The following is a 57,671-nucleotide window of genomic DNA, read 5'->3' as shown; positions in this document are numbered from 1 at the left end:
CGGGTGATCTTGCCGCCCGGACCGGAGTCAGTGATTACCACGCCGTTGTCGGTTTCCACCACCACACTGTTGCCCTGCCCTCCGAGCAGATGGACACCCGGGGCGATGGTCTTGAGGTCCTTGTTGGCGAGCAGGAATTCGCCAAGGATCGGCGATTCCTGCTTGTTGCTGTTGCCTGTCATGACATAGCTCCTGCTTTGTCACCGGTGGCGGGCACAGGGGCGCCCGTAACGGCCACCGGTGGTGCCGTTGGAAAGAAGGGAAAACGGGTGATTCCGTGTTTACAGACGCTCGACGCGCGGCAGCCTGTAACGGCCTTCCATCAGATCAGCCTTAGGCATATAACCTCGGAAAAACAGGGCGAAGGGCCCCTCGTTGGCGGGCAACCAGTTGCTCTCGCGATCCGCGCCGGGACTGCGTGCACCGATCCAGAGATCCAGGGATCCGTCCTCGTTGTACTGCAGACCGGGACTGCGATCCCCCACGGCGTAACGGCGCAACGGGGTATCGGCGAAGAAGAACTGCCCGTCGTCCATGGCTTCGTAAAGTGTCAGGGACCAGAACGAATTCAACGGCGGCATGGCGCCAGCGGGGAAATGCAGCCGGTAGTTCTGGTTGCCGTCGAACAGACCTTCTTCGGCATCCCCTTCGGCACGCATATAGATCGCTTCTTCCAACGGCAAGGCACCCAGACCACCCACCGACACCACCGCTCGCAGGGTGTAGTTCTGACCATAATCACCATTGCGCATGCTGGGATAGGTCCAGCCGTCAATGGCGCTGCGGCGCGCACGCTGAATCTGGACCAGCCAGTTCCTGGCCTCCTCCACGCCCCGTTCAATCGCTTCCGCCTGCTCCTGATCGAACGCATCCGCGTCGAACACCTGATCCGGGCCGATATTCAGGGCACGAATCTGTTCCAGAATCAGGCCGTCGGTGACCGGCGGCGGTTCGCGGCGCAACAAGCGATTGGCGGTGGCCAGATACTCACGCCAGCTGGCGGAGCGCTGTACCGGATCACCCGGTGCCACGTCTTCAGGATCCGCCCCTTCATGGACGAACAATCCATCCTGCACGGCGCAGGCCGCCGGCAGGTCGTCGGGGCCGTCCACCAGAATACGCGCCAGCGCCCAGACTCTTGGCGTCGGTGCACGGACCACATTGGTGGCATCCTCCGGCACCGCCTGATGCGGACCAACCACGGTATAAACACCGCCGTTATTCCCCGTGGTACGAGTGCCGAGAATGTCGAAGTTGTTGGTGTACATGTCCATGAAGGCCAGCGAAAAATAGCGCTCGCCAGTGGCCGGCACGGTGATCTTTACCGGCCCTTTTGACAGATCCAGCCAGGCATCGGAGTACAGGGTGTCATTGTTCGGCGTGGTCACCCAGCGGCTGCGGTGCGTCAACAACTTGCGTGCATGATTGAAGACGTTGGCCCCGGCGCCCATGCGCCATTTACGGGTGGTCTCCATGATCACCAGTGGAACCGTGTAAATGTACGCGCGCTTGGCGGCGGACTTCAGTTCAGCGGGAGACACCGAAGCAAATTCATTACTCATGTTAGTTCCTCTTTCTCTTCTTCAAAGGATGCCCCCGGGCACCCGCGCTCAATGCCGGTGCCAAGGTCTTGGGGTAACACCCAGGTCGTTTCGCCGGTGTGCCTTTTCCACCACCCGTCAACGGGCTTCCGGCGGCACCATCGCATCCGGCACTACCAGGCCAATTTCCCGGTAGTACCGCAAGGCCCCGGCCTGCAGTGGCGTGTTCACCTGATTGAGCGCGTTCTCCAGCGTTATGGAATCCATGAACTTGGCGGCGTCGTGGAACGTCTGAAGATTCTCGAAGATGGTTTTGGTGATCTGATATCCCAGTTCGGGGTCCAAATCCTTCTGTGTACCCAGGGTGACCCAGGTACCGACGGTTTTCACCGGACCTTCGTTGGTCTGGTTCTCGCCATAGATACCGGCGGGAATTTCCGCAATGGTCCGGCCGGGCAACGACATCACTTGCTTCATCGGCTCGCTATCGAAGGCCTCCTCGGGAATCCCCAGGAAACGGACCTTTTGCAGCAGCACTACTTGCTCGATGGAGGCCGACGGCAACTGGGTCGGACCGATATACATATCCACCTGACCGTCCTGGAAGGCCTGCTGCCCGGAGTTCCAGTCCAGCTTCGCCATCTCATAATCCTCACCCGCCTTGTAGCCGGTGGCCCCTTCGATGATGGACAAGGCAACCAGGGTCGCGGCCCCACCTGGCGGTCCAATGAAGACACGGCGATCCTTGATGTCCTTGAGCGAACGGATACCCGATTTCTCGTGCACCATGATGTGGTACGGTCCGAGCGGGAAGCTCATGATGGTGCGGATGTTCTTGAACAGCTCCGGCGCGCTGGACATTTTGCTGAACATGCCCGTGCCGGTGCTCATGAAGTGATTGATCGATTGACTGCCAATGTACAGATCCACCTGCCCCTTGGCGGCGTCCAGAGTGGAACGGGTGGACGCCATACTGGACGTCATGTTGATGCGAACCGGCAAGTGCTTTTGCAGCACCGACTGCAGCGTCACCGAAAACACATAAGGGGACGACCCTGGCTGAGCGGTATGCATCCGCAGATTGGCATCAGCATTGGCGTAGCTGGCCAGCGATACGGTTGCCAGGAGCACCAGACCACTCGCCCAGCGGATAAAAGGGTGTTTCAGTTTCATTCCAATCTCCCGATTTGTTGTTTTATCTGGCTATTGCTTGATTCCGGGGCGCCCGATATCAGCGCCCGATGACCAGGGCATCCAATGCCACCACGCCCTGCCCCCCGGCGCGCACGCGCACCGGATTGATGTCCAGACTTTCCAGACTGTCCCCGGCGGCCACGGCGAAGTGCGACACTTTCACCAGCAGATCGGCCAGGGCACCGATGTCCGCCGGCGGCTGCCCGCGGACACCGTCAAGAATCGCTCTGCCGCGCAGCTCGTTGATCATGTCCATGGCCATATCCCGGTTCAGTGGCGCGCTGCGGAAGCTGACGTCCTTGAGCACCTCCACCAATACGCCACCCAATCCCAGCATCACCACTGGGCCAAAGGCAGGATCCCTCTGCACACCGACGATGCATTCAACGCCCTGTTCTTCCATTGGCGAGAGCAGCACGCCATCGACGCGCGCCTCCGGGCAGGCGCGGCGGGCCGCGGCGAGCACCTCATCACTGGCCTGGCCAACAGCCTCGGCACCACGCAGGTTCAGCCGTACACCGCCAATGTCGGATTTGTGCGGAATGTCGGGGGACGCGATCTTCGCCACCCAGGCGCGAGAGTCTTGCGCCACCCGGGCCCGGGCCTCGGCACCGTCGGCGACCAGATGGGACTCCGGCACCGGCACTCCGAAGTCAGCCAGCAGTTGGAAGCTGTCCGCCTCCGAATAACTGCCAGTGCGCAACGTTACGCCGGCGCCGCGCGACGCCACCGGCACCGCTGGTTTTTGCCGTTGCCGGGCAAACCAGGCCAGGGCGGACAGCGCACGAATGGCACGAGTGGGGTCCTCGAAGGCGAGACAGCGATTACACTCCAGCAAGGTACGCACCGGCTCCTTGAACACCGATACCGCGCAGAACACGCGATCCGGATAACGCTCACGTACACGGCCGATCTGCTCGGCGATGTGCTCGCCCATGGGCCCCTGACCGGCGGCGGCCAGAAAAGCGGCGACCAGGTGGTAATCACCCTGCTCGAGCATGATGTCGAGGCTGGTCTCGAACAGACCGATGTCGTTGGTGATCTGTCCGGTGATGTCCACCGGATTGCGCGGTGCGGCGAACGGAACCAACTCCCGGATGCGGTCCTGGGCCTGTTGATTAAGCTCCGGCAGCGCCAGTCCTTCATCAGCGGCGGCATCCGCCATCAACACACCAGCACCGCCAGACACAGTAAACACACCGAGGTTTTCTCCGGACGGGATGCCCGCCACGGAAAAGGCATAACCCACATCGAAAAATTCCTCGATGGAATAGGCGCGATACACGCCGTACTGGCGGAATACCGCATCAAAGACCGCGTCCTCGCCGGCCAGCGCGGCGGTATGAGACGCAGCGGCCTGGGCGCCGATATCGGTGCGACCGACTTTGGTCATCACCACCGGCTTGCCGGCGGCGCGGGCGGCGGCCAGAGCGGCTTCCAGCTTGCGGCCATCACGGCAGCCTTCCATGTAACCGAGGATCACATCGGTGTCCGGATCCCGCGCCAGCCAGCTCAGACAATCGGCGAAATCCACGTTGCCTTCGTTGCCCGTGGTGATCCAGTAGCTCAGCCCCAGACCACGCTGCCGCGCCAGCGTAAACGCATAGGCACCATAGGCACCGCTCTGGCTGATCAGGCCAATGCGCCCTTTCGGCGTCACGCCTTGTCCCACCACCGGCGAGAAAGTCGCAAACACTTTTTCGGAAAGGTTCATGAAACCAAGACAGTTGGGCCCGAGAATACGGACACCGGCCGCGCGGGCGCGGGCCATCAGCGCATCCTGTGCCAGACGCCCTTCCTCACTGATCTCCGCGAAACCGGATGAAAACAGCACAATACCCTTGACGTCCGCGGCGATGGCGTCATCCACGGCTTGATCGACCAGCGCGGCCGGCACCGCGACGATAGCCAGGTCCACTTGTCCCGCTACCTCGCCGATGCGGGTGTAGGCTTTGAGCCCCTGCACTTCAGAGGCCTTCGGGTTGATCGGAAAGATTGGCCCTTGGAAGCCTTGGGCAAGCAGGAACGCGATCGGCAGGCCGCCGATTTTCGTCGGCGTGGCGCTGGCACCAATGACCGCCACGGAGCGGGGCCGGAACAGACGATCCAGATCTTCGATAGTGTGTTCTGATACTGCGCTCATTAACGCGCCTCCGGTGGAATCAAGTGATCCGGAAGGTCAACGCCGGCCTCCCGGTAATAACGAACCGCGCCGGCGTGCAACGGGGTTCTCATCTCCGTCAGAGCATTCTCCAGGGTGATCTCTTCCATGAACTTCGCGGCGCCATGGAAAGCAGACAGGTTCTCGAACAAGGTTTTGGTGATCTGGTACACCAGCTCTTCATCCAGATCCTTGCGGGTACCCAGGCCAGCCCAGGAACCGATGGTTCTTACGTCCGTCTCGTTGGTTTGATTTGCACCGTAAATACCGGCGGGGATGGTGGCCCGGGTCCGCCCGGGAAGGGCCATGATTTTCTTCATCTGGTCGGATTCGAACGCGTCATCGGGAATCCCCAGGAAACGGACTTTCTCAAGCAATGTCATCTGCTCCATCGAAGCGGACGGTAGCTGCGTTGGCATTACCAACATGTCCACATGTCCATCCTGGAAAGCCTGCAGACCAGAGTTCCAATCCAGTTTTGCCAGCTCATAGTCCGTGCCGGCCTCATAGCCGGTGGCGCCTTCGACAATGGAGATGGCCACCAGAGTAGCCGCGCCACCCGGCGCGCCGAGAAAGATACGACGCCCTTTGATGTCCTCGAGGGAACGAATGCCGGACTTTTCATGCACCACGATATGATAGGGGCCAGCCGGGAACGTCATGATCTGCCTGACGTTCTGGTACAACTCCGGTGCCGCCTCCATTTTGGCGAACATCCCCGTACCGGTTCGCATGAAATGATTGATGGACGGACTGCTGATAAAAAGGTCGGTCTGGCCCCGTGCCGCGTCCAGTGGCGAACGAGGGCCTGTGACACCGGCTGTCATGTTGATCTTCACCGGCAGTTTCTTCTGCAGAACCGACTGCAAGGTCACGGAAAAAACGTAGTATCCCGATCCGGGAGTGGCGGTCTGCATTCGCAGATGAGTTTCTTGCGCCTGCGCGACCTGCCCCAGCGCCAAAGCGACGGTCATCACACAGACCACCCACTTAATCGTTTTCAGTCCAAACATTCCATTCTCCTTTTGGGGCTCGTGCGAGCCTCTTACTGCCAGGCCTCCCGGCCTTTTTTCGTTTTTTATTCCGGCGTTCACTTGTCCGCCGGCGCACAACCAAGCCAACGCGGCCTGTGGTGCGGCATGAAATCAAACAGCAGGATCAGTAGCGCCAGGGCCAGGCCGACCAGCTCCACCGAGGTGCCGCGCGCCATCAGCAGCGCCGCCACCGCCAGCCTCAGAACCCGTGCCAACATGCTCAACCGCTCGCCGCCAAACCCCGCGAATCCCGTGGTCACTGCCCATACCACCAGAGTCAGGCGCACCACCCCCCAGGCCAGATCCATTGGATCGAAGCCCTCCACGATCAACAGTAGCGATGGGTTGAACACGAACAGGAAGGGCACCAGAAACCCGACCAGAGTCAGACGCACGGAGAGCATCGCCACTTTCATCGGGTTAGCCTCGGCCAATGGCGCCGCGGCGAAAGCCGCCAACGCCACCGGCGGAGTAATGGCGGACAGCACACCGAAGTAGAGGACAAACAGGTGCACGGAAAGCAACGGCACATCGAAGCTGGTCAGGGCCGGCCCCATGACCAACACAATGATCAGATAGGCGGGCAGGGTCGGCATGCCCATGCCCAGAATCAGACAACCCAACGCGGTTAACACCAGACTCAACAGCAAACTGTGCTCGCCGAGGCCGGCAACGGCTTGCGCGAAACTCAATCCCAGACCGGTCAGATCCATACCGGCAATGACAATACCAATAGCCCCCACCGCGATCATGATGCGCGATCCTGCCACTCCGCCTTTTGCCAGAGCACCGATCAGCGCCCAGGGCCGACGGCGAATTTCAGGATTGAGGAAACCAAAGGCCATTGCCACCAGCGTCGCCCATACCCCGGCCATGGCCGGTGAACGGCCGGTGGCCAGGACCAGGATCACCGTTAACACCGGTGCCACGAACATCAGCGAGCGCAACCAGTCATCTTTGGTCAGCACTGGCAGTTCATGCTCGGGGGTAGGCTTGATGCCAAGCCGCCGAGCCTCGTAGTAGACCGCCGCGAACAGCGCGATCACATAAAAAGCCGCCGGCAATAATGCCGCCACGCAGATCAACAGATAGGGGGTGCCGGTCAGTTGCGCCATCATGAATGCGGCTGCTCCCATCACCGGAGGAATCACCTGCCCCCCGGTGGATGCGGCGGCTTCAACGGCACCGGCGAAAGCGGGGCTGAAGCCGCGCTTCTTGATCATGGGAATAGTGAAGGCACCGGTCCCCGCCACGTTGGCGGTAACACTGCCCGACATAGTGCCAAACAGCATGCTGGCGAAGATCGCGGCGTGAGCCGGCCCACCCGGCAGACGGCCGGTGACGCGAATCGACATGCGGACCAGAGCCGGGCCGGCGCCGGTGGCTTCAAGCATGACGCCGAAGATAATGTAGATGAACAACAACTCGATCATCACCGCTACCGGCGTACCGAATACGCCACTGAAGCCGTACCACATGCCCTGCATGATCTGGTCCAGAGAGAACCCAGCATGGCGAACGACGTCGGGCAACAGATCTCCCCACAGGCAATACAGCAATGTCACGCCGGCGAACAGGGACAGTCCGAGGCCAAACTCCCTGCGGGTCAGCTCGATAACCGCCACCACACCAGCCAGCGCGATCAGTTGATCCGTGCGGCTATAGTCGACCAACATGTTTTCCATATCGCCGGCGAAGACGAGGAAGCGGCCGACGGCCAACAGGATGGCGCCGACCAGCACCAGATCGATGAGCCAGAACAGAGCGCGGAATGATGCGGTGCGCGGCGGATTCACCATCACCAGAGGCTTGACCAGTACGGCGACAAGAATACAGGCAGCGAACGTCAATGGACGCTGATAGCTGGGATCAAAGATCCCGAAAAGAGACGTATAAATACTGATGGCGGCCAGCACCACGGCAATCGCCAGGCCAAGCCGGCGGCTTGAATCTGTGAGCACTCTCCCTCTCCCGCGGACATCGAAGTCCGCCTTGGTTTTTTTGTGCACTCATCAGATCATGCCGAATTAATGTCTGTCAATTAGATTACTGCAACCTCCCTCACCTCAGTGACAATTTATTCATTGGCATGCCTCATTATCCCCGGCGGAAGTGAACATTCGTTCAAGACACGGAATTTTGCCGTCCTCAAATTACAAGACATTGTTATAAAAGTATTTTTTATCTTAAACCGGACATCGTTGAACACACCTGTCGACACTCAACATGCCTATCCGGCAACCCGGAATGCCCACCCCTCTTTCCTCGCAAGAGAGGCGGATTTGAGCATAAGTAATGCCACAACATGAATTTCACCTATCTTTTCTAATGTCATGACATTACTTTAGGTAACACTCTGTTCCTGATTCTCACCCTCGGAGGAGACCCTGAATGATCAACGAAGAACTCAGAGCTATTGGCGACGCCTGTTGGGAGCGGTTTGATTTCGGCCGTGACTGGAATCGCCACCTGCATGGCAGCCAGGTCATACCGATCAACGACCATCTGGTCTACATCGCTTCCAAAGGCGTGGTGGGCAATGTCACCGTGCTCAGCACCGGGGAAGGTCTGGTGGTATTCGACAGTGGCAGCCGCAATACCGCCGCCAATATTCATCAGGCTATTCGTTCCTGGTCGGATCAGCCGATCCGGCACGTCATCTATACCCATGGCCATCTTGACCACGCCTTCGGCACCCCCCTGTTCGATCAGGAAGCACAACAGGCCGGCGATCCGAAACCGGAAGTTATCGGCCAGGCGAATATTCGCCGGCGCTTCCAACGCTATCAGGCCAGCGCCAACTGGAACGCTCATATCAATAGCCGGCAATTCAAAGTCGCCGGATTCCACTGGCCCGCTGAATACCGTTATCCCGACCGCTTCTATGAAGAACAGATGATTCTGCAGTGCGGTGACAGTCAGGTGGAACTCAATCACGGCATGGGCGAAACCGACGACCATACCTGGAGCTGGATCGCGGAGGACCGCACCGTTATCACCGGGGACTTCATTATCTGGGCGGCCCCCAATGCCGGTAACCCGCAGAAGGTCCAGCGCTTCGCCTTGCAATGGGCGGAGGCGCTGCGGGCCATGGCCCGGAAGAAACCGGAAGTATTGGTGCCCGGCCACGGGCCGGCGGTGTTTGGTGCCGACCGCGTCGCCACCCTGCTGGACGACACCGCCACTTTCCTGGAAACCATCCATGACCAAACCTTGGCGGGCATGAATCAGGGGTTGCCCCTGGCGGACATCGTGCAACAGGTAACGCTGCCTGAAGGCTTGCTTGACCGGCCCTACCTGCACCCCTCTTACGATGACCCTGAGTTTCTGATCCGAAATGTCTGGCGGTTGTACGGTGGCTGGTACGACGGCAATCCCGCCCAGTTGAAACCGGCACACCCTGATGCGCTGAGCAGCGCCCTGGCGGAACTGTGCGGCGGCGCGACCATTCTGGCACAGGCCGCCAGCGGGTATCTGGAGCAAGGCGACTTACGCCTGGCCGGACACCTCAGCGAAATGGCGATCAGCGCGGAGCCCGGCAATCAGGAAGCTCACCGGGTGCGCGTAGCGGTGAACCAGGCGCGGGCCAAAGCCGAAACCTCATTAATGGCCAGAGGCATTTTCACCGACGCCGCCAACGCCTCGTTGAAAGCGCTGGGTGATGACGGTGACCCGGGTTATCCCGGCCGCCGGGTTGGCATTGGTTGAGGAGACGCCGGCACCGGCGGCATCATTCGCCGCCGCCGGTGCCGGCGCTCTTGAGTATGGAGGTTTCCGTATAGGAGGGCAGGTCATACAACGTGGACGCCTGATGAATCGCTTCCAGCGTCTCCGGCGATAACGGCGCGTCGTACATGGCAACGCTGCAACCAATAATATCCTCGACTCGAATCCAGGCCTCTTCACGACGGAAACTCTGACCTTTTTCCGACTGAATCCGCTCGATCGTCGCCATCCCGTTGGTGTGCATGAACAACATACTGAGGAAACGCTGCTCGATAATCGCCTTGGGCAAATACGGTTTTGCCTCCCGCAGCGCTTCCAGACACTTTTCCATGCCCGCACCGTACATCGCGTTGAAGTGCAGCCAGGTACCGCGCTCCATACGCAATTGCACCAAAAAACGCAGGTAATATCCGGGCTCCTGTGTACCAAACAGATAACGGGCCAGGGGCATCATCCCGCAGCGCATAATCTGTTCCGTGGACAGAGGCTTGCCACCCGCCTGCCGGCGGGCCTCCTCGAACATGGCATGGCGGTCCGCGTCTATCGGTTTGGAGCGCATCGCCAGAATGGACTCGATGATCGCTTCCCGGGAACCAAAGTAATAGTGAATCGCCGATTCGTTCTTTTGTCCGGCCTCCTCACGAATCTGACGCAGGGACGCCCCCTGCACCCCATTCATGGCGAAAACCTTCTCCGCCGCCAGCGTCAACTCCAACTTGGTTCCGGAAATCTCTTCCGCCTTGCTCTTTTTACGACGCGTGGGTTTCCTTGCTGCCGCCATCCTTTTCCACCCTCAACAAAGTTAATGGAACAATACTAACATCATTCCATTAACAGGGGAGTGGTGACAAACCGGCCCCTATGAGCCGGCAATGATCGAGACAATGACGCCGGTAGCGATGGCGGTGAGCAGAAAGTCATTATCCACTTTTACCCAGTGGTGACCCGGCTTCGGTGCCGGCAGCCCATAACGACCGTACTCCTTCACCACGTAACGCGGTTCCTGATAACGCTTGGGCAACGGCTTTCCCTTCCAGTCGGCATGGTGCGGACGATGCCCATCACCATGGGAGGGACCTTGATGGGCCTGCTGAGCCGGCCCGTGATTGCTCTGATCCGGTCCTCTAGCCGGCTGTGACCAGGCCAGAGAAGACGACAGCAGCAGGCTGCCACCAAGGGCGAGAGCGAGAGTTTTTCGGCTTTTCATGGTCGGCTCCTGTTTCGTCCTGATGGAACCAGGATGCGCCGGTAATGCGCAAACACTGTGCCGACTTTGTGCAAATATGAAGAACCGAGTAATCGCCGTGGCACCGCCCGGCGATCCAATGACGCCGGATCAGGACATCTGGGACTGGCGGTAGTTTTCCTCGCCGATGTGCTTGATCAAACGGAGCTGTTGCTCCAGCCAGTGGGTGTGATCCTCTTCCGTGTCCTGTAATTGCTGACGCAGCATTTCCCGGGTCACGTAATCCCCCACCGACTCACACAATGCCATGGCTTTGGCCAGATCCTCCCGCACTTTATATTCGAGGCGCAGATCCGCTTCCAACATCTCCATGACGGTACGGCCCGGAGACATGGCGTGGGGCGTCATATCCGGAACCCCTTCCAGGAACAACAGCCGCCGCAGAATGGCATCCGCGTGTTCGGTCTCTTCCTGCATTTCGTGATTGATGCGCTCGTAGAGGCGGCCATACCCTTGATCCTCGTACTGGCGTGAATGCAGAAAATACTGGTCACGGGCAGCCAGTTCACCGCGCAGCAGCTCCTGCAGACACTTGATCACATCAGGATGGCCTTTCATGGATAACTCCTCGAATTACAGATAAATGGAACACGCGCACAGTATGACGCGCCCTGTTGTGACGCGCCAGCCCCGGCGAAGATTTTATCATTTAATTCAATGGGTTAGGTTACAGGTAGCAGAGAAACGAATCGCAACCAGAATGGTTATCGAATGCTGGCGCGTGCAAGCGTGTTGCGTGCCAGCGCCTCAATGAAAAAGGTTCATCGCACTTTAGCGGGAAGTCTCGCTTCAGCCGGGGCGCCACGGGCCAAGAGGGGACCCAGGAACCCATAGCGAAGGTGTGTTATGCCTTTGCTGGCCTTGGAGACCCAAACTCGGAGGTGACTACAGCGCCACTGTGGGAGATTGCTGGCAAGCGAATCTCTTTCCAGGAGCCCATTCGCTTGCCAGCAAGCTTCCCACAGCGGCTTCGTGGCCCTTGCATGCCAGCCCCTCACCTCGAAGCGTAGCCGTGTTACGCTGTCCCTGATGGAAGGCAATACGGTTTCCCTCCAAACCGCGATGAACCATAAAAAAGCCCGGGCCAAACGGCCCGGGCTTCGGCGGTTCCAACGAAAGCCGCTGGCTATTTGAAAATCTCGCCTTTCTCTGCTTTTTCCACCAGCAGCGGCGGCGGATTGAAACGCTCCCCGTAGCGGTCGGCCAGTTCCTCGGCACGGGCCACGAAGCCGCGCAGGCCACCCTCGTACTGGTTCATATACTGCACCACACCGCCGGACCAGGCCGGGAAACCGATACCGAAGATGGAACCAATGTTGGTATCGCCAACGGACTCGATCACCCCTTCCTGGAAGCACTTGACCGTTTCCAGGGCTTCGGCGAACAGCATCCGCTCCTGCATATCCTTGAATGGAATTGCTTCACGGGCCGGGAACTGTTCCTTCAGGCCTGCCCAGAGGCGCGCCTTGCCATTTTCCGGATAATCGTAAAAGCCCTTGCCATCCAGCTTGCCGGGGCGTTCCAGTTGGTTGACCATTTTTTCCATCACCGCCAGCGCGGGATGGGCTTGCGGGCTGTTACCCTGGGCTTCGGTGGCCTGCTTGTACTCACCGGCGATCTTCAGGGACAGCTTCATGTTGATCTCATCGATCAGTTTGAGCGCGCCCACCGGATAGCCGGCCTGAGTAGCGGCCTGCTCGATGGAGTTGGCGTTCTGCCCTTCACCCACCATGGCGATGGCCTCGTTGATGAAGGTGCCGATCACCCGGCTGGTGAAGAAACCACGGGAATCATTGACCACGATCGGCGTCTTGTTGATTTGCAATGTGTAGTCGAACACCTTCGCCAGCACTTCATCACTGGTGTTCTCACCACGGATGATTTCCACCAGCGGCATTTTGTCCACCGGGCTGAAGAAATGGATGCCGATAAAGTTGTCCTGTTTCTTCACGCCTTCCGCCAGGCCGGTGATCGGCAGCGTTGAGGTGTTGGAGCCCAGTACCGCGTCCGCGTTGACCACGTCCTCGATCTCCTGGAACACCTTGTGCTTCAGGTCGGTGTTTTCAAACACGGCTTCGACGACGAAGTCCACGCCTTGCAGATCGTCAACATTGGCGGAGGGGGTGATACGGGCAAGAATCTCCTCTTTCTTTTCCTTGCTCATCCGGCCCTTGGATACCGCCTTGTCCAGCAGCTTCCCGGAGTACGCCTTGCCTTTCTCCGCGTTCTCCAGGGAGACGTCCTTGAGCACCACCTCGGCACCGGAGCGGGCAGTGACGTAGGCGATCCCCGCGCCCATCATGCCGGCGCCGAGCACCGCCACTTTCCGGGCTTTGTATTTCGGCACGTCCTTGGGACGGCTGGCGCCGGCGTTGATCGCCTGCAGATTGAAGAAGAAAGCGGTGGTCATGTTCTTCGCCACCTGACCACAGGCCAGCTCGACGAAGTAGCGGCCCTCGATCTTGATGGCGTTGTCGAAGTCCACCTGGGCCCCTTCCACCGCCGCCGCCAGAATATTGCGCGGCGCCGGATAATTGGCCCCTTTGAGCTGTTTGCGCAGATTAGCCGGGAACGCCGGCAGGTTCTGCGCGAAACCGGGGTGGCTCGGCGAACCGCCGGGAATCTTGTAGCCCTTCTCGTCCCAGGGCTGTTTGGCCTTGGGGTTGGCTTTGATCCAGGCACGGGCCTGTTCCAGCATCGCTTCCGGGGTATCCACGACTTCGTCGACAAGACCCAGCGCCTTGGCTTTGTCCACCTTGTGGCGCTGGCCTTGCAGCAGGACCTGCATCAGAGCGTTCTGAATCCCCAGCATGCGCACGGTGCGTACCACACCGCCGCCACCGGGCAACAGCCCAAGGGTGACTTCCGGCAGACCGAACACCGCTTTCGGATTGTTCAGCGCGATACGGCGATGACAGGACAGAGCGATTTCCAGACCGCCGCCCAGGGCGGTGCCGTTCAACGCGGCCACCACCGGAATTCCCAGGGTTTCCAGGGTGCGCAGCTGCGCCTTGGCGGTTTCCACACCGGCGGAGAATTCCGCCGCCCGCTCCGGCGTTACCTGGATCAGGTCGTTAAGGTCGCCGCCGGCAAAGAAGGTGCTCTTGGCCGAGGTAATGATCACCCCGGCAATGTTGTCCTTTTCTTTTTCCAGCCGTTCCACGGTGGCCGCCATGGAGCGCATGTAGCGCTCGTTCATGGTATTGGCGGATTGCTTGGGATCGTCCAGGACCAGGGTGACGATATTGTCGGCGTCCTGTTCCCAGCGGATGGTGCTTTCTTTATCGCTAACAGCTTTCTCATTCATGATTCGTTTCTCCCCGTCCGGCTCACAGGCGCTCGATGATGGTGGCGATCCCCATGCCACCGCCCACGCAGAGGGTGCACAGTCCGTATTTCTGGTCACGGCGTTCCAGCTCATCCAGCACGGTGCCCAGAATCATGGCGCCGGTGGCGCCCAGCGGGTGACCCATGGCAATGGCGCCGCCGTTGACGTTCACTTTGTCATGGCTGAGGCCCATGTCCTTCATGAAACGCATGGCCACGGAAGCGAAGGCCTCGTTGATTTCCACCAGGTCGATCTGGTCGATGGTCATGCCGGCTTTCTTCAGCACCTTGCGGCAGGCCGGCGCCGGACCGGTGAGCATGATGGTGGGATCAGCGCCGCTGATGGCGGTGGCCACCACCCTCCCCCGCGGCGTCATGCCGCAGTCCTTGCCCACCTGGGCGTTACCGATGGCCACCAGGGAAGCGCCATCGACAATGCCGGAGGAGTTGCCCCCGGTGTGCACGTGATCGATCTTCTCGACCCAGTGGTATTTCTGCAGCGCCACGGCGTCGAAGCCGCCCATTTCGCCCATGACGGCAAACGACGGATTCAAGTTGCCAAGCACATCGGCGGTGGTGCCGGCGCGCACGTGCTCGTCCCGATCCAACACCACCAGGCCGTTGCGGTCCTTCACCGGCACCACGGAGCGCCGGAAATAGCCTTTTTCCCAGGCATTGGCGGCACGGGCCTGGGACTCGGCGGCGAATTCGTCCACATCGCGGCGGGAGAAGCCTTCGATGGTGGCGATCAGATCGGCGCCGATGCCCTGAGGCACGAAACCGGTTTCGTAGTTGGTGATCGGGTCCATGGCCCAGGCACCGCCATCGGAGCCCATCGGCACCCGGCTCATCGCTTCAACACCGCCGGCCAGAACCAGATCATCCCAACCGGACGCCACTTTCTGGGCCGCCGTGTTGACCGCTTCCAGGCCGGACGCACAAAACCGGTTCAGTTGATAGCCCGCCACCGTTTCCGGCAGACCGGCGGCCAGGGCCGCGGTCTTGGCGATACAGGCTCCCTGATCCCCCACCGGCGAGACCACGCCGAGCAACACATCGTCGATGCGGTTGACGTCCATATTGGGGAAACGATCGCGCAATTCACCAATCAACCCCACCACCAGATCCAGAGGTTTGACGGTATGCAGGGAGCCATCCTTCTTGCCACGCCCACGGGGGGTGCGGATGGCATCGTAAATATAGGCTTCGGTCATGTAAGCGTTCCTCTCGCCCTCGCGGCCTGAGCAGGCTCGGCGTTCCGGGGTAACGATAATTATTGAGGTGAACAGATATTGAGGCCAACAGAGTGCCCGAGGGCCGGAATGGCCACAATGACGGGAGCGATCACGGATACTGAGCGAAAAAGACAGCATTCTGATTCTTTTCCTTCTTTTAAATAAAAGTAATTCGCATTACGATTATCGCAATGGACAGCAAAGCCCTGCTCCGGCTAGGTAACGAAGCCTTCGCCACGCAACGCTACGCCGAAGCTCAGGACCGCTACCGCCAGGCCATCAGCGCTCTGGCAACCGCCCTTCAATGCCGGCGCCCCGCCGACACCGACGCCCTGATCTTGTATTCCATCGCCATTCAGAACCTCGCCGATACCCACGCCCGGCGCGAACAACCGGAGCGGATCCGGGATGTTCTGCTGGAGGGCTGCTTGAATCTGGCGGTCTGGGTGAACGATCAGATGTCGCGAGGTGCCGGCGGCTGCGCGCTGGGCGAGTTCGGCCGGCTGAGAATGCGGTTACTGGCTTTGCACCAATCCGGCGTCGGATTGCTCGAGCCACATCAGCGGCGGGCACTGGAGGACGCCACACGTCTTTTAACGTTAGAGGATAGTTACCATGATTCATGAGTTTTCGGACTTACCGTACGCTTACGACGCCTTGGAACCGGTGATCGACGAGACCACCATGCGCGTACACCATACCCGGCACCATCGCACTTACTACGACAAGTTCATCACCGCCATCAGCGGCACCGATCTGGAACAGCAGCCGATGGAGACCATTTTCGCCCACATCTCCCGGCACGCGCCGGCGGTGCGCAACAACGGCGGCGGCTATTACAACCACACCCTGTATTGGAACGTGATGTCGCCGGATGGCGGCGGCGATCCGGTGGGTCCGCTGGCGGACGCTCTGCTGGCCAAGTACGGTTCCTTCGATGAATTCAAGACGGCTTTCGCCAACGCCGGCATCACCCAGTTCGGCTCCGGTTTCGCCTGGCTCTCGGTTACCGCGAACGGCGATCTGGCGATCAGCTCCACCGGTAACCAGGACAATCCGCTGATGGACACCGCCGAGGTGCGCGGCACGCCGATTCTGGGTTGCGACGTGTGGGAGCACGCTTACTATCTCACCTACATGAACAAGCGCCCGGACTACATCGACGCCTGGTGGAAGGTGGTCAACTGGCCCTACGTGAACCGCCTGTACGAAGATGCGCTGGCGCAAGTATCGCGGCAAAAGTCGGCCTGACGGCGGCATCGCCCCTGGCGCCTTGGAGCCGGTTCATGATCTTACCGGCGCCAGGGCCATTGTTCCGGCACGGCGCCATGGTCAAGGTAGAGCGGAACAAGGAGGAGCCTTATGTCATATCTGGATATCGCCCGCTCACTGGCTTCCAGCGCCGCGCAAAATGGCCGGGGCATCGCCACCCGCCCGCGTGACAGGCAGCCGGAAGAGCCTTTGGAATTGTACGACATCGAAGCCTGCCCCTATTGCCGGTTGGTGCGTGAAACGCTTACCGAGCTGGATCTGGATGTGCTGATTTTCCCTTGCCCCAAGGGCGGCAGCCGTTACCGGCCTCTAGTGGAAAATCTCGGTGGACAGACCCGCTTCCCGTTCCTGATGGATCCGAACACAGGAGCGGCGCTCTATGAATCCGGGGACATTATCGATTACCTGCACCGGGAATATGGCGACCGCCTGCCCCCCGGCCGCGGACTGGCTTCCCGCTTGCGGCTGGTGTCATCGTTCACCGCGTCGGTGCCCCGTGGCCGCCGAGGGCTGCGCGCCCGCCCCGCGGGCCTGGCGGAACGGCCTCTGGAACTGTATTCCTTCGAGGCCAGCCCGTTCGCCCGCCTGGTGCGGGAACGGCTGTGCGAGATGCAACTGCCGTATCTGATCCGGCAGTGCGGCCGGGACCAGTGGATGGACTGGGTGCTGCCGGCGGTACGTGACCGTTTGAACCTGAATTACCGGCCCAGCCAGCGCAACCGCCAACGTCTGATCACCATCACCGATATGGTGGCGATTCCCTATCTGGTGGACCCGAATACTGGCGAGGAGCGTTATGAATCGGCTTCGATCCTGGAATACCTGGATTACGCCTACCAGGAACCCGATACCGCTCCCCGGGCGGTATGAACAGGATCGTATGAATATTGCGTTGCGCCTCTTCTCCGCCGCCGGGTTCAGTGATATATAGTCGTTGATACACAGGGAATGCGAGCTGGTCGCGCCTGTTATCACGCGCCTTTTGTATTACGGATCTTTTTTGAGAGTACAGAACATGAGTCGTCGCCACTTTGATGACTACGACGCCAAAGAATGGCAAGAAGAGCATAGTCGGGTAGCGAAGGAACGTCGCAAGCGGGACGCCAAGAAGCATCGTCATCAAACCGATGACGAGGCCGCGGAAGCCCCCGGTCGCCCCCGACCGCCGCGTCCCTCGCACTGATCGACCTTTTCTCCCGGTCCTCAAGGGGTATGCTCGCATACCCCCTGTGGTGCTTTTTTCCGAGTTCCCCCTCCGCGCCCCGGTATTGACGACCATCGGGCCGCTGCCATGCCCCTCATACTTTGTGTACTATCCCAATAAAGTGCCGTGTCCGGAGGGTGCCATGAACGACCATGACGACGATCTGTTTCGCAAAGAAATGACCGGTGTGGCACCGCTCAAGGACGATGGCCGCGTGCACCTGAGCCGCCCTCACCCCCCCAGCCTGGCCCAGCAGCAACGTCGCGCCGCCGCCACCGCCCGCCCCGCCCAGGACGGCAATCCCTTGTCCTTGCCGGAACATGTTCCCGAGGCCGGCCCCCACGACATCGTCGGCCAGAAGAAAAACGGCGTGCAGGAAGGGGTGTTCCGGAAATTGCGTTTGGGCAAGTACGAAACCCAGGCCCGTCTGGATCTGCACCGGGTTCGTCTGCTCGATGCCCGCGAACAGGTATTCCGCTTTCTCCAGGAGGCTCAGACCCAGGGGTTACGCACCGTGCAAATCAGCCATGGCAAGGGCCAGCACAGCGAGCGCCCCGGGCTGCTGAAAAGCTACGTGCTGCACTGGCTGGCCGAGTACCCGGAAGTGTTGGCCTTCCACAGCGCCCCGCAGAATCAGGGCGGCGCTGGCGTCACCCTGGCGCTGTTGAAAAAAAGTGGCGACGCGCGGCAGAAAAACCGGGAGTTTTTTTACGAGCGCAGCCGCGCGCAGAGGTAGCCGCTACAAAGCCGCCGTGGGAAGCTTGCTTGCAAGCGAATGGCCGACGGCCCGGGGGCATTCGCGGCCAAGGCCGCTTCCCACGGCGGCTTTGTAGTGGCTTCCGAATTTATGTCCCTCCAGAAGAAGGCCCGGTCTGTTTCACCGCCTAACCCGGTTGACCCCGTTGATCGCCGCTACCCGATAGGCTTCCGCCATGGTGGGGTAGTTAAAAGTGGTGTCAACGAAATAATGCAGCGTGTTGTTGGGCGCCGGTTGACGCATCACCGCCTGCCCGACGTGTACTATTTCCATCGCCTGATAACCGAAGCAATGAATTCCCAGCACCGCCAGGGTCTCGCGGTGGAACAGAATTTTCAGCATGCCAACCCGCTCACCAGTGATCTGCGCCCGGGCCAGATTCTTGAAGAACGCCTGCCCCACTTCGTAGGGCACCTTTGATTCGGTCAGTTCCTGTTCGGTTTGCCCCACCGAACTGATGCCGGGGATGGTGTAAATACCGGTGGGAACATTCTCCACCTGCTTCACCGGTCCACCGGTGACGATCCCTTCGGCACAGAAGCGGCCCTGGTCGTAGGAGGCGCTGGCCAGGGACGGCCAGCCCACCACGTCCCCCACCGCGTAAACGTTCTCCGCCGCCGTGCAGTAGCGCTCATCCACGCTCAACTGACCGCGACTGTTGGCTTCCAGCCCCAGATTCTCGATACCCAGATCCTGGGTGTTACCGGAACGGCCGTTGCACCACAGCAGCGCGTCGGCGCGCAGTCGTTTGCCGGACTGCAACTCCAGCGTCACGCCTTCATCGTCGGCGATGATCCGCGAGTATTCCTCGCTGTGACGGATGGTGGCGCCCTGGTCACGCAGGTGATAGCTGAGCGCATCGGAAATTTCCGTGTCGAGGAAATCCAGCAAATGCTGCCGGTTATTGACCAGATCCACCCGCATGCCCAAGCCGGTGAACATGCAGGCGTACTCGCAACCGATCACCCCGGCGCCGTAGACGATGATGTTGCGCGGCGTATGCGCCATGTTGAGGATGGTGTCGGAGTCGTAGATGCGTGGATGATCGAAGTCCACGTCCGCCGGATGATAGGGCCGCGAGCCGGTGGCGATGAGAATATTGCGGGTACGCAACAGCCACTGGCGGCCCACCGGATCGTCCACGCGGACGTCCCCCGGCCCCTGAATATAGCCGAGCCCGGAGAATAAACGTACCCGGTTACGGATATAGAAGTCGGTACGCACCTGCACCTGGGAGTCGATCACTTCCCCGCTGCGGCGGATCAGATCCTGCCATTGCACCTGGCGCGGATTGATCAGACCGCGCAGCAACGGATTGCGTTGCGAACGGATCACCTGACGCACCTGGTGACGCAGCGCCTTGGAGGGGATCGTGCCCCAATGGGTGCAGTTACCGCCGACCCGGTTCTGGCTCTCGATCATGGCAACGCGCAAACCGCCCTTGGCCGCCTGCATCGCCGCCGCCTCCCCCGCCGGTCCACTGCCGATGATGACTAGATCCCAACCGGAACTGATATCCATAGCGTCTCCTTATCGACTTGGTGGTGATCGCGAGATCACGCGAGGGTGTTCGGTGTTGTTTCGGTAGTATAGGAAAAAAGACGGATCCCCGCCGGGTCACCAATCAAAAACATCCTTGATGAACGGGATGGTCAGGGCGCGCTGACGGGCCAGCGCCATATGATCCAGCGTGGCCAATCGCTCCAGCAGTGCCGCCGGCGAGCGCTCGCTGCGCATGGCCAGATAACGGGCTGCCTCACCATTGATGCGCAAGCCGCGTTCACCGGCGCGTCGCACCACCAATTCCGTAAGCGCCTGCTCATCCAGGGGCTGCAGCCGGATCACCGGCCCCGCCGCCAGCCGCGTGGCCAGATCCGGCAGTTGCCAGGCGGTTGCCGCCGGTGAGGCGGACGCGGTAAACAGCAGCGCGCCGCCGCCGGCCATGACGCGGTTGTAGAGATGGAACAGCGCTTCTTCCCAGCGCGGCTGGCTGGCGAAACGGTCGACATCGTCCAACGCCAGCAGAGCGAACTGCTCCATGCCATCAAGGACGTCGGGAACCAGCGGCAACAGCTCCGTGGCCGGCAGCAAACAGGCGGGGCGGCCCAACGTCTGGGCGTGGCGCACCGCGCCTTCCAACAGATGGCTCTTGCCCTGCCCCTCACCGCCCCACAGCAATACCTGCCGCTCCTCGCCTTGAGCCGCGGCTTTCACCGAGGCCAGGGCAAGGCCATTGTCACCGGCTTGGAAATTGTCGAGATCGTGCCCTTCACGCAACTGCAGGGCCAGGGGTAACTGGTTGCTCATGGTTGCCAGCAATACAGGGAGCGCCCCTGACTTTCCCCGCATTCGCTGAGACCAGCCACATCGCGGGCCAGCGTCAGCCCCGCGGGGCTCACTTGAACCAACACCTGATCGCCGTCGAGCGAGCGCACCTCCACCGAGGCCACGCCGGGCGCCTGGGACAGCGCCTGGCGCAAAGCGGTCAGGTCTCGCAGGGAGCCGATGCCGCGCACCGCCAGCAACGTCATGTCGTCAAAGCTGTCCGGGCCGGTGGGCGTCACCGGAGCGCCGGCCACCATCGGCCCACCGTCCGCGGGCGTGGCGGGCGAAGACGTCGGCGGGGAGGCTGGCGGGTTCGCCTGTCCGCCTGCGGCGGCGCGGACCTCATCGCCATAGCGCTCCGTGAGAGTATCGGCCATCGCCGTCACCATGCCGGAGAGCAAGGCGCCCCGCTCACCACTGTCACGATCCTGCGTCACGGTTTCACGGCCTTCCATCAAACGCCAGTTGAGGGTCTCTTGGCGGCCGTCGTACAGCACCGCCGTGGCCACCCAGTCGCTGCCGTAGCGGCGCGACGCCGCCAGCACCGGTTCATCGAAACGGCCGCGAATGTCCGCCACCGTGAGCCCCTCGCGGTCTTGTTCATCCCAGGCCGGGAAACGCAGCGTCACGCCGCGTTGTGCCGCCACATCCGTCATCGCATCAGCCAGATCATCGCCGGCGCCGACCACACTGCCGCGCCCGCTTCCCGCCACCATCCACACCAACACCGTGGGTGGCTCTCCCCGCCACACCGGCGCCCCCTGATTGGCCAGGTAGCGGCGCAGGGCGGCGCCGTCGAATTCCAGTTCCAGCCGGGTGGCATCGCCATCCTGCTGATAGCGATAGGCCTGCAGCCAACGATCCGGCGCTTCCAGAGCCGCGGCCACGCCGGGCAGGTCGGCTACCTCGGCCTGGCCGGTCAGGCGGCGGGTCAATCTTTCCAACCCGTCACGAAGCGCCTCTTCGCCGGGCGCCTCGCCGCCGGCCCCTTGCGTCGCGGGCAGCGACACCTGCCCCAGGGTATCGGCCCCCGCGCCCGGCGCCAGGGCCAGCAATATCAGTACGCAGCACAATAATCGGGTCATCAGTTCGGTCCAGCGGGCCTCGATTGGGCGCGCTATTATCCCCTATCCGAACGCCGCTGGCGAACCGTCCATCGGCCCGTTTCCACTCCTGGTCCGCGATTGCTAGAATACGCGCCTTCACCATCTGGAGTGCCCCATGAGCGAACAGAAACGGCCGCTGACCTACCGCGACGCCGGCGTGGACATCGATGCCGGCAATGAGCTGGTAAAACGAATCAAACCGGTGGCCAGGCGCACCGGCCGGCCCGAAGTGATGGGCGGTCTGGGAGGCTTCGGCGCTCTCTGCGCTCTGCCTGAAGGGTACCGGAACCCGGTGCTGGTGGCCGGCACCGACGGCGTCGGCACCAAACTGCGGCTGGCCATGGATCACGACCGCCATGACCGCGTCGGCATCGACCTGGTGGCGATGTGCGTGAATGACCTGGTGGTGGGCGGCGCTGAACCGCTGATGTTCCTTGACTACTACGCCACCGGCAAGCTCGATGTGGAGACCGCCGCGCGGGTGGTGGAAGGCATCGGCGAAGGCTGCGTGCAAGCCGGTTGCGCCCTGGTGGGTGGCGAAACCGCGGAAATGCCCGGCATGTACCAGGGCGAGGATTACGATCTGGCCGGCTTCTGCGTCGGCGTGGTGGAACGCGACGGTGTCATCGACGGCAGCCGCGTCCAGGCCGGCGACAAGTTGATCGGTCTGGCCAGCTCCGGCCCTCATTCCAACGGCTACTCCCTGGTGCGCCGCATTCTCGAGCAAGGCGACGCCAACGCCGATCTGGACGGTAAACCGGTGATCGAGCATCTGCTGGAACCCACCCGCATTTACGTGAAGAGCCTGCTGGCTCTGATCAAGTCCGTGCCGGTGCACGCCCTGGCGCACATCACCGGCGGTGGTCTGCCGGAGAACCTGCCACGGGTGCTGCCGGACGGCACCCGCGCGGTGGTCGACACCAAGACCTGGACCTGGCCGCCGGTATTCCAGTGGCTGCGGGAACAGGGCCAAGTGCCGGAAATGGAGATGTACCGCACCTTCAACTGCGGCATTGGCATGGTGGTGGTGGTGCCCGCCGAGCACGTGGATCAGGCGGTGGCCGAGCTGGAAGCCGCCGGCGAGCAGCCCATCCTGATCGGCGACATCCGTTCTCACGACGGCACCCCGGAAGTGGTGATGGAGGGGCTCACTCCGTGACCCACCGTCTGGCGGTGCTGATCAGCGGTTCGGGCACCAACCTGCAAGCCATTCTTGATGCCATCGACGACGGATCCCTGGACGCCCGCGTTACTCTGGTGCTGAGTAACCGGGCCGATGCCGACGGCCTGCGGCGGGCGAGCCGGGCCGGCGTCGACACGGCGGTGATTGATCATCGCGATTATCCGGACCGGCCCTCTTTCGACCGCGCCATGATCCGCGAACTTGACGCCCATGGCGCGGACACGGTGGTGCTCGCCGGTTTCATGCGGATCCTCTCCAGTGACTTCGTGCGGCACTATGACGGCCGCCTGATCAACATCCACCCGTCACTGTTGCCGCTGCACCGTGGGCTGCACACTCACGCCCGGGCGCTGGAGGCCGGTGACCGCGAGCACGGCTGTTCGATCCACTTCGTCACCGAGGAACTGGATGGAGGCCCGTTGATTGCTCAGGCGCGCTTACCGATACTGGCGAACGATACCCCGGAAACCCTGTCCAAACGGGTACAGGAATGCGAGCACGGACTGTATCCGGAGGTGCTGCGATGGCGGGCCGCCGGGCGTCTGCGTCTGACCACACAGGGAGTGGCACTGGATGGCGAAATCCTACCCCCACAAGGCCGGCAATGGGCGCCGGCGGTTTCTCACTAGCGCCCTGCTGGCGCTGCTGATCCTGGCGACGGCCCCGGCCATCGCCACCGAATCACCGATCACCCCGTTCCAACTGCAATACCGGCTCAAGGCCCAGGGCATTCCTTTCGCGGTCACCGCCAACCGGACGCTGAAAGCGCTCGGTGACGGGCAATGGCAAATGGAAGTGGTGGCCAGCAACGTACTCGGCGAAATCCGCGAGACCTCCCGTTTCACCTGGAGCGGCTGCACTCCGGTGAGTCGCTATTACGGGTACCGGCGCAAGGGTCTTGGCCAGCTCAAGGAAGCGGAAGTGCGGATCCCGGCCGGTGGCGCCACCGCCACCGCCAAACGCAGCGGCAAGGCGGATCGCCAATACCCGGTGCCGTCCGACGCGGTGACCGACAAGATTTCCCTGACCCTGGCTCTGCAATGCCGGCTGGCCCGGGGCGAGCGGGATCTGACCTTGCATGTGGCCGATGAACGGGAACTGGAAAGCCAGCATTATCTGGTCGAGGGTGAGGAAACCCTGAGCATCAATGGCAACCCGATCACCACGGTCAAGGTACGCCGCGACCGCAGCGGCAACAGCCCGCGCCAGACCTGGCTCTGGTTCGCACCGGAGTACGGCTATACGCTGGTGCAACTGGTGCAGGAAAACGAGGACGGCCGCCACGTGATGACCCTGCAGGGAGCGCTACCGTGATGCGTGCCGCGCTCCTGGCACTGGCTCTGGCATTACCTGGCGGCGCCGCTCTGGCCGAGCCGCTGGCACCGTTCGCCGCCGAATATCGCATTCACGTCAACAAGATTCCCACGCCGATCAAGGCGACCCTGGTGTTGGAACCCGCGCCGGGCGCGGACCAGTACCGCATGCTGTTCGAGGCGGACTCGTTCATGCTCACCAACACCGAGGAGAGCCGGTTCGAATGGAACGACTGCAAACCGCGCACCGAGCGTTACGTGCATGAGTTCCAGGGGTTCGGCAAACACCGCTACCACCACACCGACTTCTCCTGGTCACCACCCAGGGTGGTCAACAGCGACAACAAGGAAGGCAAGGAGAGTTTCGACATCCCGGCCGATGCCCTGGACGAGTTGACCATGTTGCTGCGGGCCCGTTGCGTGTTCGCCACCGGTGACAAGGAATACACCGCCACCAGCGTTTACGGTGACCGGATCCGCCAGCATCATTTCATCGTCATCGACCGGGAAACCCTGGACACCCCCATGGGCGAACTGGATACGCTGATCGTGGAAAAACGCCGCAAAGGCGACCGCAAGAAAAAACGCCGCACCCTGTTCTGGGTGGCGCCGGCCAAGGACTACATGGTGGTGAAAGCCCGCCACATTGAAAGCACGCTACTGCGCGGCGAGCTGATCATGATCGACTACGGGAATTGAACGGCATGCCGCACACTGATTCGCTGCCAAGGCAGTCTCCCACAGCGGCTCCGTAGCTCCCTCCGTGGGAAGCTGGCTTGCCAGCGAATACAACGCCTCTTCATGTCTCCAGGCCCCATGGACTGGCCACGGCCATGGATTCAGCGCCATCAGAATCCGAGGGACACCAGTAGTCGAACGGCCACGATACTCCTATCAGGCCTTCGGCAGCGTCACCCCTCGCTGGCCCTGGTATTTGCCACCACGATCCATGTAGGACACCGCGCACTCTTCATCGGACTCCAGGAACAGCATCTGCGCCACGCCTTCGTTGGCGTAGATTCTCGCCGGCAAGGTGGTGGTGTTGGAAAACTCCAGCGTCACGTGCCCTTCCCATTCCGGTTCCAGTGGCGTCACGTTGACGATGATGCCGCAGCGGGCGTAGGTGGATTTGCCCAGGCAGATGGTCAGCACATTACGGGGAATGCGGAAATACTCCACGGTGCGGGCCAGAGCAAAGGAGTTGGGCGGAATGATGCAGTAGTCGCCCTTGATGTCGACGAAGCTCTTCTCATCGAAATGCTTGGGGTCCACCGTGGCCGAATGGATGTTGGTGAAAACCTTGAATTCGTCGGCGCAGCGCACGTCGTAGCCATAACTGGACACGCCATAGGAAATCAGCTTGTTGCCCTCGCCGTCGACGCGCACCTGCTCGGCCTCGAACGGTTCGATCATGCCCTGCTCGCGGGCCATGCGGGAGATCCAGCGATCGGATTTAATACTCATGACAAGCCTTGTCCAGTGATAGGGTGAATCGACCAATGGTACAGAAGGAGTCCCTCCGGCCTCAATGCCGGGTAACCACTAATGCTGGGTGACGACTTTCGGAAACCCGCGTTTGCCTTCCTCGGTGAGCGACAACCGCGCCGCCAGGCGCCGGGCCGCCGCCCGGTACAGCGCGGCCTCCGGGCTGTCCGGTTCCGCCGCCACGGTGGGCCGGCCGGCGTCGGCCTGCTCGCGGATCTTCAGTGACAACGGCAACGCTCCCAGCACCTCGGTGTGGTAACGGTCCGCCAGCCGGCGCGCGCCGCCTTCACCGAACACATGCTCCTGGTGGCCGCACTGACTGCACACATGCACCGCCATGTTCTCGATGATACCCAATACCCGCACGTCCACCTTACGGAACATCTCCACCCCCTTGGTGGCGTCCAGCAAGGCAATGTCCTGGGGAGTGGTCACCACCACGGCGCCGGCCACCGGCACTTTCTGGGCCAGCGTCAGCACAATATCACCGGTGCCCGGCGGCAGATCGACAATCAGATAATCCAGTTGGTGCCACAGTGTCTGCTGCATCATTTGCGTCAGCGCGCCGCTGGCCTTGGGACCACGCCACACCACCGGCGTCTGCTCGGTGATCAGGTAGCCCATGGACATGCTTTGCAGGCCGAGGGCCTCCACCGGCACGAAGCGATTGCCATCGCGAACCTGTGGCCGCGTGCCCTCCGGCAACCCCAGCATCAGCGGCTGGCTGGGACCGAAGATATCGGCGTCGAGAATGCCCACCCGGGCGCCTTCCCGGCTCAGCGCCAGAGCCAGATTCACCGCGGTGGTGGATTTGCCCACCCCGCCCTTGCCGGACGCCACCGCGATCACATTGGTCACCTGAGCCATGGCCGGCATGCCGCCTTGGGCGCGGTGCGGCTTGATCGCCACGGTCACCGCCAGCAGCAAACGACGGCCTTCGATCACCGCTGCCACCGCGGTACGAATACGCTCGCGCAGCGCCGGCAGCGCCGAGGCACAGGGATAGCCCAGGGTAATCTCCAGCCGCACCTGATCCTGATCCACCTGTATCGCCGACAGGGTGCCGGCGCTGATCAGGTCGGTTTGCAAATCGTCCGGGATCAAATCGCCAAGAACCTGTCTAACCGCCTGTTCGACTTCCGCCATGGGACCTCCTGCTGATGAATCAGGAATGATAAAGTTCCCCGGCAACACAACCAAGGTCGCAACCGGAATTACCTCATAACCAATGAATAAGGGAGTATCACAATGCGCAACAAACCGGCTCTTTTTGTCGTCGCTCTGGCCGTGCTGGGGTTGAGCGCCTGCGGCACGGACAGCGGCACCACCAACGGAGAGCGCGACACCATCACGGTGTCCGGCGAGGGCAAGGTCAGCGGTCAGCCGGATATTTTCAATCTGCAGGCCACCGCCCGGGAGACTGGCGATGACATCGCCACCATGAAGGATCGCGTGGACGATCAGGTCAAGGCCATGCTGGATCTGGCCGATTCCCTGGATATTGATGAGAAGGACGTCACCGCCACCGATATTCGCGTCACGCCGCAGTGGCAGTACCAGCCGGAACGCAAGCTGATTGGCCATGAAGTGGCGCGGGAAGTGCGCTTCCAGGTCAACGGCATCGAAGTCTATGCGGAACTGGCCGACGGCCTGACCAAACTGGGACTGAAGGACATTTCCCCGGCCGGCACCGATATCAGCAACGCCGCCGAGCTGAACCAGCAGGCACTGGAAACGGCGGTGGAAGACGCCCGCGCCAAGGCCGAGATTGTCGCCAAGGCGGCGGACCGCAAGCTGGGTCCGGCGATTACCATCAATGTGCAGGGCCAGAGCCATCCGGCACCGATGATGCGTGCCGCCATGGCCAAGGGCGCGGTGCAGGAGAGCTATCGCCCCGGTGAGCAGGAGCTGAGTGCTCAGGTGATGGTCACCTTCCAACTGCGCTGATCGATACCCCACCGACGCCAACGCCGCCCCGCAAGGTGGCGTTGGCGCAATTCCCCGCGACCATGCCGATCAGCGCGGCCGGTCACCGATGATAGTGGCCCGCATCATGCGACGCACCGCCGGGAAATAGTCCTGAATAGCGTAGTGCTGGGTTGAACGGTTATCCCAGAACGCAATGGTATTCGGCCGCCAGCGCAGGCGAATCTGATATTCCGGGGCCGCCGCCTGTCGATACAGGTACTGCAGCAGGTCCATCTCTCCGAGCCGGAAATCAAACCCCATCCGCATCTCCGCCACCTGGTTGTAATTGGCCAGATGAGTAACGAACGCCTCGTTAACGTAAAGAATCTTTTCGCCGCTTTCCGGATGGGTTCTGACTACCGGGTGCGTTGCCGGCGGGAACTTATGGCGGTTTATTTCACGCTCTTGCGGCGTCATTCGCGCGCCGAATGCCGGCATCACGTCATGTACCGCGTACAGTGCGACCAACCTTTCCTTCACATCCTCCGGTAAATTGTCATAAGCGGCGGCCATGTTCACCCACAGGGTATCACCCCCCACTTCAGGGCATTCAATACACCGCAGCATCGAGCCCATCGAAGGACATTCCCGCCAGGACACGTCGGTGTGAAAAATGTTCTCCCGGGCCCGGACCTGCTGGTCACCGCCAAGCAGCACCAATTCAGGATGGTCAGGGTGATGATTAAACACCGGGTGCACTTCCAGTTCGCCGAAGCGACCCGCCAACCGCACGTGTTGCGCCGGCGTGATGTCCTGGTCGCGAAACACCAGTAATTTATGACGGATCAGCGCCGCCCGCATTGCTTTGCAGGTGCCATCATCCAGTGGTTGCCGCAAGTCGATGCCCTCGATCTCGACACCGATGGTGGGGGACAGCGGTTTGATTCGAAACGGCGGATGTTCTTGTTCGGGTGTCTCTTCCCCCATTCCAACCCCGGGGGCTGCCGTTGAAAGGCTCATGGACGGTCTCCTTGACGATCTCCGCGTGAATGCCGGCCGGAAGCCGCCAATGGCGGAGCCCGGCTCTCAAATTCAATGTATTGACTGGCCTCCCAATGCGTCCAATGCATAATATGCGTTTCATCATTGTGTTTTATGCAATACACCCTTGAGAATCAGGGCCATGAATCTGCGCCGACTTTCCCATGTGGTCGCCCTGGCCGACGAGCTGCACTTCGCCCGTGCCTCGGCCCGTGCGCATTTGAGCCAATCCGCTTTCAGCCGCAGCATTCAGGCGGTGGAACAGGAACTTGGCCTGCGACTGTTCGATCGGGACACGGACGGTGTTCGGGTTACTCCGGCCGGGCGGTTGGTTATCGAGAGGGCGCGTAAACTGCTGTTTGACGCACGCAGTCTGCAATGGGAGGTGGCTCTCTACCGGGATAGTCAGTTGGGGGATACCGCTTTCGGCGTGGGGGCGATGGTTTCGGCCACCATGCTGGCACCGGTCCTGAGCGAATTGCGGCGCGGCCACCCTCTGGCGACATTCCGCATCGAACAAAGTCACACCACCCAGTTACTGACCCATTTGCAGGGCGAGGAGATTGAATTCTTCATCGCCGATATCAGCCATCTGAGAGCGGGGCCATCCCTTGAGATAACCCCCCTGCCCCACCGCGATGTTCGCTTCTATGTCCGTTCCGGTCACCCTCTGGCGAACAGGGACAATCCCCTCTCCGATGTGTGGCGATATGGGCTCGGCTCCGTCAGTGTCTCATCGCAAACCCGCGCCCGCTTCCTTGAACAACTGCCGCCGCAGGCCGGGCAAAGTCCCGCCCTGGCCCTGGAATGCGACGACTTCGCGGTGCTGCGATCGATCACCCTGGCCACCGACACGGTGCTCATCGCCACCGAGGCGGCCGTTGCCGAGGACCTGCGGGACGGGACCCTGGTTCCGCTGCAAGTAAGAGACGCCCCCGCGATGCAGGCTTCATTCGGTATCGTCGCCCTGCGCGATCGCACACCGTCCCCCATGGCCCGGCGCATCATGACGCTGATCCTGGCCCAGGAATAGAGCCCTCACCGGCGCCACCGGAGCACGGTCAGGGGCTGCCCGCCAGGCCGCCGCGCCGCGAAACACCATGCCATCGGTCAATGTCACTTTTTACGCTATTGTCCGACAATCCGGAACCAATGGCGCCGGAAGAGACGGCTACACTGAATCGCAATCCGGTTGTGCTAATGCTGAATTGGCGTAACCGCGAAAACGCCCAACAATAAACATTTCCGGCCCGCCGATGGGCCGGTAGCAAGATCGGCGGCCCAACCTCGGGCCGGTCGTCAGCCAGGGAGATCCGCATGAATCGGACGCTCAAGCAGCTCGAGCGCGACATCGCCCACGCCACCTCCTATCAGGCGTGGATGGAAGCCAGTCTGGAACACGACCGGATATCCGGTGCCGACGAATGGAAGGGTATCGACCGCTCCCCTCACTACGATTACGAACTGATCCGAAACCGGCTCTGGCAGATCCGCCAGGCCCGCGAGCGGCACAATGTCAACAAACTGGTATTCCATCTCCACGAAGGCCTGCACGGCAACCTCGGCAACATTTCCAACCCGGCGCTGTATCGCCACAGCCGGGTTGGCACCAAACATCTGATCGAGCGTTACCTGGACGAAGTCTGCGCCGCGCTGAACTATCTGTGCGACGAGTCCTTCGAGCAATTCGGCCTGAAGCAGAAACTGGATTTCTTCGAAACCACCGGCCAGGCGTTCGGCCAAAGCGGCCTGATGCTGTCCGGCGGCGCCGCCCTCGGACTGTTCCATGTGGGCGTGGTGAAAAGCCTGTGGGAACAGGGCCTGTTACCGTGCGTGATCTCCGGCTCCAGCGCCGGCAGTATCGTGGCGGCGGTGGCCGGTACCCACAGCAATGACGAGTTGGCGGAAAAACTGCGCCCGGAAAATCTCTACCTGGAGGCGTTCCGCGCCGCCGGCTGGAAGGGCCTGGTACGCGGCACCCCGGTACTGGATGGTGATCACCTGGAAGCCTGTCTGGAAGAGAACATTCCCGACCTCACCTTCGAGGAGGCCTACCGCAAGACCGGACGCGAGATCAACATCACCGTCAGCCCCTATGACCGTAACCAGCACAGTCGGCTGCTGAACTGGCGCACCTCGCCCAATGTCCTGATTCGCAAGGCATCCCTGGCCAGTTGCGCGATCCCCGGCATTTATCCCCCGGTGAGCCTGTGGGCCAAGAACATCGATGGTGAGCGCGTGCCTTATATCCCCGGGCGCAAATTCGTTGACGGCTCGATCCAGGATGACCTGCCGGTGCGGCGTCTGGCCCGCCTGTTCGGCGTCAATCATTCCATCGTCAGCCAGACCAATCCCCACGTGGTACCGTTCCTGTCGCGCAGCGAGAGCACCGACTCCAGCTTCAGCACCCTGGCCGATTGGGGCGTGCGCAATCTGTCCATGAACCTGAATTACGCATTGGAACTGGCGCAGCGGCGGGTGCGTTCCAACGATCTGGGACTGCTAATCAGCAAAGCACAGAATGTGGTCAAGCAACGCTACATCGGCGACATCAACCTGATTCCGCCGCGTCAGCCGCTGAATCTGCTGCGCATACTGCGTAATCCCAGCATGGACGACGTGCGCAATTTCATCAGCCTGGGCGAACGCACCAGTTGGCCGAAGCTGGACATGATCAACAACTCCACCCGCATCAGCCGGACCTTCCTGGCCTGCCGACAGCGGCTGGACCAACTGGAGGAACGCACGCTCAACCGGCTGCAGGTGGCATACTCTCCCGACGATCCGGAGCACCGCCGCGCCGCCGCCAGCGATCTGTCGCACTAGCGCCGGTTCACACTAATAAGCGTGGAGAAGATGCTTAGCGCAATTCCGTCTTGCCGCCCCCCTTTAAAGCGTCATCGTGAACCTCTATGTTCTCTGGAGTTATAAGCGAGCTTAGCTTTCAGCCCTATCACTATCCGCCAATATAACAAGGAGGCGTAGCATGGCATTGCAATTAGGTGACATCGCACCGGATTTTCAGCAGGACTCCACCGACGGTCCGATTTCCTTCCATCAATGGGCCGGGGACAACTGGGTGGTACTGTTTTCCCATCCCAAGGATTTCACCCCGGTGTGCACCACCGAGCTGGGGGAAGTGGCCCGGCTGAAGCCGGAATTCGAGAAACGCAACGCCAAGGTCATCGGTCTGTCCGTGGACCCGCTCGACGATCACAACGCCTGGTGCGGTGACATCGAGGAAACCCAGGGGCAGGCCCTGAACTTCCCGCTGCTGGCCGACGCCGACCGTAAGGTCGCCGACCTGTATGGCATGATCCACCCCAACGCCAACGACACCCTGACCGTGCGTAGCGTGTTCGTCATCGACCCGAACAAGAAGATCCGTCTCACCATCACCTACCCGGCCAGCACCGGCCGTAATTTCGACGAGATTCTGCGGGTCATCGACAGTCTGCAGCTCACCGACGGCTACAAAGTGGCGACCCCGGTGAACTGGAACGACGGCGATGACGTCATCATCGTTCCCTCACTCAGCAACGAGGACGCGCAAAAGCTGTTCCCCGAAGGCTGGGATGAGAAGAAACCCTACCTGCGGATGGTCAAGCAACCGAAAACCAGTTGAACCGTTCCGCCCTCTGTCAGAGCGGCGGCCTGCACAGCCGAAGTCCGCGAAAAATACGGGCTTCGGCTTTTTAATGGTTCATCGCCCGCCAGCAGGCTGGCTCCCACAGCGACATCAAAGCCCTTCCATGCCAGCGACCGGAAAAGCGCTGGCGCCAGCCCCTCACCTCGAAGCGGAGCTGTGTTACGCCTTTGCGGAACCTGCTTCACGACGTTCCCGCAAAGGCGTAACACGGCTACGCTGTCCCTGATGGAGGGCATTTCCAAATCCCGCCAAACCGCGATGAACCTTTTTAATGGGCTTGTAATCCCCCGCCATGATCAACAAACCCTGGCCCTCACCATGGTAAGCTGACTTTCTCAGTGGGCACGGCACCAGACCAGAATGGATCTCTCCGACACTTTCACCCGGGATGAACTTCAGCAACTGCGCGATCACGATATCGTGATCTGGGCCGACCGCGTCATCTTCGAAGCGCAGCCCCCCGTTAGTGAGGATGCGTTGCGGGATATCCGCCAGCGAATCCGCGGCACCCTGCCCGACGCTCTGCTGTCGCTCTGGCGACTCACCGCCGGCGGCCGTCTGGACTACGACCTGCGCTTGACCATGCACGGCAATCAGGAAGCGATTTCCTGGACCGAGCTGTTCTACCACGACAGCGATGGCTATCGTGATCTACCCGGCTGGATCGAGCATGAACAGGCGCTCGCGGAAGAAGCCTGCGAGGCTGGTGGGCGTGATTGGGACGGCAAAATCGGCGCTCTGCCCATCGGCGGCTTCGAATACTGCGACCGCATCTATGTGGTCACCGACCAGCACGCCCTAGATTACGGCCACGCTCTGGCTTGGAAAATGGGCTTGCCGCCAGCCTGGCGCCACGCCATGCACGAGGACGGACTGGCCACCATCGCACCGACTCTGCGGGAGGCTTTCCAATGCCTCGGACTGGAAAAAGATCCGGTCTCCGACGACAGCGCCGATACCGGTCTGGAATTCTTGGAGTATCTGGACTGCCGCAGGCAGGATCACGGCCTGCCCGACGCTCTGGCCGACAAGATAGTCGACTTTTACCGGCAAGCCGTGCTGGATTGGCGGGGCGCGCTCGAAGCCGGCACCCTGAGCAACAATCCTCTTCTTGCCACACTGGCTCTGAGTCACGCCATTCAACAGGACGATGCCGCCCTGCTCACGCAATTACTCGACGGCGGCATCACGGCGGATATCCCGCTTCGCGGCGATATGAGCCCGCTCTCCCTGGCTGTCATCAACAATGCCTGGTCAGCCTTTCAGGCCCTGCTTGACCGTGATCCGCCGCTCCCCGAACGGCTGCTGGACGACGTAAATGGTCCTGTTCCCAGGGCGTTGGTGGCCCGTGTGCTGACCCACCCGGATCAGGCCTCGGTACAGGCAGCGCTACGCTGCGTCCTGCATGGAGTCCCCGACAGTGCCCACTGCATAACGGAACAGCTGTCCGTACAGCAGCGCGCCACCCTGCCGGAACAAAAACAAACACTGTTGGCGTCATTGCGCACGAGTTTGGAAAAGGTGAGACAGGGCAAACTCGCGCACTACCTGGGTGAAGACGGGCTGCGCCTGCAAATCAAGCGGCTGGGGGCCTTCCGGCTTTGACCAGCGTCAGGGAGCGTAAGCAACCCAGCCCTTGAAGGTAAACCCGGCGTAGAACAGCTCGGTTCCTTTGAAACCTGCTTCCCTGAGGAGCGCCTCTTCCTGCTCTGGAGCAAGCAAGGGCAACCGGACGCCAATGGCTTCGATGGCTCTTTCGGCGTCGGCTCCGGCTACCCCGGACGACGCCGCGAACGCAGCGTAACGCTTCAGCCAACGCCGTTTCTCATCCTCGTCCTGGGGAAAACTGTGATGGGCCACCACCAACGGCGCGCCGGGTTTCAAGCGGCGCCGCAGCGCTCCGAGCGTGTGGCGGCGCTGCTCCATCGATAGAAAGTGCAGCGTCAACAAGCAGGTGGCGCCGTCGAAGGCCAGGTCCGGCGCCTGGTCGATGTAACCTTCGAGAAGCTCCACGCGGTCCGCAAGCGGGCCCAGCGTATCCGACGCCAGCTCCAGCATCCGCGCCGAGGGATCAACGCCCAGAAAGCGCCATCCGGACCGGGATTGCGCGAATGCCTTCAATTCCAGGCCGCCACCGGCGCCCAACACCAGAACATGCCCCTGTTCGGGAACACGCTCCGCCAGCAGCAACTCCGCCATTTTCTGCAGCGCGAGGAAACCCGGCACCTGCCTGACCGGGCCATCAGCGTACCGGGCAACGGAACCGGGATTGGAAAAAGAGGACACAGGAGATTCCATTGCCACCGTTTCGCCTTATCGTAACTTCAATTGTTACTATAAGGAAGGCAAACATGGAAAAGAGAGAATAAGGCGCAGCAGTTCGGCCAGAACCGCCAGACGTGCAACTAAAGCGTCTTATGCACCACGTCGACCGGCGTCCACTCACCACAACCCGCAATCATCCCATCGCCCTGGGCATTGAGCTTCCTCAGGCAGATCGCGGCTTTCCTCTCCTTACCGTCGATCAACATCACCGTGAACTTGTCCAGCGTGACCGCGCTCAGATCATTACCGCCACAACCGGCGAGCAAGAAGAGCACCGCTACTCCCCAGAACCACTTCCTCATATCGCGCCCTTTATCCGTTGGTTTCATGAGTCGCATTCCAGAAAGAAAGGATACCGCATCCTGACACGGCTCGTTCCATCCTATCGGTGGCGGGAGGGGGTATTCGCGGCGGGAGAAGGAGGTTTGGAGCGGGTGAAGGGAATCGAACCCTCGTCGTAAGCTTGGGAAGCTTCTGCTCTACCATTGAGCTACACCCGCTTCCGTGAAACGGCAATATAGTTAACGCCTTATGCCATGTCCACTGTCCCGCGGCATTTTCGTACGGCGTCATCAATTCTGGATGGAGGAGCGATACAGCGCCCATTCCTCGACGACACGACCATCCGGCAGATGGCAGTAGCCAACCTGGCCATTCTGCTCGTCGCGGATTTCCAGTTCGCCTCCCACTTGCTCACAGTATTGCGAAGCAGGATTAGCCATACCGGTGGGCCCAGCCGAGTCATCCTGTTCCGTGGTGTTGGACATACAAGCGCTCAGGGGAAATATCAGAGCAATAGCGAATCGATGGTACATACCACATTCCCATGGAATCCATGCCAGGGTCAGCATGCTTGCCGTGGGAGACGGATGCAACAGACCAGCGTGGACAGGCGCCTTTAAACCGCACCGACAGCTCAGGACAGGGCACGACAGGCCCTGTCGGAAGCCCGGGACCGGAGCAGACCGGAGACAAGGAGGTCAGGCGGAAACCTGGCTATGCCGCGGTTCCGGCCGCAGGAACGCCAGCACCGCCATGTACACCAAAGCGAACGGCGGCACCAGGGACATGAACAGGCCCAGCACGGCGGCAAGAATCGGCGCGCGAACTTTCTTGCGTGCCAGAAAATAGGAAATCACTGCACAGAGCACAGCCCAGGCGATCGCCATCTGCCCCAGCAGGGTGGTACTGATATCCATCATTAGCCTCTACCTTTTGTTATCGAATAGTATCGGTTTCGGTGCCGCTCTCCACGGGGGGTGGCACTCCGGTTTGTAGCTCCCGGCCTTCCCCGATCCGTAAACAGACTTGATCCAACATCAGGGAGCGGCGATCAAAAATCAACCCCTTTTTTGGGTTCATCGTAGATTAGTGGGGGCCGATCTTACCTTCCATCAGGGACCTCGGAAGGCCACCCGGGCTCCCGATGGAAACCCATATTCCCGCTATTCCGCGATGAACCTGAATAAAGCCTCTGACATTTTGGACCCGGGGCCCGAATCGCCCTATCCTAAGAGCCTGGATGACAGAACAACGCAGGACACGTCCTGAACCCATGAGGTAACGACCATGACGTCTTCCCGGCCCGGTGCCGGGCGTTCCTCCGATGAAGATTCTGCTCTGGTGGATCCGTCCCCCCGTTACGATTATCTGGAATACAGCCCCCACGCAGTGTCCGGCGATCAGCCGCTTGCCGCCGAAGTGGCGGTGGCGATCAGCTATAACGGCATCAATCACGCGGTAATGATGGCGACCCCGAACGATGTGGAGGATTTTGTTACCGGCTTCACGCTGACCGAGGGCGTGGTGGATAGCCCCCTGGCGATCCGCGACATCGATCCGACACCACTGGAAGACGCGATCCAGGTTGAAGTGACTTTAAGCAGCCGAGCCTTAAGCGCCTTCAAACACCAGCGCCGCAACCGGGCGGGCAGCGGCGGCTGCGGCCTGTGCGGGGTGGAGGCCCTGGATCAAGCCTTACCCCGGTTGCCCGAGCGGGACGCCGCGCCACTGCCACCACTGGTCCACCTGACGGGATTACGTGAACGCTTCCAGGCGACACAAGTTCTCGCCCGCGACAGCGGCGCCATGCACGCGGCGGTTTATGTGGATGGCGCCGGTAAAACGCGTCTGTGCCGCGAGGACATCGGCCGTCATAACGCCCTGGATAAGCTGATCGGCGCCTGCGTCCGCGCGGGCCTGGATCCGGCCAGCGGTTTTTTGGCCATCACCAGCCGTTGCGGTCTGGAATTGATCCACAAAGCAGTGCGCGCCGGTGCCGGCACCCTGGTGAGTCTGTCCGCGCCATCATCGCTGAGCGTGCGGCAGGCGCGCAGCAGCCGGCTGAACCTGATTCATCAACCCCGCCGCGGCGCTCCCCGATTGTTCAGCCCGCCCCCCAGCGAGCAAAACGGGCACAAGCACCTGGACTAAAAGGCTTACGGGCCCAGAATTTTTTCCAGCGCCCGGCCACCTGTTCCGCGTCCTTGTCAGCCAATCACCATGGGCAGGCAGCCATAGTCCTACACGTATTTCAGCCTGGACCTGCATCCCCGGCCCGCCCCTTCTTCTACACTGGCTCCGTCAATGGATGACCAGGAGGAACAAGGATGTCCCGCCCAATTTTGTACTTCATCGGCACGTTACTGATCGCCACCACTCTGGTAATGGCCGCCGCGGCCCGGGCGGCGAAAGCACCGGCGCTGATGCTGGCGAATACTTATGAAGAAGGCATTGATCTGAGCAACTACTGGGTCAGCGAGAAGCTGGATGGCGTGCGCGCTTACTGGGATGGGCAGCGGTTTTTGTCGCGCAACGGAAATGTGATCGATACCCCGCCCGGCTTTACCGAAGGCTTTCCCGACCAACCGCTGGACGGCGAGTTATGGATGGGGCGCGGCACCTTCAGTCAGTTGGTCGGGATACTCAACCGTCGCACGCCACCCGCGGAACCCTGGCGACATATCTATTTCATGGCGTTTGATCTGCCCTCGTCCGCGGGTCCGTTCGACCAGCGGCTGCCGCGACTGCGCGAACTGATTGACGATGCCGCCCTGCCCCACCTGTACCTGGTCGACCAGCGCCGGGGACACGACCACGCCACGCTGATGCGCGATCTGGAGCAGGTGGTGGCGGCGGGCGGAGAAGGCCTGATGCTGCATCGCGGCGGCGCGCCTTACCGGGGCGAACGCAATGACAATCTGCTCAAGGTAAAGCCCTATCTGGACGCGGAAGCGGAAGTGGTCGCGGTGATCCCCGGCGAAGGCAAGTACACCGGAATGATGGGGGCGCTGCTGGTGAAAACGCCCGGCGGGCGTCATTTCCGTCTGGGCACCGGTTTCAGCGATGCGCTGCGGGCTCGCCCTCCGGCCATTGGCAGCGTCGTCACCTACAAATACCACGGCCACACTCGTCATGGCCTGCCCCGGTTCGCCAGCTTTCTGCGCCTGCGCGAAGAAGGCCCGGGCTTTACACGCTCCCCGCCCTAGGCGATAACCGGAGACAAACCATGAATGGGGAGCGACAACATGCCCAGCGCCTTTATCACCGGAGCCCGGGGGTTTCTCGGTTGCCACATCGCCCGCCTGCTGGTGGAACAAGGCTGGCAGGTCACCGCCCTGCTGCGCCCCGGCAGCGACGGCCAAGCGCTGCGGGAAGCCGGGATGAAAATCGTCCATGCCCCGCTGAGCAACGCCACCGAACTCACTCTGGTAATGCCGCCGGCGGTGGACGCCGTGTTCCACGTAGCCGGCAATACCAGTCTCTGGCGACGGCGGCGCGACCAGCAGTATCAGGACAATGTCATGGGCACCCGGGCGGTGGTCACCGCCGCCCTGCGCAATCAGGCGGGCAGGTTGATTCATACGTCTTCGATTTCCGCATGGGGGCAGCAGGATGGCATCATCCACGAGGAAATCCCCTCCAACGCCGCCAACGATTGGATCGGCTACAACCGCACCAAATATCTGGCGGAAGAAGAAGTCCGTGACGGCGCCCGTCAGGGCCTGAGCACGGTGATCCTCAACCCCTGCGCCATCATTGGCGCCGGCGATACGCATAACTGGTCGCAGATGATCAGCCTGATCGATCAGCGCCGTCTGCCCGGCGTTCCCCCTGGTGGTGGTAATTTCGGCGCGGTGGAGGAAGTGGCGCGGGCCCATCTGGCGGCCTGGGACGCAGGCCGGGACGGGCACAACTATATCCTGGCCGGCGTCGAGGCCAGTTTTCTGGAACTGGCGCAAACCATCGGGCGGCTGCTGGGCCGGCCAGCGCCCCGCAAAGTGACGCCACGTTGGGCGCTGGGCCTGCTGGGACAGTTGTCCCCCATCGCCGCTCGTTTCTCCGGTAACGAGCCACGTCTGACGCCGGAAAAGGTAGCGCTGATTTCCACGCGCAGCCGGGTCAGTGGCGCCAAGGCGGTACGGGAGCTGGGTTTTGATGATCAGGTACCGCTGGAGATCATGCTGCGTCGATGCATCGACTGGATGCGCGCGGAAGGAATGCTGAGTGTCACCTGATCAACGGCGGGCCCGATAAACCCGGAAGCGATTGGTTTCCCGTACCACGGTCACTTGCCGGAAAGCGTCGTCCAGCCACTGGGCATAGGGCAATTCCCGGTTTGCCACCAGCCAAAGTTCCCCGTCCGCTTGCAGATGCTCTGGCGCCTGTCGGATCAAACGGCGAGTGATCTGGGTGGTACGCTCACGGCCATCGTGGAACGGAGGGTTGGTCACCAGCAGATCAAAGCGACCAGTGATGCCGTCAAACAGATCGCCGCCCTGTATCTCGGCGCTCAAACCGTTATCGGCCAGCGTGGCGCGGGCTGCGGTCACCGCCGTGGCACTTGGATCCAACGCCTGCACCCGGCAGCCGGCCCGGGCCAGCCAGACCGTCAGCACACCGGCACCGCAACCAATATCCAAAGCCTTGCCACCACCGACATCGGCGGCTTCCAGGGCATCCAGCAGCAAGTCGCTGCCTTCGTCGAGGCGGCCGTGGCTGAACACACCGGGGTAACTGGTCACCCGTGCACCGCGCACCTCGATCACCGCGGCCTGCTCCGCCAGGGATAGCGGTGGCCCAGGTCTCAGTTGCGCCTCATACAGTTTGCAGTGGCGGGCGCTGTCGAGCAGTTGGATGTCATCGGCGAAGCCCTTGAGCCGGGTAACGCCGCCACGGATCCCGCCCTTGGCCGGCCCCACCAACCACAGCGGCAGCGGCTTGCGGATCACGCCGGCCAGATGGCGCAACAGCAGCGTCATGCGGTCCGCCGCTTTCGGCAACGGCAGGATCAACAAATCGGTGTCCTCGGCCACTTCCGGCAACGGCCGCCACTGATCCGCCGACACGGTAAAATCATCGGCATGCAGCCACAGGGAGGCCGCCGGCAGATCGGCCAGGGCCGCGTCATCGGCCTCCACCACCCCGACCCGGCGAGCCGCCAGCGCGGACGCCTGACGTTGCAAAAGTTTTGTGCTGTTTTCCATCACGGTCACCGGTCAGGGCAGGCGAAAAAAGGGGCGACAGTATAAACCCCGGCGCCGGCGCCACCTCAAGTTTTACATTCACCGCGCACGCCCGGCGGTCGCGTCTCGCTAGAATGGTGAGATCACCCTACGAATGGAGGCAGGATGATCCGTCGCGCCGTACTGGTTTTCAGTTTCGCTTGTAGCGCCCTGGCATGCGCCACACAACCCGTGAACACAAATTTCGAGGACGCACTGCGGGCAGCTCGCGACAATGATTGGGAAACACTGGCGCAATTGGAACCACGCATCGCCCAGGACTACCCGCTGCGCGATTACCTGGAATTCCATCATTTGCGCAGAGACCTTCCGGAGCTGAATCCTTCGCGTCTGCGTGACTACCAAAACCGCTATCCCCGTTCCCCGTTGCCGGCGGACATTCGCCAGATGGCCTTGATCGCTTACGCCAAGGCCGGGCGCTGGGATGCCGCCGCCAAAGCCATGGACAGCCCTCCCACCGCCATTGAAGCGCGCTGTTACTATCAACGGGCCCAGTTGCGCCATGATCGCGATGCCGCACTGAAGGACGCCCGTGAAATCTGGCTGGCGGGCCAATCCCGCCCCTCCGCCTGCGACCCTCTGTTCGAAGCCGCCCAGGCCGCCGGCGTCATCGGCCAGGAACAAATCTGGCAACGCATGCAACTGGCGTTCGAAGCCCGGGCCACCGGACTGATGCGCTATCTCAAACGTATGCTCGACGAACCCTACCAGACCGCTGGAGAATGGCTGGAGCAGCTTTATCACAACCCGGACAAGGTCGCCGACTTACCGGCGACGCTGGCCGATACCCGGCGCCAGGAACTGATCTCCGCGGCCTTGCAGCGCATGGCCTATACCAATACCACCGGTGCCCGTCAGGCCTTCGAGCAAAGAGCCAGGCGCTGGGGGCTCACCGACCCGGCACTGTATAGCGCCGCCGGTGATCGGATTGCTTTTTATTCCACTATTCGGGGCATTCGCGGAAATCAGGACTGGCTCGACCGGTGGTTGTCGGACCACCCCGATACCGCCCTGCTGGACCAACGCATTCGCCGCGCCGTTATTGAGCAGGACTGGCCCGCCGTGGCACGCTGGATCCAACGCCTGCCCAGCGAGGAAGCCAGCGACAGCCGCTGGCGCTACTGGGCCGGCCGGGCCGCTTGGGAAAACGGCCAGCGGAACCAGGCGACACCACTGTGGCGGCAGGCCGCCGAGCAACGGAATTTCTATGGTTTTCTAGCCGCCGACCGGCTCGGGCAGACCTACAGTTTCAATCAGCAAGTCTACCAGCCCGATACCAATGTCAACCTGCCTCCCGGCGTGATCCGCGTGCGCTTGCTGCGTGACATGGGAGAGTACGGCGCCGCCTGGAAAGAATGGCACTGGCTGATGTTGCACAATGACCGGCCCCATCAGGACCGTCTGGCCCAGTACGCGCTGGAGCAAGGGTGGTACGACCTCGCCGTGCAGGCTTCCATTCAGGCCAAGGCCTGGGACACGCTGGCCTGGCGCTTCCCGGCCGCCTACAGCAAGGAATTCGCCCGCGCCAGCGCCCGTCACAAACTGGACCCATGGCTGGCGATGGCGATTTCCCGCCGGGAGAGCGCCTTCAACCCCCGCGCCCAGTCCCATGCCGGCGCCATGGGCCTGATGCAGCTGATGCCCGGTACCGCGCGCAAGGTCGCCATGGATGAAGAGCAGCCGGCCCCCTCCCGTGATCAGGTGTTTGATCCAGAAACCAACATCAATCTGGGCAGCCGCTACCTGTCCGATATGTTGGGCCGTTTCAACGATAACCGGATTCTGGCCCTGGCCGCCTATAACGCCGGGCCGGGCCGTATTCCCCAGTGGTTGCCGGAACGCAGCGACACCCGCCCGATGGACGTGTGGATTGAATCGATTCCCTTCCGTGAAACCCGCGAGTATGTGCAGGCGGTGCTCACCTACCGGGTACTGCTGGCGGGTTTGCACGCCCCTGACGAGAAGGTGCGTCTGACTACCCCGGCGGAGCGTAACGCGGGCTATTCCCAGGCGCTTTTGCAAAGCGATGAGGCACTGGTGAGGAAGTAAAGACATCGTGGCCCACGAACCCGTGGAATCCCACAGCTGTAGACCCGCCAGCTTACAGGCTGGCACGCCTACATGCCGTATTCGCTGGCAAGCCAGCTTCCCACAGCAGCTTCGTAGTTCCCCTCCGTGGGAAGCTGGCTTGCCAGCGAATACGGCGTGAATGGATGTTTCCAAGACCGATTAACTGGCCGCGGGCTAGTTCAGCTGGCGGATATGGTAGTTAAGACGCCCGTCACGCACTGACGGAGCCAGCGCCGGATGCGCCTGCACCCGGCGCCGCAGGTGTACGCTGCGCGCCGACAACCGGGAAAACGCCACCACCGCATTGTGGCAGTCGCCACAGGACAGGCGGAAGCGGCTGGCCCAACCGGCCATGGCGGCGGAGCCAGCCGCGTGGCTGTCGCGAAACTCACGATAGTCGCCGAAGTTCATCACCAGCACCCCCTGTTCGGAGACATGCCGGCTCAGACTGTCGCACCAGTCGCGATCCGCCGCCACCGCCCGTGTTACGGATTCGTCACTGGGCGCGAACAGATCCTCGATGATCAGATCGAATGGCGGCCCCTGGTAATCACGGAGCCACTGCACCGCATCGCCTTCCACCGTTTCCATATCATCGTCGATCACCTGAAACACGTCCCGCGCCACGGTCAGATGCAACGGGTCCATTTCCACCGCCACCAGACACTCCGGTTTCAATAACCGGCGCAGCGGCGGGATCAGCGTGCCGCCTCCCAAACCCAGCACCAGCACCCGCCGCAGCCGTTCCGGTTCTCCCAATAACGCCGGCAACCACAACAGATCCCAGACACTGCCGGTGACCAAACGGCGGGGGTGGAATTCGGAGTGCTGCACCCCATTGGCGTACAGCTCCAAAGTGGTTCGCCGGCGACGCACCTGATAACACACCCCGTCGTGCTGCTGCTCCCAGATCAGACTCATTTAATCGTTGCCCAGCCCAAGTTGGATGCCCGCCAGTTTACCGTCCATGGCCGGATCCCCAAGACGAACCCGGCCCGCATCCAATCCATGCTGCTCCACCAGTTCGTTGCGCGCGTTCTCCGCCCGCTGCGTCGCCAAGGTCCGCAGCGTCTGTGCGCTGACGTCCTTGGCGGCGGCTTCCACCAGCCGCTCCCAGGCCAGCCGGGCACGGCGGGCGTCGGCGGCGTCATCGCGACCTTCCACGCCCAATTCGGCGCTGTCGGCATCGAATCTTTTCTCGAACTCCTTGACGATGCGTTTGCCCCAGCGATGGTCGGCCAACGCCGCCTGCTCTCCCGGCCAGTCACCACGGAACATGCCTTCGCTCAACTGTTCACCCAGGGCCTGGCGGGCAAAGGCGGCCCGATCCTCGTCATTGGTTTGTCCGCTGAGCACCACCGACAGGCCCGGTCGTTTGCTGAGCACATCATTCAAGGTCGCCAGATTCTGCCGGGTCTCCGCACCGGGCAGGGCGTCACCGGCGGGAAACGCGATCTGCTCCAGATCCTTGCCGCCGGCCAGGCTGGACAACAGTGAAAATGGCGCGGTGGCGGCCTTCACCAATACGTTCTTGATCACGGTGAAGATCAGCCCCGTGACGCTGAAACTGGGATCGTTCATGTCACCGGAGACATTCAACGGCAAATTGATCATGCCCGAGGAATCACGTAACACCGACAAGCCCAGCCGAACCGGCGCATTCACGGCTTCGTCGCTCTGCACCCGGTCACCCAGGAAAAAGCGGTCGGCGGCCACCGTGGAGCGGCTTTCCAACTGATTGTTTTCGATCTTCACCGTGGAGTTCACGCTCAGCAAGCCACGGCGCACCGCGTAGCCGAGGAAGCGGCCGGTGTAAGGCGTCAGCCCTTCCATGCCGTAGCTCTGGAAATCCATTTTCAGATCCAGGAATAACGGATCCGGTGACACCGAGCCTTCCGCCTTCAAGGGCGCATTGCCATTCACCTTGCCATTCAGGGTAATCGCGGCACGGCCCCCGCCAGTGTCGAAATTGCGTACCGTGCTGTTCCATTGCTCCAGAGAAATGGCGAACGGTTTCGACAGCGATGCATCGTTGTGCGCCAGCTTGGAATTCTTCACACGGACCTGTTTGAGGCCGACCCGCCAGGCCGGCCCTCCGGCATCACCGCCACCACCGCCACCACCGCCAGTGTTCAGCCGCGACACCAGGTCCCGGCCCTGGGCGTCCACCCGATTGATCAGATCCAGGCCACTGACATCAATATTGGCCACCGTGGCGCGATGCTCGGCGGTGTTGACCGACACACCGCTGGCCTGCAACGACGCCAGTTTGGCGAAGCTCTGGCCATTTCCTTCAAGCAGATCCAGGTTGTTCAGTCCAGCACCGCCGGATACGGTCACCACCGGTTCCTCGCCGGCGACGTCCACTTTTAGGTCAGCACTGGCCTGGCCACGGCGTATGGTGATCGGCACGGCCTGCTTCACCCAGGGCGCGAACGTCGGCAACGGGACGGCGTCCGCCTTGATCGCCGCCGAAATGTTCAGCGGCGACAAGCTGCCTTCGCCGCTGTGATTGAGCCGGCCACTCTCCGCCAGCACCGCGTCGCCCTGCCAATGCCAACTGATCTGGTCGCCCACGGTGACGTCGGTGACGGTCAGATTGGTGTTGGTGAACGCCACCGGCGTGGCCGGACTCACGGTTTTGTCCAGCAACGTCAGTTGCGCCTGTTCCAAGACCAGGGTTTGAAGTGCCACCCGCCAGGGCTCGACAGCACTGTCTTCCGCATTTTCCTGTTCCTCTTCGGCCGGATTGCGCGGCAGAAACAGGGTGGCCAGATCAAGCCCTTCCTGATCCAGCTCCGCGTTCACCACCGCCTCGCTGATCCGCACCTCCGGCACCGTCACTTCCCTGGATACGGTGTCCAGACTTACGCCATTGACGGCGATGCGCGGTAGCGTCAGGTTGGCGTCCTCCTGGCCGGCACGACGAATCACCAGATTGTCCAGTTCCAGCGTACCGTTGCGCACCGTCAGGCCCTGCCCCTGTTCCGCCGAGAAGCGGTAATCCGCGCTCAACGCCAGATGGCCGGACGGAATGCGGAAATCAAACTGGGAGCGCAACAGTTGGGCAAAGGACACCAGATCCACCTGGGCCATACTCAGCCGACCATCGGTGCTCAATGGTTGCAAGTTAAAGCGGCCGCTCCATTCCAGCGTACCGCCATCCGGCCCCTCGATGTTCAGGGCATAGCGATTGTCTTCCTGCTCAGGCGCGCGGGTGGTGAGGTCCTCGACCTTGAACTCCACCGGCAGTGTCAGGGTCACCGGCTCCTCACCCGTGGCGTCGATGAAGCGCACTCTCCCGGCGGTCAATTGCAGCACGTCCACGGTCAGCGCCGGCACCTGTGATTCCTGTTGTGACGCCGCTTCGGTCTCGCTGGCGGGCGTTGTCTCCGCCACCAACGGTTCCTGCTGCTGCTCCGGTTGCTCCTGTTCCGGCGGCTCCGGCTCGTCAGTCGCGACGGTATCTGGGCTATCCGTATCCGGGCTATCCGTATCGGCGCCATCGGCGCCGGCGTCATCCGTGCCGGCGGCCGGTTGTGAGAGCCGCGCCAGAATATCGTCGATACTCAGTTCGCCGCCCTGGCCTCGCCACAAGCCCGCGTCCAGTCCATCCAGACTGATTTCCCTGACCCAGGGACGCCAATGAAACAACGAAGACCAGAACTGGGCATTGACGAACAGACGCTGAAACCCGAGCAGGGTCTCGGTGCGGTCGTCGGCGATATCGAACCCTTCCACCGTGGCCGATAAAACGAAGGGATTGAGGCTGACCTTCTCCACCGTGACCGTCCGGCCCAACAATGAGGACAATTCCTGTTCCGCCTTGCCGCGCAGCCAGCCGGGCAGGATCAGCCCCACCACCACCAGATACAGCACATAGAGGAAAAGGCAGATCACCACCGTACGCCGGCCCCAGCCCTGGCGGCGCCACCACTGTAATGGGGTGTCCATGTCAGTCTCCTGTTCCTTGCGTCCGTGAGAGTCTTACCGCCCGAGATAGCCGCTGTTCCGAGACAGCCCTTGCCAACACCACTTGCCGAGGCCCTGCCCTCAATATCGACGGCGAGACCGCCGCCGCGGTTTCCACGGCCATTGTGCCGGGAATCAGTGCCGGCACAATCGGGGCCTTCCTTTTCGGAGAGCCCCCATGAGCGACAACTATCTGCTTAATCTGTACCGCAAAACCCGCCGGATTCCCAAGGGGCGGGAATTGTTTTCCCTGATTTTCAGCCGCAAGGCGCCCTATTTCGGCACCGTCCGACCGTTGATCGCCGAACTGCGCCCCAACTACTGCGAAGTTCACATCAAAAAGCGCAAAGCAGTGGAGAACCACATCGGCACCGTTCATGTCATTGCCATCTGTAATGCCTTGGAAGCCGCCATGGGCGCCATGGCCGAAGCCTCCATTCCCAAACACCTGCGCTGGATTCCCAAGGGCATGGACGTACGCTACACCGCCAAGGCCAACAGCGATATCGTCGCCACCGCCGAGGTGGACGCCGATGCCTGGGAAAATGGTCCGGACCTGCCGGTCACCGTCACCGCCCGACGCGACGATGGCACCGTGGTGGTGGCCGGGACCATCTACCTCTGGGTCACCGAGAAACCGGCCCGGGACGCCTGACATCCGCTAGCAGGCGTCGATGAATTCGACGATGCGATCCGCCGCCTGACGCAGGTTATCCTGGTGGCTTACCGGCGCTGATTTTCGCGGCTTCAGGTCGTGGTCCCCATCGGGCAGCCAGGTCACCGTCACCTGGCCGCCCAATGCATAGCCAGCCACTTCCGGTGGCCTGCCGAACGGGTCGCGCTCTCCCTGACAGATCAGGGTCGGCCGTGACAACGACGGCAGGTGGCCGGTGCGGGTACGCTCCGGTTTGCCCGGGGGATGAAACGGATAGCCCAGGGCCACCACGCCGGCCCAGGGCTGATTGTCCGCTCCGGTGTCCGCCGCCAGCAGCGTCGCCATGCGCCCCCCCATGGATTTGCCACCAATCCATAGTGGCAATCCACTGTCTTTTTCCTTGAGCACCTCGCCCACAACGGCATCGAATCGCGCCAGCAACTTCTCGGCCCGATCCGGCGGCGCCTTGACACCTTCGCGACGGCGCCGGTCCATATACTCAAATTCAAAGCGGGCCACCTGAATACCCCGATCCGCCAGCAATTCCGCCATGCTTGTCATGAAAGGGCTGTCCATCGGCGCCCCGGCGCCATGGGCCAACACCAGGGTGACTTTTGGCCGCTCCGGCCGATTCCACAACAACGACAATGATCGGTCTCCTCAGAGCCTGTTTGCGATCCATCCAACTAAGGAAAGTGAGCCTGGCCCTTCGGGTTTCGGTGTCAGGCCTGCAGCCAGGCGGCAATGCGGCGGGTCGCCAGGCGTGGGGAGAATTTGCCAAGCCAGACCAGCAACCGGTTACGCCAGCCCGTCACCACGATGGCGCGCCGCCGGTGCTCCAGAGACTGGCGCACCACGTCTCGGGGCTGCATGGTACCGGCCTTGAACAGCCTGGTCCCGCCCATGTTGGCCTGATCGGCGAATTCAGTGCGCGTGGCGCCGGGACAAAGCGCACTGACCTTGATGCCCTGGCCGCGCAATTCCTCATGCAACGCTTCGCTGAAGGACAGCACGAACGCCTTGGTGGCGTAGTAGACAGCCATGTTCGGCCCGGCCTGGAAGGCCGCGGTGGAAGCCACGTTGATGATGAACGCATCGCGGGCATTGCTCAGTTGCGGCAACACCTGCCAGGTCAATGCCACCAAAGCGTTGACGTTTACCTGGATCATGTTCATCTGCCGTGACAGCGGCAGATCCTTGAACAGCCCCCGGTCACCAAAACCGGCGTTATTGACCAACCCCACCAGACGAATCGCGCGGGTATCCAGCTCGTGTATCAGGCGCGATACCGCGTCCACCCTGGACAGATCGCATTCCAGCGCCACCACTTCGATATTGAACGAAGCGGCCAGTTCCTCACCCAATTGCCGCAGGGCCGGCAAGCGCCGCGCCGCCAGCACCAAATTGTACCCTTCCGCCGCCAATTGCCGGGCGAAAGCATCGCCAATACCGGCGCTGGCGCCAGTGATCAGTACCGCTTCCATACCCCGCTCCGTCGATGGTTCAGTTCCAGTCAGTTAACGCTTTTTTCACTGCATATTTAAGTGTTGATTCGTAAAAGGCTGTTCAATGATGGCAAAAGCGCTGGACGCTGGTAATGCAAAACCAGCCCCAACACCCTGGCAAGAACCAAAACACCTATTTGCTTCCGCAACACCCGCGGCCCCGGGTTTTGACTTTAGCGTCTAGCGTCTGACATCCGGCCCACATCTAATCCCCCCACAAACTCATCTGGCCTTCCTGGCCCGGCGGTCGAAAACCGGAAATATCCAGTTTGAAACCTTCCCGGGGCGCCAGACCATGACGCTGGCAGGCGTTGCGAAAACGCTGGGACAACAGCGACGCCCAGGGCCCCTTGCCCTGATGTCGATGAAACCAGCGGCTGTCATAGGCGGCCCCGCCGTGCAGTTCCCGCAGTGTCGACATCACCCGCCCGGCGCGATCCGGATAATGCTCCCGCAGCCATTGCTCCCACAGCGCGCCCAGCTCATGAGGCAAACGCAGCACCACATAACCTGCACTGCGGGCGCCCGCGGCGGCCACCTGCTCGACGATGTCCTCCAGTTCATGATCGTTGATGAACGGAATCAGCGGCGCCACCAGCACCGTCACCGGCACACCGGCCCGGGCCAGTTCCCTCACCACCCGTACCCGCTCACGGCCGGCGGTGGCCCGTGGTTCCAGTTGATTCTTCAGCGTGTTGTCCAGGGTGGTCACGGACACCGCCACGCTGGCTCGCCCGTTGCGCGCCATCGGCGCGATCAGATCCAGATCCCTCAGTACCAGGGCGCTTTTGGTAATCAGGCTGAACGGGTGGGCACAATCGGACAACACCTGCAGGATCTCCCGGGTAATGCGTCGCTCCCGTTCCACCGGCTGATAGGGATCGGTGGCGGTGCCGACCACCAAAGGACGGCAGCGGTAGCCTGGTTTGCGCAGCGTTTCACGCAACACTTCGGCGGCGTTGTCCTTGCAGAAGATCTCGCTTTCAAAATCCTGCCCCGGCGACAGGTCCACATAGGCGTGGTTGGGGCGGGCGAAACAATAAATGCAGCCATGCTCGCAGCCCCGATAGGGATTGACGCTGCTGTCGAAGTGCAGATCCGGGCTGCGATTATGGGTAATAACGGAGCGGGCGATTTCCCGGTGATAACGGGTGGGTCGCGCCTCCGGGGGCTCGTCCCGCTCTATCCGGGTCACCGCGAAACGTCCCTCACATTCGCTCAGGGTACCCCGGTTACCGGCTTGATTGGCCATGATCCACCCTCAATAATACTGATCATTTGAACAGTATTATTGAGGGAGACCAGAGTCAACGCAAGCGCTTTGGGCGCACTGGAAGATCAGTGCAACGGAATCGGCTGGACCAGCACCCAGGGCTTCACCACCAGGGTCCACAGCTCCTGATCGGTCTCGAACCAGCCCTGCGCCTGCTGGTCCTGAACCAGGTCCACCTCGCCGTCCTTGCGCCAGACGGAAATCCGTGCCGCCTGATCCTCGGCGAACGCCGCCGCCACATCGATCAGATCCAGATGCCCCGCCACCGCCACCACCAGCCCCCGGGCAAAAAAAGGCTGCAGTTCGGACCAACGCATCGGAGCGGTTTCCTGGTTCAGTTTTTCTCGCAATACCTGGCCAGGGGAAGGCTCGGTCATGACGGCTCCGGACAAAAGAAGGGGCGCCATTATGGCCCAGGTGAGGGTCGGGGAAAAACCGCCATCACCATTGAATTTCCCGCCCGACCTGAGGCAGGGGCTCACCGTGTCGATCATAGGCGGTCAGCGAGGCGCCATTGTCATCGAGCACAATTCGCGAGAACGCATCACGGCTATGCACTTCACCGGGTACCGAGACTTTGCCCACCGACAACCGGCTCAAACCGCGCAGGTGGTGCTGATCCCGAATCATCGGGCGGTACCAGCGGAACGCCATCAGCGCGGTGGGCCAGAACAGGCCGGAACAAATCCAGGCATGTACCGGCGCCCGGCCGCGGGCATCCAGGCGCGCGTAGAGCGAGGCATGCACATCGCCGCTGAGCACCAGCACCCGCCGGCAGCCGGCATCGCGGATACCGTCCAGCAGCCGCTGTCGCTGGGCCCGGAACCCTTCCCAGGCATCATCGCCACGGAACGGCCAGCGCTGTTCCGGGAACAACGGCACCGAGGACACCAGACATTTAATCCTGTCCGGCTCGGTATTGAGCCACTCCAGCACCGCCCGTTCCTGCACCTTGGAGGTGATGCGCTTTTGCCAGGGCCAGCGGCTCAGCACCCGCTCGGTACGCAGGTCCATCATGAAGAAGTCCGCGCAGCCCCAGCGGAAACGGTACCAGAGCGCATCCGGGTCACGATCCAGCCGGGTGCCGGCATCGTTCAGCGGTACCGCCGGCGAATGCGAGGCCTGATAGATCTGATAGGCCTTGATCGCCGCCGGATACTTGCTGGTCCAGAGATCGGCGTCCGCCCGTGCCGGCCAGTTATTCTCGATCTCGTGGTCATCAAGGATCATGTGCTGGTTGTAACGGGACATCAGCCGCTTGATGTTGGGCTGACCAAAGCTCTGCCGGTACAGGTCGAAATAATGTTGCTGGGTGGACGCCGCCGCCAGCCGCCAGGTGGCGTCGGCATAGACCTGATCACCGCCAAACATGACGAAATCGGTGGGCTCATGCTCGGCGATGCCGGCCATGGTGGCGAACACCCGGTCGGCCCGGGCGTCCTCCACTTCCCGGTCACTGCCGACGAAGCGGTAACAACAGGAACCGAACAGGAACCGCGCCGGGGCGCTTTCATCCAGCGGCGAGGTACGGAAGGCACCGTTGTCGGCCCCGTCCCATTGCAGTGCCGCATCGGCCACGGCACTGTCACTGACCCAGCCGGCCTGGAACTGGTAACGGCTTCCCGGCTCCAGCTCCGAGAGCACCACCACGCCGCTGCTGTCGAAATTACCGTTGATGCGAAAATGCTTCGGCCCGCGCCAGTGGCTTTCCCCTTCACGACGCCAGCGAATCCGCCCCAGCGCCTTTTTTTCCCCGGCCACCAGCGATGCGGTCGGCATCACGCCCAAAATACGTACCCGCCGTGGCGCTACCGCTCCGACCACGGGTCCCACTGAAAATGAGTGGACTCTCACATTCCCCCCTTACTGTGACCACTGGCAATGGCGATCACCCTGTGAACCGTCGCCGGGGCGACGTCAAAAATTGCTCCCGGCCATTAGTGTCCCACAATCCGCTGGCACGCTGACACGCAACACGCCGGCACGCCAAACCCAAGGCCCGCTTCCCGGCCTTGGGGACACCAATTCAAAGTAACCCCGTCATGCCGGACTTGATCCGGCATCTCCTTCCACGAAACCATGCGCCCTGCGGACCCGGGTCACACAACGGTGCTTAAAGCACCGTTTGGACGCCCCGCGGGGCGCCCCGAAGGGGGAGTTCAATGGTCTTAAACCAGGGAACTCTCCCCCCGGGATGCCCGAGTGGTTTCAAAGCGTGTTGGCGTGCCAGCGTGTTGCGTGTTAGCGGCCCGCTCCACAACGGTGGGACAGCCATCGCTCCCGGCGTTTTTTTGTGACCACCGTCCATGGCGGTCACCCTGTGGGCCGTCGCCAAGGCGACGTCAAAATCGCTCCCGGCGATTTTTTCCTCCCTATTCCGAGCTGGCAAGGCCGCCATACTTAATTAATACTATCCCGATGGATCGTCTCATCGGGTTACAACGATTTTGATCAAGGACGCACCGAACCGCTCAATCCGGCTCGCACTTTCGGGCTTGCTGATCTTACTGTTGTCGGTAAGCGCGCATGCCGTGGAAAAGGTGGTCATCAACGACGGCGACGATGACCTCGCCCCTTATTCTCATCTGGACTACTTCTGCGCACCGCCCAATCGAGTGCCCGACCGTGACACCCTGACCCGTGATCCACAACGCTGGCCATGGCAGCCAGCCGGTGATCACGCCCCCAATCTGGGCTTCACCCGGGACCATTGCTGGTTCCGGATGGCGATGGAGAACCAGGATCCGTCACGCACCGACTGGCATCTGGAAATCCCCTACGGCCTGCTGGGTCGGGTCCAAGTGTACGTGCTGGACGAGCAAAATGCGCTGCTCTCGGAGTATCGGGCCGGCATCGACCTGCCCTTTGGGGCACGCCCGGATCCCCATGCCCTGCCGGCATTCCCGCTCAACCTGCCCGCCGGCGAGCCGCGCACCGTGCTGATGCAGGTGGACTCCGCCCACAGCATCCAGTTGCCCGTGCGATTGCTCAGTTCCGAGCATTTCCATCAGCAGTTGCAGCACAGGACCCTGCTGCAAGGCCTGTTCTTCGGCGGCATGCTGGTGATGATTCTCTACAATCTGGTGCTGTTCTTCACCATCCGCGAGCGCGTTTATCTGCTGTACGTCTGCTGGTCCCTGGTGGTGACGCTGTTCATGGCGACGTTACACGGGTTCAGCCAGCAGTATCTGTGGCCGGGTTCCGCTTTGATCAGCCAGTACTCGGTGCATTACCTGTTGCCGCTGATCGTCATCATGCCGTCGTTGTTCAGCCTCAACTTCCTCGGTCTGGCCGAGCGAGCTCCGCCGCTGGCCCAGCTGCTCAGGGGGTTGGTGACGGTGGGAGTGGTACTGCTGTTGGCGGCCCCCTTCATCGGCCGCGATACGCTCATCCCGATCTGCGTGCTGGCTATTCTGGCCATGGATATCACCATCATGGCGGTGGCGGTGGCGCGAGCTCTGGCCGGGGATCCCGATGCCCGTATTTTCACCCTGGCCTGGACCTGTTTCATGGTCGGCGCCGCCACCATGGCGCTGAACAAATACGGCGTACTGCCGCGGACCACGCTTACCGAGAATCTGGCGCAAATCGGCGTCTTTCTGGACGTGGTGTTGCTGTCCCTGGCACTGGCCCGGCGCATCACCCGGCTCAAGGAAGCCCACGCCCATTCCGTGCGCGACAAGGCGGTGGCGGAGATGGAAGCGTTCAAGGCCGGGGCCCGCAACCAGGCCAAGAGCGAATTCCTGGCCACCATGAGCCACGAAATCCGCACCCCGATGAACGGCATCATCGGCATGACCGACCTGCTGCGGCGTACCGATCTGACGCACCAGCAGGGCCAATATGTGGACACCATCTACCAGTCCACCCAATCACTGGTCACGGTGATCAACGACATCCTCGATTATTCGCGCATCGAGTCCGGCAAGCTGGAACTGGAGCTTCAGGAGGTGGACCTGGAGGCCCTGGTGGACGATTGCGTGCGGCTATTCACCGCCCGGGCCAACGAAAAACGGCTGCCGCTGTACACCTACATTGATTCGCGGGTGCCGCAGTACATCCAGGCCGACCCGATCCGTCTCAAACAGATTCTCACCAACCTGCTCAGCAACGCCTTCAAATTCACCGATCGCGGCCAGGTGGCGCTGCACCTGACGGTGCGCCAGTCGCCGGACGACCAGGGCTACTGCGTGCTGATGATGGAAGTGGTGGACACCGGCATCGGCCTGGACGAGGCGCAACAGCGCAATCTGTTCCAGGTGTTCAACCAGAGCCCCCACGGGGCTCGCCACAAGGCCCAGGGAGCCGGGCTCGGCCTGACCATCTGCAAGCGCCTGGTACAGTTGATGGGCGGCGAGATCGGCGTATCCAGTTCCCTGGGACGCGGCGCCACCTTCTGGCTGACCCTGCCCACCCGGGTTCAACGTGGTCCACGACAAGACCGGCCTCTGGCCGGCCGCAAGGTCATGCTGCTCAACCAGGACGCGGCTCTGTCATTGAGCCTGTCCCAGTTGCTCACCCGCTGGGGGCTGCAGGTGTACGAGAACAACGATGCCCGGGAAGCCCTGAACACCCGCCCGGCGGACCTGGAAGTGGATCTTCTGATCGCCGCGGAAGACAACCTGCGGCCGTGCGATGACCTGTTGGCCGCGCGACGCGCCTTTGGCAACCCGCCCTTGATGATCCTGCAAACCATTGGCGCCCAATTGGAAGGTGAACTGCCGGAAGACATGCTGCTGCTGGAAACACCGGTGTCCTCCCGGGGCCTGAAAAACACCCTGGGCCAGTTGCTGCGGCAGCAGCAGCCAGCCGTTCCCGAATCCGGCCCGCGTCCGACCAGCGGCTCGCCCCTGTCCCGATTGAATGTCATGGTGGTGGAAGACAATGCCGTGAACCAGTTGGTGATCGACTCCATTCTGCGCTCCCTGGGCATCCACGCCACTTTGCTCAATCACGGCGGGCAGGCGCTGGAGCAGGTAATGCAAACCCTGGGAGGCTGGGACGTGATCTTCATGGACTGTGAGATGCCGGTCATGGACGGCTATCAGGCCACCCGCGAGATCCGCCAGTTCGAGGCGGACCGGGAAGTGGATCCGAGCTGGATCATCGCGCTCTCCGCTCACGCCACCAATGACTATGTCCAGAAAGCGCGGGAAGCCGGCGTGGATGACTATCTCAGCAAACCGGTTTCGCGGGATCAGGTGATGGAAGCGCTGCAGCGCAACCGCGCCATCGCCAACCTGTAAGATCGGTCAACGCCGGGGCACGGACCGCGATCCGCCGGATGCCCCGCCCGAATCAGGCGTGAAAATAACCGCCATGGCCAGTATCATAGCCGGTCCGATTCCGTCCACGATGTAGTCTTCCATGAGCGACCAAACCCGTAAGATCCTGGTTACCAGCGCCCTGCCCTACGCCAATGGCCCGATTCATCTGGGCCACCTGCTGGAATACATTCAGACCGACATATGGGTGCGCTTCCAGAAATTGCGTGACGTCAACTGCCTTTATGTCTGCGCCGACGACGCTCACGGCACCGCCATCATGCTCAAGGCGCAGGAAAACGGCATCACGCCGGAGCAGCAGATCGCCCAGGTGAAAGCCGATCATGAACGGGATTTCGCCGACTTTCTGATCCGCTTCGATAACTACTACAGCACCCACAGCCCGGAGAACAAGGCGCTCTCCGAAATGGTGTTCCAGCGTAACAAGGACGCCGGCTACATCGTCGAGAAGACCATCACCCAGCTCTACGACCCGGAAAAGGGCATGTTCCTGGCCGACCGCTTCGTCCGCGGCACCTGCCCGAAATGCAAATCGCCGGATCAGTACGGCGACAACTGCGAGGTGTGTGGCGCCACCTACTCGCCGGCGGAGCTGATCGAGCCCTATTCCGCCATCAGCGGCGCCACTCCGGTGGAAAAGGAGGTCACCCAGTTATTCTTCGACCTGCCTCAGTTCGAACCGTTGCTGCGCGAATGGACCCGCTCCGGCTCCCTCCAGGAAGGCGTGGCCAATAAGCTTCAGGAATGGATGGAAGATCTGCAGCCCTGGGATATCTCCCGGGAGGCGCCCTACTTCGGCTTTGAAATTCCCGGCTATCCGGGCAAGTTCTTCTATGTGTGGCTGGACGCTCCGATCGGTTACATGGCCAGCTTCCAGAATCTGTGCGAGCGCGAGGGGCTGGATTTCGATGAATACTGGCAGTCGGACTCCAAGACCGAGCTGTATCATTTCATCGGCAAGGACATCATCAACTTTCACGGCTTGTTCTGGCCGGCGATGCTGGATGGCGCCGGGCTGCGCAAGCCCTCCGCCATCTACAGCCATGGCTTCGTCACCGTGAACGGCGCCAAGATGTCCAAGTCCCGCGGCACCTTCATCAAGGCCCGCACCTATCTGGAACATCTGGATCCGGAGTATCTGCGCTATTACTTCGCCGCCAAACTCAACAGCCGGGTGGACGACTTCGATCTCAACCTGACCGACTTCGCCCAGCGCGTGAATACCGATCTGGTCGGCAAGGTGGTGAACATCGCCAGTCGCACCGGTAACTTCGTCAAGAAATTCGGCGGTACACTGAGTGCCCAGTTGGATAATCCTTTGCTGGTGCGCGAAGCCCAGGAGGCGGCGCCCCGCATCGCCGAATTCTATGAACAACGGGAATTCGGCAAGGCAATGCGGGAAATCATGGCGCTGGCCGATCACGCCAACGGCTACATCGCCGACAAGGCCCCCTGGACCCTGGCCAAGGAAGAAGGCCGGGAGCAGGAAGTGCTGGCCGTGTGCACCACCGCTCTGAACGTATTCCGTCTGCTGACACTGTATCTGAAACCGGTACTGCCTGGCCTGGCGGAACGGGCGGAACAGTTTCTGGCGATCGACCCGATGACCTGGGCGGACACCGACAAGTTGCTCCAGGAGCACCCGATCAACAAGTTCACCCCTCTGATGGCGCGGGTGGACATGGCCCACATCGAAGCCATGCTGGAAGATTCCAAGGACTCCACACCGGCGCCGGCAGCCAAAAAGGAAGACAGCAAAGCGGCCGGAGCGGAGGACCGGGGTAACGATCACATTGACATCAAGGACTTCGGCAAGGTGGAGCTGCGCGTCGCCAGGGTCATCGAAGCATGCCATGTGGAAGGTGCCGATAAACTGCTGTGTCTGCGGCTGGACGTTGGCGCGCTCGGCGAACGTACCGTGTTTTCCGGCATCAAGGCCAAATACAGCCCGGAGCAATTGAACGGCCGTTTGCTGGTGCTGGTGGCCAACCTGGCGCCACGCAAGATGAAATTCGGTGTTTCCGAAGGCATGATTCTGGCCGCCGGCCCCGGTGGTGAGGATATTTTCCTGCTGTCCCCGGACAGCGGCGCCGAACCCGGTATGGAAGTGGGCTGAACAAAACGGTCATGGACGGTGGCTAAAAAAGGTTCATCGCGAAATAACGGGAATGTGGGCCTCCATCGGGGAGGCGGCTCCACAACGGCGGCCGCCGGCACAGAAGGGGCTACGAAGCCGCTGTGGGAGATTCTATGGTGCCCTGCAATGCTTAAAAGAGCTTTGCGGGGCAATATTCTTGTTGCTGCTTCATCAGGGCGAAGGCGGTGCGGGCGATCTTCCGGGCCAGGATGACCAA

General features: G+C 61.7%; 51 protein-coding genes and 1 tRNA gene (1 of these 52 running past the window's edge). 22 read left to right on the top strand and 30 right to left on the bottom strand.

What is annotated here, in order from left to right; all coding sequences use genetic code 11:
• The 6 genes from E0L37_RS19535 to E0L37_RS19510 form a co-directional block, all read right to left on the bottom strand.
• Positions 1–182, bottom strand: the 5' end (the start) of a protein-coding gene (locus E0L37_RS19535; protein WP_133493327.1) for an alkyl sulfatase dimerization domain-containing protein. 1,066 nt of this gene lie to the left of the window's left edge; only the first 182 of its 1,248 coding nucleotides appear in the window; it begins with the start codon at positions 180–182; its stop codon lies off the left edge, out of view.
• 99 nt (positions 183–281) lie between these two features.
• Complete coding sequence (locus E0L37_RS19530; protein ID WP_133493326.1) at positions 282–1,562, bottom strand: DUF1254 domain-containing protein; 1,281 nt, start codon at positions 1,560–1,562, stop codon at positions 282–284.
• Between the two features lie 117 nt (positions 1,563–1,679).
• Positions 1,680–2,714 (bottom strand): TAXI family TRAP transporter solute-binding subunit, encoded by a 1,035-nt coding sequence (locus E0L37_RS19525; RefSeq protein ID WP_133493325.1) that lies wholly within the window; start codon positions 2,712–2,714, stop codon positions 1,680–1,682.
• Positions 2,715–2,772: 58 nt separating this feature from the next.
• Positions 2,773–4,878 carry an acetate--CoA ligase family protein gene (locus tag E0L37_RS19520; protein ID WP_133493324.1) on the bottom strand — a complete coding sequence of 702 codons (2,106 nt, stop codon included), beginning with the start codon at positions 4,876–4,878 and terminating at the stop codon, positions 2,773–2,775.
• Positions 4,878–5,909, bottom strand: a complete 1,032-nt coding sequence (locus tag E0L37_RS19515; RefSeq protein WP_133493323.1) for a TAXI family TRAP transporter solute-binding subunit — start codon at positions 5,907–5,909, stop codon at positions 4,878–4,880. Before E0L37_RS19515 ends, E0L37_RS19520 begins: the two co-directional genes overlap by 1 nt.
• 77 nt (positions 5,910–5,986) lie before the next feature.
• Positions 5,987–7,891, bottom strand: a complete 1,905-nt coding sequence (locus E0L37_RS19510) for a TRAP transporter fused permease subunit (RefSeq protein WP_159660237.1) — start codon at positions 7,889–7,891, stop codon at positions 5,987–5,989.
• A gap of 430 nt (positions 7,892–8,321) precedes the next feature.
• Here E0L37_RS19510 and E0L37_RS19505 point away from each other — a divergent pair, with 430 nt between their 5' ends.
• Positions 8,322–9,638 carry an alkyl sulfatase dimerization domain-containing protein gene (locus E0L37_RS19505; RefSeq protein WP_133493321.1) on the top strand — a complete coding sequence of 439 codons (1,317 nt, stop codon included), beginning with the start codon at positions 8,322–8,324 and terminating at the stop codon, positions 9,636–9,638.
• Between the two features lie 22 nt (positions 9,639–9,660).
• Here E0L37_RS19505 and E0L37_RS19500 read toward each other — a convergent pair whose 3' ends face one another.
• The 5 genes from E0L37_RS19500 to E0L37_RS19480 all read right to left on the bottom strand — a co-directional run bounded on the left by E0L37_RS19500 (position 9,661) and on the right by E0L37_RS19480 (position 15,443).
• Complete coding sequence (locus tag E0L37_RS19500) at positions 9,661–10,437, bottom strand: TetR/AcrR family transcriptional regulator (RefSeq protein ID WP_133493320.1); 777 nt, start codon at positions 10,435–10,437, stop codon at positions 9,661–9,663.
• Between the two features lie 78 nt (positions 10,438–10,515).
• Positions 10,516–10,863: an RcnB family protein gene (locus E0L37_RS19495; protein WP_133493319.1), complete on the bottom strand. Its 348-nt coding sequence runs from the start codon at positions 10,861–10,863 to the stop codon at positions 10,516–10,518.
• A 129-nt stretch (positions 10,864–10,992) separates the two neighbouring features.
• Positions 10,993–11,460: a bacterioferritin gene (bfr, locus tag E0L37_RS19490; protein WP_022996496.1), complete on the bottom strand. Its 468-nt coding sequence runs from the start codon at positions 11,458–11,460 to the stop codon at positions 10,993–10,995.
• A 568-nt stretch (positions 11,461–12,028) separates the two neighbouring features.
• The gene (locus E0L37_RS19485) at positions 12,029–14,209 is read right to left on the bottom strand and encodes a 3-hydroxyacyl-CoA dehydrogenase NAD-binding domain-containing protein (RefSeq protein ID WP_133493318.1); all 2,181 of its coding nucleotides are present in this window, start codon (positions 14,207–14,209) and stop codon (positions 12,029–12,031) included.
• A 22-nt stretch (positions 14,210–14,231) separates the two neighbouring features.
• Positions 14,232–15,443, bottom strand: coding sequence for an acetyl-CoA C-acetyltransferase (locus tag E0L37_RS19480; protein ID WP_133493317.1), 1,212 nt, complete (start codon positions 15,441–15,443; stop codon positions 14,232–14,234).
• 212 nt (positions 15,444–15,655) lie between these two features.
• Between E0L37_RS19480 and E0L37_RS19475 the strand changes: the two genes are divergently transcribed.
• The 5 genes from E0L37_RS19475 to smrA all read left to right on the top strand — a co-directional run bounded on the left by E0L37_RS19475 (position 15,656) and on the right by smrA (position 18,676).
• The gene (locus E0L37_RS19475) at positions 15,656–16,090 is read left to right on the top strand and encodes a hypothetical protein (protein WP_133493316.1); all 435 of its coding nucleotides are present in this window, start codon (positions 15,656–15,658) and stop codon (positions 16,088–16,090) included.
• Positions 16,080–16,715 (top strand): superoxide dismutase, encoded by a 636-nt coding sequence (locus E0L37_RS19470; RefSeq protein ID WP_133493315.1) that lies wholly within the window; start codon positions 16,080–16,082, stop codon positions 16,713–16,715. The genes E0L37_RS19475 and E0L37_RS19470 overlap by 11 nt, the downstream gene beginning before the upstream one ends.
• 111 nt (positions 16,716–16,826) lie before the next feature.
• Positions 16,827–17,606 (top strand): glutathione S-transferase N-terminal domain-containing protein, encoded by a 780-nt coding sequence (locus E0L37_RS19465; RefSeq protein WP_133493314.1) that lies wholly within the window; start codon positions 16,827–16,829, stop codon positions 17,604–17,606.
• Positions 17,607–17,751: 145 nt separating this feature from the next.
• Entirely contained in the window at positions 17,752–17,919 is a 168-nt protein-coding gene (locus E0L37_RS21585; RefSeq protein WP_159660232.1) for a hypothetical protein, read from the top strand.
• A 163-nt stretch (positions 17,920–18,082) separates the two neighbouring features.
• Positions 18,083–18,676: a DNA endonuclease SmrA gene (gene smrA, locus E0L37_RS19460; protein ID WP_133493313.1), complete on the top strand. Its 594-nt coding sequence runs from the start codon at positions 18,083–18,085 to the stop codon at positions 18,674–18,676.
• 141 nt (positions 18,677–18,817) lie between these two features.
• Here the strand turns inward: smrA and sthA are convergent, their stop codons facing one another.
• From sthA to E0L37_RS19445, 3 genes are all read right to left on the bottom strand, one after another.
• Complete coding sequence (gene sthA, locus E0L37_RS19455) at positions 18,818–20,218, bottom strand: Si-specific NAD(P)(+) transhydrogenase (protein WP_133493312.1); 1,401 nt, start codon at positions 20,216–20,218, stop codon at positions 18,818–18,820.
• Positions 20,219–20,314: 96 nt separating this feature from the next.
• Positions 20,315–21,004, bottom strand: coding sequence for a DnaA regulatory inactivator Hda (gene hda / locus E0L37_RS19450; RefSeq protein ID WP_133493311.1), 690 nt, complete (start codon positions 21,002–21,004; stop codon positions 20,315–20,317).
• Positions 21,001–22,107, bottom strand: coding sequence for a DUF2066 domain-containing protein (locus E0L37_RS19445; protein WP_133493310.1), 1,107 nt, complete (start codon positions 22,105–22,107; stop codon positions 21,001–21,003). The genes hda and E0L37_RS19445 overlap by 4 nt, the downstream gene beginning before the upstream one ends.
• Positions 22,108–22,243: 136 nt before the next feature.
• Here E0L37_RS19445 and purM point away from each other — a divergent pair, with 136 nt between their 5' ends.
• Genes purM through E0L37_RS19425 form a run of 4 tightly spaced genes read left to right on the top strand, consistent with a single transcriptional unit; the run spans position 22,244 to position 25,323 of the window.
• On the top strand, positions 22,244–23,287 hold the full coding sequence (gene purM / locus E0L37_RS19440) for a phosphoribosylformylglycinamidine cyclo-ligase (RefSeq protein WP_133493309.1): 1,044 nt from the start codon (positions 22,244–22,246) through the stop codon (positions 23,285–23,287).
• Positions 23,284–23,940 carry a phosphoribosylglycinamide formyltransferase gene (gene purN, locus E0L37_RS19435; RefSeq protein ID WP_133493308.1) on the top strand — a complete coding sequence of 219 codons (657 nt, stop codon included), beginning with the start codon at positions 23,284–23,286 and terminating at the stop codon, positions 23,938–23,940. The genes purM and purN overlap by 4 nt, the downstream gene beginning before the upstream one ends.
• Positions 23,885–24,625, top strand: coding sequence for a DUF3108 domain-containing protein (locus E0L37_RS19430; protein WP_133493307.1), 741 nt, complete (start codon positions 23,885–23,887; stop codon positions 24,623–24,625). Before purN ends, E0L37_RS19430 begins: the two co-directional genes overlap by 56 nt.
• Complete coding sequence (locus tag E0L37_RS19425) at positions 24,625–25,323, top strand: DUF3108 domain-containing protein (RefSeq protein WP_133493306.1); 699 nt, start codon at positions 24,625–24,627, stop codon at positions 25,321–25,323. Before E0L37_RS19430 ends, E0L37_RS19425 begins: the two co-directional genes overlap by 1 nt.
• Positions 25,324–25,518: 195 nt before the next feature.
• Here E0L37_RS19425 and dcd read toward each other — a convergent pair whose 3' ends face one another.
• Together dcd and apbC are read right to left on the bottom strand one after the other, a co-directional pair.
• Positions 25,519–26,088, bottom strand: coding sequence for a dCTP deaminase (gene dcd, locus E0L37_RS19420; protein WP_133493305.1), 570 nt, complete (start codon positions 26,086–26,088; stop codon positions 25,519–25,521).
• Positions 26,089–26,166: 78 nt separating this feature from the next.
• Positions 26,167–27,255 (bottom strand): iron-sulfur cluster carrier protein ApbC, encoded by a 1,089-nt coding sequence (gene apbC, locus E0L37_RS19415; RefSeq protein ID WP_133493304.1) that lies wholly within the window; start codon positions 27,253–27,255, stop codon positions 26,167–26,169.
• A 102-nt stretch (positions 27,256–27,357) separates the two neighbouring features.
• Between apbC and E0L37_RS19410 the strand changes: the two genes are divergently transcribed.
• Positions 27,358–28,056 carry an SIMPL domain-containing protein gene (locus E0L37_RS19410; RefSeq protein WP_133493303.1) on the top strand — a complete coding sequence of 233 codons (699 nt, stop codon included), beginning with the start codon at positions 27,358–27,360 and terminating at the stop codon, positions 28,054–28,056.
• A 69-nt stretch (positions 28,057–28,125) separates the two neighbouring features.
• Here E0L37_RS19410 and E0L37_RS19405 read toward each other — a convergent pair whose 3' ends face one another.
• Positions 28,126–29,037 (bottom strand): TauD/TfdA family dioxygenase, encoded by a 912-nt coding sequence (locus E0L37_RS19405; RefSeq protein WP_205655656.1) that lies wholly within the window; start codon positions 29,035–29,037, stop codon positions 28,126–28,128.
• A 163-nt stretch (positions 29,038–29,200) separates the two neighbouring features.
• Between E0L37_RS19405 and E0L37_RS19400 the strand changes: the two genes are divergently transcribed.
• The 4 genes from E0L37_RS19400 to E0L37_RS19385 all read left to right on the top strand — a co-directional run bounded on the left by E0L37_RS19400 (position 29,201) and on the right by E0L37_RS19385 (position 34,312).
• Positions 29,201–30,091, top strand: a complete 891-nt coding sequence (locus E0L37_RS19400) for a LysR family transcriptional regulator (protein WP_133493302.1) — start codon at positions 29,201–29,203, stop codon at positions 30,089–30,091.
• A 284-nt stretch (positions 30,092–30,375) separates the two neighbouring features.
• A complete protein-coding gene (locus E0L37_RS19395; protein ID WP_133493301.1) occupies positions 30,376–31,884 on the top strand; it encodes a DUF3336 domain-containing protein in 1,509 nt (502 codons plus the stop codon).
• Positions 31,885–32,044: 160 nt separating this feature from the next.
• Positions 32,045–32,683, top strand: coding sequence for a peroxiredoxin (locus E0L37_RS19390; protein WP_133493300.1), 639 nt, complete (start codon positions 32,045–32,047; stop codon positions 32,681–32,683).
• Positions 32,684–33,067: 384 nt separating this feature from the next.
• A complete protein-coding gene (locus E0L37_RS19385; RefSeq protein ID WP_133493299.1) occupies positions 33,068–34,312 on the top strand; it encodes an SMI1/KNR4 family protein in 1,245 nt (414 codons plus the stop codon).
• Between the two features lie 6 nt (positions 34,313–34,318).
• Here E0L37_RS19385 and E0L37_RS19380 read toward each other — a convergent pair whose 3' ends face one another.
• The 5 genes from E0L37_RS19380 to E0L37_RS19360 form a co-directional block, all read right to left on the bottom strand.
• Positions 34,319–34,993, bottom strand: coding sequence for a class I SAM-dependent methyltransferase (locus E0L37_RS19380; RefSeq protein ID WP_133493298.1), 675 nt, complete (start codon positions 34,991–34,993; stop codon positions 34,319–34,321).
• Between the two features lie 119 nt (positions 34,994–35,112).
• Positions 35,113–35,361, bottom strand: coding sequence for a hypothetical protein (locus tag E0L37_RS19375; protein WP_133493297.1), 249 nt, complete (start codon positions 35,359–35,361; stop codon positions 35,113–35,115).
• 97 nt (positions 35,362–35,458) lie between these two features.
• A tRNA-Gly gene (locus E0L37_RS19370) sits at positions 35,459–35,532 on the bottom strand.
• Positions 35,533–35,604: 72 nt separating this feature from the next.
• A complete protein-coding gene (locus E0L37_RS19365) occupies positions 35,605–35,799 on the bottom strand; it encodes a DUF333 domain-containing protein (protein WP_201303712.1) in 195 nt (64 codons plus the stop codon).
• Positions 35,800–36,012: 213 nt separating this feature from the next.
• Entirely contained in the window at positions 36,013–36,234 is a 222-nt protein-coding gene (locus E0L37_RS19360) for a hypothetical protein (RefSeq protein ID WP_063140744.1), read from the bottom strand.
• A 367-nt stretch (positions 36,235–36,601) separates the two neighbouring features.
• Between E0L37_RS19360 and fdhD the strand changes: the two genes are divergently transcribed.
• The 3 genes from fdhD (at position 36,602) to E0L37_RS19345 (ending at position 39,549) form a co-directional block, all read left to right on the top strand.
• On the top strand, positions 36,602–37,465 hold the full coding sequence (gene fdhD, locus E0L37_RS19355; protein ID WP_133493295.1) for a formate dehydrogenase accessory sulfurtransferase FdhD: 864 nt from the start codon (positions 36,602–36,604) through the stop codon (positions 37,463–37,465).
• A 176-nt stretch (positions 37,466–37,641) separates the two neighbouring features.
• Positions 37,642–38,520, top strand: coding sequence for a DNA ligase (locus tag E0L37_RS19350; RefSeq protein ID WP_133493294.1), 879 nt, complete (start codon positions 37,642–37,644; stop codon positions 38,518–38,520).
• A gap of 39 nt (positions 38,521–38,559) precedes the next feature.
• Positions 38,560–39,549, top strand: coding sequence for an NAD-dependent epimerase/dehydratase family protein (locus tag E0L37_RS19345; RefSeq protein ID WP_133493293.1), 990 nt, complete (start codon positions 38,560–38,562; stop codon positions 39,547–39,549).
• Here the strand turns inward: E0L37_RS19345 and E0L37_RS19340 are convergent, their stop codons facing one another.
• Positions 39,550–40,518 (bottom strand): methyltransferase, encoded by a 969-nt coding sequence (locus E0L37_RS19340; RefSeq protein ID WP_133493292.1) that lies wholly within the window; start codon positions 40,516–40,518, stop codon positions 39,550–39,552. It abuts the gene before it with no gap.
• A 144-nt stretch (positions 40,519–40,662) separates the two neighbouring features.
• Here E0L37_RS19340 and E0L37_RS19335 point away from each other — a divergent pair, with 144 nt between their 5' ends.
• Positions 40,663–42,606, top strand: coding sequence for a transglycosylase SLT domain-containing protein (locus tag E0L37_RS19335; RefSeq protein WP_133493291.1), 1,944 nt, complete (start codon positions 40,663–40,665; stop codon positions 42,604–42,606).
• A 195-nt stretch (positions 42,607–42,801) separates the two neighbouring features.
• On the opposite strand, the gene E0L37_RS19330 is transcribed toward E0L37_RS19335, so the two are convergent.
• Together E0L37_RS19330 and E0L37_RS19325 are read right to left on the bottom strand one after the other, a co-directional pair.
• A complete protein-coding gene (locus E0L37_RS19330) occupies positions 42,802–43,548 on the bottom strand; it encodes a hypothetical protein (RefSeq protein WP_133493290.1) in 747 nt (248 codons plus the stop codon).
• The gene (locus E0L37_RS19325; protein ID WP_133493289.1) at positions 43,549–46,581 is read right to left on the bottom strand and encodes a DUF748 domain-containing protein; all 3,033 of its coding nucleotides are present in this window, start codon (positions 46,579–46,581) and stop codon (positions 43,549–43,551) included. It lies immediately after the preceding gene.
• A 196-nt stretch (positions 46,582–46,777) separates the two neighbouring features.
• Between E0L37_RS19325 and E0L37_RS19320 the strand changes: the two genes are divergently transcribed.
• Positions 46,778–47,254, top strand: a complete 477-nt coding sequence (locus tag E0L37_RS19320; protein ID WP_133493288.1) for a hotdog fold domain-containing protein — start codon at positions 46,778–46,780, stop codon at positions 47,252–47,254.
• A 6-nt stretch (positions 47,255–47,260) separates the two neighbouring features.
• Here the strand turns inward: E0L37_RS19320 and E0L37_RS19315 are convergent, their stop codons facing one another.
• The 5 genes from E0L37_RS19315 to E0L37_RS19295 form a co-directional block, all read right to left on the bottom strand.
• Positions 47,261–47,902: an alpha/beta family hydrolase gene (locus E0L37_RS19315; protein ID WP_236564008.1), complete on the bottom strand. Its 642-nt coding sequence runs from the start codon at positions 47,900–47,902 to the stop codon at positions 47,261–47,263.
• Between the two features lie 74 nt (positions 47,903–47,976).
• Complete coding sequence (locus E0L37_RS19310) at positions 47,977–48,738, bottom strand: SDR family oxidoreductase (RefSeq protein ID WP_133493287.1); 762 nt, start codon at positions 48,736–48,738, stop codon at positions 47,977–47,979.
• Between the two features lie 226 nt (positions 48,739–48,964).
• Positions 48,965–50,011 carry a PA0069 family radical SAM protein gene (locus tag E0L37_RS19305; RefSeq protein ID WP_133493286.1) on the bottom strand — a complete coding sequence of 349 codons (1,047 nt, stop codon included), beginning with the start codon at positions 50,009–50,011 and terminating at the stop codon, positions 48,965–48,967.
• Positions 50,012–50,097: 86 nt separating this feature from the next.
• The gene (locus E0L37_RS19300) at positions 50,098–50,409 is read right to left on the bottom strand and encodes a DUF2288 domain-containing protein (protein ID WP_133493285.1); all 312 of its coding nucleotides are present in this window, start codon (positions 50,407–50,409) and stop codon (positions 50,098–50,100) included.
• A 64-nt stretch (positions 50,410–50,473) separates the two neighbouring features.
• Positions 50,474–51,811: an alkaline phosphatase D family protein gene (locus E0L37_RS19295; protein WP_240687514.1), complete on the bottom strand. Its 1,338-nt coding sequence runs from the start codon at positions 51,809–51,811 to the stop codon at positions 50,474–50,476.
• 716 nt (positions 51,812–52,527) lie between these two features.
• Between E0L37_RS19295 and E0L37_RS19290 the strand changes: the two genes are divergently transcribed.
• Together E0L37_RS19290 and metG are read left to right on the top strand one after the other, a co-directional pair.
• Positions 52,528–55,278, top strand: a complete 2,751-nt coding sequence (locus tag E0L37_RS19290; RefSeq protein WP_240687512.1) for a hybrid sensor histidine kinase/response regulator — start codon at positions 52,528–52,530, stop codon at positions 55,276–55,278.
• Positions 55,279–55,399: 121 nt separating this feature from the next.
• Positions 55,400–57,433 carry a methionine--tRNA ligase gene (metG, locus tag E0L37_RS19285; RefSeq protein WP_133493284.1) on the top strand — a complete coding sequence of 678 codons (2,034 nt, stop codon included), beginning with the start codon at positions 55,400–55,402 and terminating at the stop codon, positions 57,431–57,433.
• The last annotated feature ends 238 nt before the right edge of the window (positions 57,434–57,671 follow it).

The organism is Alcanivorax sp. 24, assembly GCF_004360225.1.
Lineage (GTDB): Bacteria > Pseudomonadota > Gammaproteobacteria > Pseudomonadales > Alcanivoracaceae > Alloalcanivorax > Alloalcanivorax xiamenensis.
The sequence above is the reverse complement of the archived record's forward strand: the minus strand, read 5'-3'. Positions and strand labels throughout refer to the sequence as shown.

Coding starts and splice junctions, on each gene's coding strand:
- E0L37_RS19530 (WP_133493326.1), bottom strand. CDS start 1,562: ATGAGTAATGAATTTGCTTCGGTGTCTCCCGCTGAACTGAAGTCCGCC.
- E0L37_RS19525 (WP_133493325.1), bottom strand. CDS start 2,714: ATGAAACTGAAACACCCTTTTATCCGCTGGGCGAGTGGTCTGGTGCTC.
- E0L37_RS19520 (WP_133493324.1), bottom strand. CDS start 4,878: ATGAGCGCAGTATCAGAACACACTATCGAAGATCTGGATCGTCTGTTC.
- E0L37_RS19515 (WP_133493323.1), bottom strand. CDS start 5,909: ATGTTTGGACTGAAAACGATTAAGTGGGTGGTCTGTGTGATGACCGTC.
- E0L37_RS19505 (WP_133493321.1), top strand. CDS start 8,322: ATGATCAACGAAGAACTCAGAGCTATTGGCGACGCCTGTTGGGAGCGG.
- E0L37_RS19500 (WP_133493320.1), bottom strand. CDS start 10,437: ATGGCGGCAGCAAGGAAACCCACGCGTCGTAAAAAGAGCAAGGCGGAA.
- E0L37_RS19495 (WP_133493319.1), bottom strand. CDS start 10,863: ATGAAAAGCCGAAAAACTCTCGCTCTCGCCCTTGGTGGCAGCCTGCTG.
- bfr (WP_022996496.1), bottom strand. CDS start 11,460: ATGAAAGGCCATCCTGATGTGATCAAGTGTCTGCAGGAGCTGCTGCGC.
- E0L37_RS19485 (WP_133493318.1), bottom strand. CDS start 14,209: ATGAATGAGAAAGCTGTTAGCGATAAAGAAAGCACCATCCGCTGGGAA.
- E0L37_RS19480 (WP_133493317.1), bottom strand. CDS start 15,443: ATGACCGAAGCCTATATTTACGATGCCATCCGCACCCCCCGTGGGCGT.
- E0L37_RS19475 (WP_133493316.1), top strand. CDS start 15,656: ATGGACAGCAAAGCCCTGCTCCGGCTAGGTAACGAAGCCTTCGCCACG.
- E0L37_RS19470 (WP_133493315.1), top strand. CDS start 16,080: ATGATTCATGAGTTTTCGGACTTACCGTACGCTTACGACGCCTTGGAA.
- E0L37_RS19465 (WP_133493314.1), top strand. CDS start 16,827: ATGTCATATCTGGATATCGCCCGCTCACTGGCTTCCAGCGCCGCGCAA.
- E0L37_RS21585 (WP_159660232.1), top strand. CDS start 17,752: ATGAGTCGTCGCCACTTTGATGACTACGACGCCAAAGAATGGCAAGAA.
- smrA (WP_133493313.1), top strand. CDS start 18,083: ATGAACGACCATGACGACGATCTGTTTCGCAAAGAAATGACCGGTGTG.
- sthA (WP_133493312.1), bottom strand. CDS start 20,218: ATGGATATCAGTTCCGGTTGGGATCTAGTCATCATCGGCAGTGGACCG.
- hda (WP_133493311.1), bottom strand. CDS start 21,004: ATGAGCAACCAGTTACCCCTGGCCCTGCAGTTGCGTGAAGGGCACGAT.
- E0L37_RS19445 (WP_133493310.1), bottom strand. CDS start 22,107: ATGACCCGATTATTGTGCTGCGTACTGATATTGCTGGCCCTGGCGCCG.
- purM (WP_133493309.1), top strand. CDS start 22,244: ATGAGCGAACAGAAACGGCCGCTGACCTACCGCGACGCCGGCGTGGAC.
- E0L37_RS19430 (WP_133493307.1), top strand. CDS start 23,885: ATGGCGAAATCCTACCCCCACAAGGCCGGCAATGGGCGCCGGCGGTTT.
- E0L37_RS19425 (WP_133493306.1), top strand. CDS start 24,625: ATGCGTGCCGCGCTCCTGGCACTGGCTCTGGCATTACCTGGCGGCGCC.
- dcd (WP_133493305.1), bottom strand. CDS start 26,088: ATGAGTATTAAATCCGATCGCTGGATCTCCCGCATGGCCCGCGAGCAG.
- apbC (WP_133493304.1), bottom strand. CDS start 27,255: ATGGCGGAAGTCGAACAGGCGGTTAGACAGGTTCTTGGCGATTTGATC.
- E0L37_RS19410 (WP_133493303.1), top strand. CDS start 27,358: ATGCGCAACAAACCGGCTCTTTTTGTCGTCGCTCTGGCCGTGCTGGGG.
- E0L37_RS19405 (WP_205655656.1), bottom strand. CDS start 29,037: ATGAGCCTTTCAACGGCAGCCCCCGGGGTTGGAATGGGGGAAGAGACA.
- E0L37_RS19400 (WP_133493302.1), top strand. CDS start 29,201: ATGAATCTGCGCCGACTTTCCCATGTGGTCGCCCTGGCCGACGAGCTG.
- E0L37_RS19395 (WP_133493301.1), top strand. CDS start 30,376: ATGAATCGGACGCTCAAGCAGCTCGAGCGCGACATCGCCCACGCCACC.
- E0L37_RS19390 (WP_133493300.1), top strand. CDS start 32,045: ATGGCATTGCAATTAGGTGACATCGCACCGGATTTTCAGCAGGACTCC.
- E0L37_RS19385 (WP_133493299.1), top strand. CDS start 33,068: ATGGATCTCTCCGACACTTTCACCCGGGATGAACTTCAGCAACTGCGC.
- E0L37_RS19375 (WP_133493297.1), bottom strand. CDS start 35,361: ATGAAACCAACGGATAAAGGGCGCGATATGAGGAAGTGGTTCTGGGGA.
- E0L37_RS19365 (WP_201303712.1), bottom strand. CDS start 35,799: ATGTCCAACACCACGGAACAGGATGACTCGGCTGGGCCCACCGGTATG.
- E0L37_RS19360 (WP_063140744.1), bottom strand. CDS start 36,234: ATGATGGATATCAGTACCACCCTGCTGGGGCAGATGGCGATCGCCTGG.
- fdhD (WP_133493295.1), top strand. CDS start 36,602: ATGACGTCTTCCCGGCCCGGTGCCGGGCGTTCCTCCGATGAAGATTCT.
- E0L37_RS19350 (WP_133493294.1), top strand. CDS start 37,642: ATGTCCCGCCCAATTTTGTACTTCATCGGCACGTTACTGATCGCCACC.
- E0L37_RS19345 (WP_133493293.1), top strand. CDS start 38,560: ATGCCCAGCGCCTTTATCACCGGAGCCCGGGGGTTTCTCGGTTGCCAC.
- E0L37_RS19340 (WP_133493292.1), bottom strand. CDS start 40,518: ATGGAAAACAGCACAAAACTTTTGCAACGTCAGGCGTCCGCGCTGGCG.
- E0L37_RS19335 (WP_133493291.1), top strand. CDS start 40,663: ATGATCCGTCGCGCCGTACTGGTTTTCAGTTTCGCTTGTAGCGCCCTG.
- E0L37_RS19330 (WP_133493290.1), bottom strand. CDS start 43,548: ATGAGTCTGATCTGGGAGCAGCAGCACGACGGGGTGTGTTATCAGGTG.
- E0L37_RS19325 (WP_133493289.1), bottom strand. CDS start 46,581: ATGGACACCCCATTACAGTGGTGGCGCCGCCAGGGCTGGGGCCGGCGT.
- E0L37_RS19320 (WP_133493288.1), top strand. CDS start 46,778: ATGAGCGACAACTATCTGCTTAATCTGTACCGCAAAACCCGCCGGATT.
- E0L37_RS19310 (WP_133493287.1), bottom strand. CDS start 48,738: ATGGAAGCGGTACTGATCACTGGCGCCAGCGCCGGTATTGGCGATGCT.
- E0L37_RS19305 (WP_133493286.1), bottom strand. CDS start 50,011: ATGGCCAATCAAGCCGGTAACCGGGGTACCCTGAGCGAATGTGAGGGA.
- E0L37_RS19300 (WP_133493285.1), bottom strand. CDS start 50,409: ATGACCGAGCCTTCCCCTGGCCAGGTATTGCGAGAAAAACTGAACCAG.
- E0L37_RS19295 (WP_240687514.1), bottom strand. CDS start 51,811: ATGCCGACCGCATCGCTGGTGGCCGGGGAAAAAAAGGCGCTGGGGCGG.
- metG (WP_133493284.1), top strand. CDS start 55,400: ATGAGCGACCAAACCCGTAAGATCCTGGTTACCAGCGCCCTGCCCTAC.